This is a genomic window from Pseudomonas sp. BE134 (genome assembly GCF_031456105.1).
In the GTDB taxonomy this organism is placed as follows: Bacteria; Pseudomonadota; Gammaproteobacteria; order Pseudomonadales; family Pseudomonadaceae; genus Aquipseudomonas.
On record NZ_JAVDUA010000041.1, the window covers coordinates 1 to 43,957 of the forward strand.

38 protein-coding genes and 1 pseudogene are annotated in these 43,957 nt (G+C 61.0%); 32 read left to right on the plus strand and 7 right to left on the minus strand.

Annotated features, from left to right (window positions below):
- Positions 1-170: 170 nt before the first annotated feature.
- Positions 171-1,382 carry a YbfB/YjiJ family MFS transporter gene (locus J2Y56_RS26155; RefSeq protein WP_310353584.1) on the minus strand — a complete coding sequence of 404 codons (1,212 nt, stop codon included), beginning with the start codon at positions 1,380-1,382 and terminating at the stop codon, positions 171-173.
- Positions 1,383-1,495: 113 nt separating this feature from the next.
- Between J2Y56_RS26155 and J2Y56_RS26160 the strand changes: the two genes are divergently transcribed.
- On the plus strand, positions 1,496-2,371 hold the full coding sequence (locus tag J2Y56_RS26160; RefSeq protein WP_310353588.1) for a LysR family transcriptional regulator: 876 nt from the start codon (positions 1,496-1,498) through the stop codon (positions 2,369-2,371).
- A 98-nt stretch (positions 2,372-2,469) separates the two neighbouring features.
- Here J2Y56_RS26160 and J2Y56_RS26165 read toward each other — a convergent pair whose 3' ends face one another.
- Complete coding sequence (locus J2Y56_RS26165) at positions 2,470-3,192, minus strand: pirin family protein (RefSeq protein WP_007947050.1); 723 nt, start codon at positions 3,190-3,192, stop codon at positions 2,470-2,472.
- Between the two features lie 343 nt (positions 3,193-3,535).
- Between J2Y56_RS26165 and J2Y56_RS26170 the strand changes: the two genes are divergently transcribed.
- Both J2Y56_RS26170 and J2Y56_RS26175 read left to right on the plus strand, forming a co-directional pair.
- Complete coding sequence (locus J2Y56_RS26170; protein ID WP_007947049.1) at positions 3,536-4,486, plus strand: GlxA family transcriptional regulator; 951 nt, start codon at positions 3,536-3,538, stop codon at positions 4,484-4,486.
- 185 nt (positions 4,487-4,671) lie between these two features.
- The gene (locus J2Y56_RS26175) at positions 4,672-6,156 is read left to right on the plus strand and encodes a winged helix-turn-helix domain-containing protein (RefSeq protein ID WP_310353594.1); all 1,485 of its coding nucleotides are present in this window, start codon (positions 4,672-4,674) and stop codon (positions 6,154-6,156) included.
- On the opposite strand, the gene J2Y56_RS26180 is transcribed toward J2Y56_RS26175, so the two are convergent.
- Entirely contained in the window at positions 6,121-8,925 is a 2,805-nt protein-coding gene (locus J2Y56_RS26180; protein WP_310353596.1) for a winged helix-turn-helix domain-containing protein, read from the minus strand. The two genes, J2Y56_RS26175 and J2Y56_RS26180, sit on opposite strands and share 36 nt — an antisense overlap.
- Before the next feature lie 354 nt (positions 8,926-9,279).
- Between J2Y56_RS26180 and J2Y56_RS26185 the strand changes: the two genes are divergently transcribed.
- Entirely contained in the window at positions 9,280-9,855 is a 576-nt protein-coding gene (locus tag J2Y56_RS26185) for a flavodoxin family protein (protein ID WP_310353598.1), read from the plus strand.
- A gap of 32 nt (positions 9,856-9,887) precedes the next feature.
- The gene (locus tag J2Y56_RS26190) at positions 9,888-10,712 is read left to right on the plus strand and encodes an alpha/beta fold hydrolase (RefSeq protein WP_007947045.1); all 825 of its coding nucleotides are present in this window, start codon (positions 9,888-9,890) and stop codon (positions 10,710-10,712) included.
- 317 nt (positions 10,713-11,029) lie between these two features.
- On the opposite strand, the gene J2Y56_RS26195 is transcribed toward J2Y56_RS26190, so the two are convergent.
- On the minus strand, positions 11,030-11,470 hold the full coding sequence (locus tag J2Y56_RS26195) for a helix-turn-helix domain-containing protein (protein WP_007947044.1): 441 nt from the start codon (positions 11,468-11,470) through the stop codon (positions 11,030-11,032).
- A 237-nt stretch (positions 11,471-11,707) separates the two neighbouring features.
- Here J2Y56_RS26195 and J2Y56_RS26200 point away from each other — a divergent pair, with 237 nt between their 5' ends.
- The 7 genes and pseudogenes from J2Y56_RS26200 (at position 11,708) to J2Y56_RS26235 (ending at position 18,260) form a co-directional block, all read left to right on the plus strand.
- Positions 11,708-12,628, plus strand: coding sequence for a LysR family transcriptional regulator (locus tag J2Y56_RS26200; RefSeq protein WP_007947039.1), 921 nt, complete (start codon positions 11,708-11,710; stop codon positions 12,626-12,628).
- Positions 12,629-13,222: 594 nt separating this feature from the next.
- The gene (locus J2Y56_RS26210; protein ID WP_007947038.1) at positions 13,223-13,522 is read left to right on the plus strand and encodes a DUF6124 family protein; all 300 of its coding nucleotides are present in this window, start codon (positions 13,223-13,225) and stop codon (positions 13,520-13,522) included.
- 197 nt (positions 13,523-13,719) lie between these two features.
- Positions 13,720-13,899, plus strand: a pseudogene (locus J2Y56_RS26215) (LysR family transcriptional regulator); the annotation flags it as partial.
- Positions 13,900-13,930: 31 nt separating this feature from the next.
- Positions 13,931-14,524 carry an antibiotic biosynthesis monooxygenase gene (locus J2Y56_RS26220; protein WP_007947036.1) on the plus strand — a complete coding sequence of 198 codons (594 nt, stop codon included), beginning with the start codon at positions 13,931-13,933 and terminating at the stop codon, positions 14,522-14,524.
- Entirely contained in the window at positions 14,521-16,359 is a 1,839-nt protein-coding gene (locus tag J2Y56_RS26225; RefSeq protein ID WP_310353602.1) for an amidohydrolase, read from the plus strand. Before J2Y56_RS26220 ends, J2Y56_RS26225 begins: the two co-directional genes overlap by 4 nt.
- Before the next feature lie 70 nt (positions 16,360-16,429).
- Positions 16,430-17,056, plus strand: a complete 627-nt coding sequence (gene ycaC / locus J2Y56_RS26230) for an isochorismate family cysteine hydrolase YcaC (RefSeq protein ID WP_007947033.1) — start codon at positions 16,430-16,432, stop codon at positions 17,054-17,056.
- A 307-nt stretch (positions 17,057-17,363) separates the two neighbouring features.
- Positions 17,364-18,260, plus strand: a complete 897-nt coding sequence (locus J2Y56_RS26235) for a LysR family transcriptional regulator (protein ID WP_310353606.1) — start codon at positions 17,364-17,366, stop codon at positions 18,258-18,260.
- A 140-nt stretch (positions 18,261-18,400) separates the two neighbouring features.
- On the opposite strand, the gene J2Y56_RS26240 is transcribed toward J2Y56_RS26235, so the two are convergent.
- From J2Y56_RS26240 to gspG, 3 genes are all read right to left on the minus strand, one after another.
- Positions 18,401-19,207, minus strand: coding sequence for a hypothetical protein (locus J2Y56_RS26240; protein WP_310353608.1), 807 nt, complete (start codon positions 19,205-19,207; stop codon positions 18,401-18,403).
- Positions 19,208-19,358: 151 nt separating this feature from the next.
- The gene (locus J2Y56_RS26245) at positions 19,359-20,546 is read right to left on the minus strand and encodes a type II secretion system F family protein (RefSeq protein WP_310353610.1); all 1,188 of its coding nucleotides are present in this window, start codon (positions 20,544-20,546) and stop codon (positions 19,359-19,361) included.
- 12 nt (positions 20,547-20,558) lie between these two features.
- Complete coding sequence (gene gspG / locus J2Y56_RS26250) at positions 20,559-20,993, minus strand: type II secretion system major pseudopilin GspG (RefSeq protein ID WP_007949549.1); 435 nt, start codon at positions 20,991-20,993, stop codon at positions 20,559-20,561.
- A gap of 205 nt (positions 20,994-21,198) precedes the next feature.
- Between gspG and J2Y56_RS26255 the strand changes: the two genes are divergently transcribed.
- From J2Y56_RS26255 to J2Y56_RS26350, 20 genes are all read left to right on the plus strand, one after another.
- A complete protein-coding gene (locus tag J2Y56_RS26255; protein WP_310353615.1) occupies positions 21,199-21,807 on the plus strand; it encodes a transglycosylase SLT domain-containing protein in 609 nt (202 codons plus the stop codon).
- A 206-nt stretch (positions 21,808-22,013) separates the two neighbouring features.
- Positions 22,014-27,839: a manganese-oxidizing multicopper oxidase MnxG gene (gene mnxG / locus J2Y56_RS26260; RefSeq protein ID WP_310353618.1), complete on the plus strand. Its 5,826-nt coding sequence runs from the start codon at positions 22,014-22,016 to the stop codon at positions 27,837-27,839.
- A gap of 142 nt (positions 27,840-27,981) precedes the next feature.
- Entirely contained in the window at positions 27,982-29,934 is a 1,953-nt protein-coding gene (locus tag J2Y56_RS26265) for a cytochrome D1 domain-containing protein (RefSeq protein ID WP_310353620.1), read from the plus strand.
- 13 nt (positions 29,935-29,947) lie between these two features.
- Complete coding sequence (locus J2Y56_RS26270; protein ID WP_310353622.1) at positions 29,948-30,604, plus strand: SCO family protein; 657 nt, start codon at positions 29,948-29,950, stop codon at positions 30,602-30,604.
- Positions 30,601-31,209 carry an SCO family protein gene (locus J2Y56_RS26275; RefSeq protein ID WP_310353625.1) on the plus strand — a complete coding sequence of 203 codons (609 nt, stop codon included), beginning with the start codon at positions 30,601-30,603 and terminating at the stop codon, positions 31,207-31,209. The genes J2Y56_RS26270 and J2Y56_RS26275 overlap by 4 nt, the downstream gene beginning before the upstream one ends.
- 9 nt (positions 31,210-31,218) lie before the next feature.
- Complete coding sequence (locus J2Y56_RS26280; protein ID WP_310353627.1) at positions 31,219-32,769, plus strand: ABC transporter substrate-binding protein; 1,551 nt, start codon at positions 31,219-31,221, stop codon at positions 32,767-32,769.
- Positions 32,770-32,782: 13 nt separating this feature from the next.
- Positions 32,783-33,736 (plus strand): peptidylprolyl isomerase, encoded by a 954-nt coding sequence (locus J2Y56_RS26285; protein WP_310353632.1) that lies wholly within the window; start codon positions 32,783-32,785, stop codon positions 33,734-33,736.
- 219 nt (positions 33,737-33,955) lie between these two features.
- Positions 33,956-34,489, plus strand: coding sequence for a response regulator (locus tag J2Y56_RS26290; RefSeq protein WP_007943941.1), 534 nt, complete (start codon positions 33,956-33,958; stop codon positions 34,487-34,489).
- Positions 34,490-34,574: 85 nt separating this feature from the next.
- Entirely contained in the window at positions 34,575-36,281 is a 1,707-nt protein-coding gene (locus tag J2Y56_RS26295; protein ID WP_310353635.1) for a GspE/PulE family protein, read from the plus strand.
- On the plus strand, positions 36,262-37,065 hold the full coding sequence (locus J2Y56_RS26300) for a hypothetical protein (RefSeq protein ID WP_310353637.1): 804 nt from the start codon (positions 36,262-36,264) through the stop codon (positions 37,063-37,065). Before J2Y56_RS26295 ends, J2Y56_RS26300 begins: the two co-directional genes overlap by 20 nt.
- A gap of 1 nt (position 37,066) precedes the next feature.
- Positions 37,067-37,612 (plus strand): PilN domain-containing protein, encoded by a 546-nt coding sequence (locus J2Y56_RS26305; protein ID WP_007943944.1) that lies wholly within the window; start codon positions 37,067-37,069, stop codon positions 37,610-37,612.
- On the plus strand, positions 37,599-38,147 hold the full coding sequence (locus J2Y56_RS26310; protein ID WP_150780036.1) for a GspMb/PilO family protein: 549 nt from the start codon (positions 37,599-37,601) through the stop codon (positions 38,145-38,147). The genes J2Y56_RS26305 and J2Y56_RS26310 overlap by 14 nt, the downstream gene beginning before the upstream one ends.
- On the plus strand, positions 38,147-38,662 hold the full coding sequence (locus J2Y56_RS26315; RefSeq protein WP_007943946.1) for a hypothetical protein: 516 nt from the start codon (positions 38,147-38,149) through the stop codon (positions 38,660-38,662). Before J2Y56_RS26310 ends, J2Y56_RS26315 begins: the two co-directional genes overlap by 1 nt.
- Entirely contained in the window at positions 38,659-40,650 is a 1,992-nt protein-coding gene (locus tag J2Y56_RS26320; protein WP_310353643.1) for a secretin N-terminal domain-containing protein, read from the plus strand. Before J2Y56_RS26315 ends, J2Y56_RS26320 begins: the two co-directional genes overlap by 4 nt.
- Positions 40,651-40,652: 2 nt before the next feature.
- A complete protein-coding gene (locus J2Y56_RS26325) occupies positions 40,653-41,126 on the plus strand; it encodes a type II secretion system protein (RefSeq protein WP_310353646.1) in 474 nt (157 codons plus the stop codon).
- A 4-nt stretch (positions 41,127-41,130) separates the two neighbouring features.
- The gene (locus tag J2Y56_RS26330) at positions 41,131-41,505 is read left to right on the plus strand and encodes a type II secretion system protein (RefSeq protein ID WP_007943950.1); all 375 of its coding nucleotides are present in this window, start codon (positions 41,131-41,133) and stop codon (positions 41,503-41,505) included.
- Entirely contained in the window at positions 41,480-42,019 is a 540-nt protein-coding gene (locus tag J2Y56_RS26335; protein WP_310338712.1) for a type II secretion system protein, read from the plus strand. The genes J2Y56_RS26330 and J2Y56_RS26335 overlap by 26 nt, the downstream gene beginning before the upstream one ends.
- Positions 42,016-42,408 carry a curli production assembly/transport protein CsgE gene (csgE, locus tag J2Y56_RS26340; protein WP_310353649.1) on the plus strand — a complete coding sequence of 131 codons (393 nt, stop codon included), beginning with the start codon at positions 42,016-42,018 and terminating at the stop codon, positions 42,406-42,408. The genes J2Y56_RS26335 and csgE overlap by 4 nt, the downstream gene beginning before the upstream one ends.
- A complete protein-coding gene (locus tag J2Y56_RS26345; RefSeq protein ID WP_150780033.1) occupies positions 42,405-42,824 on the plus strand; it encodes a curli assembly protein CsgF in 420 nt (139 codons plus the stop codon). The genes csgE and J2Y56_RS26345 overlap by 4 nt, the downstream gene beginning before the upstream one ends.
- A gap of 30 nt (positions 42,825-42,854) precedes the next feature.
- Entirely contained in the window at positions 42,855-43,724 is an 870-nt protein-coding gene (locus tag J2Y56_RS26350) for a CsgG/HfaB family protein (RefSeq protein ID WP_310338716.1), read from the plus strand.
- Positions 43,725-43,957: the final 233 nt, after the last annotated feature.

Sequence of the window (43,957 nt, forward strand, 5' to 3'; positions counted from 1 at the left end):
TAGATGAAAGCAAGCCAAACACGGCATCAAAAACAGTATTGCAGAAAAGGGGGTAACCATAGATGTGGGAGCCAGCCTGCTGGCGATGGGGCCATAGCTGCCAAAGCTGATCTTACTGGAGCCCGATCAATCCACCTTCAACACAATCTTCCCAATAAGGTGGCGCTGATTCAGTTCAATGCGGGCATCAAACCATCACGACGGCTCAGCAAACGCATGCCCTGTTCCAGCAGCAGCGCAACCACAATTGCACCGGCCGCGATGACAAACAACAAAGCGTGATGACCGCCGCTAGCATTGAACAGCGCCGAATAGGCAAACCCGGCGAGGGCCTGAAACGTTGCAAACGAAACCGTCGCGCGACTCCAGGCCACTTGCTGCTGGTGATGTTGCGGGATCAGTTCGTGAACCCGTGCCAGCGCCAAGGGGACGATGCCCGGCGGGAACGAGCCGAGCAGCACCGCCAGCAAGGCCAGCGCCGTAAAAGAACTTGAGATCGCCAACAGGCCAACGGCAATTGCCTGTATCACCAGCACCACGCGAATACTGACCTTCGCGCCGAGTTGGTCCGCCAGAAACCCATAACTGACCGGCCCGATAATCGCGCCAAGGCCGTACATCACCCAAATCAGCGCGCCGACGTGCTGCCCGGCACCGAGCCCGCGGGCCACGTAATCCACCAGGAACACCATCGCAGGCACCAGCCCTGCGGCCATGAATGCGTATTGAGCGAACAGCAGGTAAACCCGTGGATCAGTGGCCGTCTTCGGCTCTGCGACTGCTGGCGTAGCGGCAGCGTGGTGCGTCTCTGACGGCCAGCCAAACCAACTGGCGGCGGTGAGAACCAAAGATAGAAGACCAAGGCCGAACCAGGTTTGTTGCAAGCCAAGGCTCAGCAACGGCGGAACAATCGTCCCCGAACCGGCAATGCCCAAGCCAATACCGAGGAAAATCGCGCCACTGGCCAATCCTCTGCGCGCCGCCGGTACATGTGGCAGTACCGTCGCGGCCACCAGCACCATGATCGCGCCACCGGCAATGCCCGACAGCAGGCGCCAGCCGAAGAACCAGCTCACTGAAAAGGGAAAGCCACAGGCGAAGAACGACAAGGTCACGGCAAACATCATCAGTCGCAGCGCGGCTTTGTTGGAGGTGCGCTGCGCGACGGGGCGGCCGATCAGGGCGCCAATCAGATAGCCGACCAGGTTGGCGGCACCGAGGTACACCACGTCGCTGGCGGAAAACCAGTGCGCCTGAATCAACGATGGAATCAATGGCGTGTACGCAAACCGCGCCAGGCCAATGCTGACGAGGCTGGCGCTGAGGCCGGCAAAGATTGGCAGCCAGATCGCGCTGCGCGAGGTAGTCGATGAGCTGTGCATGAGAAGGCTCCTGTGAGGTTGACACTGGCCTTCAGCCTATCGTGAGTGTCCAATGCATTAACGCAGCGATTTTGCGCTATGGTGATGCGTATATGCATCACTGAGGGAGCCGCATGAATTGGGATGACGCACGGGTATTCCTGGCGGTTTGCCGAGAGTCGACACTGCGCGGCGCAGCGCGGGTGCTGGGGGTTGATCAAGCGACTGTGGGCCGGCGCATCACGGCGCTGGAAAAGTCGTTGAGTGCGACGTTGTTTCTGCGCACCTCCGAAGGCTACGCACTCACCGCCGTCGGCGAAGCGGCGCTGGCGGCGGTGGAAAAAATGGAGCGCTCGGCACTGGAACTGCAGCGGCAGATCCAAGGGCTGGACGACCGGTTGACCGGGCTCGTTCGGGTCAGCACCACTGACTCCATGGCCATCGATTTCCTGATCCCGGCCATTGCGCGCCTGCATCAGCAGCACCCCGACGTGCGCGTGCAACTGGACGCCTCGACGCAGATTCTCAGCCTGGCCAAACGCGAAGCCGACATCGCCGTGCGCAATACCCGGCCGGATAACCCGGACCTGATCGCGCGCCGAATCGCCCGCTGGCCGGTGGGTCTTTTTGCGTCTCAGGCGTATGTCGACGCACACGGTGTACCGGCGCCGGGTTCGGCGTTTGAGGGGCATGATCTGGTGATGTATCAGCCGTACCTGCAAAGCCACAAGGACATGACACTGGTGTCGGAACCGTTGACGCGCGGGCGGATTGTGTCGAGCCTGAGCTCCGGCCTGCTGGTGCGTCGATCCATTGCCGCGGGCATCGGGCTTGGGGAAATTCCGGTATACATGGGGGAGAGGGACGGACTGGTCAGGCTCTGGCCGGAACGCACGCGACCGTTGCCCTATGACGTCTGGCTGGTGACCCACGCCGACTTGCGGCACACCGCGCGGGTGCGGGCGGTGATTGATGAAATTGTCGCGGTGTTTTCCGGGACGGGTGAGTGACGGCGAAAAGCTCGCAGCCTCGTTTCACTCGACAGCTGCAGGTGTACGCAAAACCCTGTAGCAGCTGCCGAGTGAAACGAGGCTGCGAGCTCTTGATCTTATGGCATCTCAGGCAGTTCTTGCGGGCGCAAATCGAACACAAGTACTTCAGCATCCACACCGTTGCTCAACGTCAGCACTTGCTCATCACGAACCCGCACGCCGTCACCTTCCTGCAACTGCACACCATTGAGTTCGACGCTGCCTCGGGCCACGTGCACATAGGCATAACGATTGGCGGCCAGTTCCAGCGCGGCGCTTTCCTTGCCGTCGATCAGCGCGGCGTACACCCGTGCATCCTGGCGCACCTTCAGCGAACCCTTGTCGCCGTCGGGGGAGATGATCAGTTGCAGACGCCCGCGTTTCTTTTGCGTGCTGAAGTGCTCCTGCTGATAGCGCGGTTTGGCGCCGCTCACCTCTGGCACGATCCAGATTTGCAGAAAGTGCACGGGCCGTGTCGCCGAGTGGTTGTACTCGCTGTGGGCCACGCCACTGCCGGCGCTCATCAACTGCACGTCACCGGGGCGGATCACCGAACCGGTGCCCAGCGTGTCCTTGTGTTCCAGCGCACCGTCGAGCACGTAGGAGAAAATCTCCATGTCGCGGTGCGGGTGCTGGCCGAAACCTTTACCGGCGGCCACGCGGTCATCGTTGATCACCAACAGGTCGGAAAAACCCTGCTCTTTCGGGTTGCGGTAGTTGGCGAAGGAAAAGGTATGGAACGACTTCAACCAACCGTGATTGGCCGCGCCGCGATCAGAGGCTTTGCGAAGGGTCAGCATGATGAAATCTCCTGTGGGGACGTTGATTCGTCCGAGTGAGGAGAAGGTTAATGATTACTCGTGGATGCAATAAGTAGGTGAAAATTGAAACACTGTCTGTTTAGGGTTGACGATTGTGTGCGGGTGATCACGTATTCTTATCCGACGCTGATGCCATGATTGCCCATAATGCACAGCACCCTTTTAATGCCGGGTACATTCCCCCCTGTGGGAGCGAGCCTGCTCGCGAAGGCGGTGTCACATTCAGCACTGCTGGTGACTGACAGACCGCTTTCGCGAGCAGGCTCGCTTGGATTGGTTTTCAGCCGATGGAACTTCCTTTGACTTCAGTGATTATTAATCCATGAAAACCATCGCTATGGTGCTGTTTCCGGACTTTCTCCTGCTCGACATGGCCGGTCCCATGGAAGTGTTTTCCATCGCCAACCGATACCTGTCCCCGGCTGATCACTACGTACTCACGACCATCGGCACCGAGCTTGACGCGTTGCGTGCGTCCAACGGCGTCAGGGTTCAGGCCGATCTGCACATTGATCAGGCGATTGAAGCTTACGACCTGCTGCTGGTGCCGGGCGGTCCCGGTGCCTATAACGAAAAACACCCGCCGTTGCTCGACTGGCTCAAGGGCGCTGTGGATCGCACCAGGCATTATGGTTCGATCTGCACCGGCGCCTTTTTGTTGGGGCACGCCGGTTTGCTCGACGGTTATCGCGTGACCACTCACTGGCATTACACCGAACGGTTGATCAAAGCCTTTCCCAAGGCCACGGTGCAGACCGATCAGATTTATGTGCAGGACCGCAATCTCATCACCTCCGGCGGCGTAACCGCCGGCATCGACTTGGCGCTGGCGGTGGTCGCCGAAGACCATGGCAAAAAAGTCGCGCAGGATGTAGCCAAAGTGCTGCTGGTGGTGATGAAACGCCAGGGCGGCCAGGCGCAATTCAGCCCGTTGATGGCCGCGGTCGCTCCCCATGAAACCCCGATCACCCGGCTGCAAAACTATGTGCTCGAACATCTGGACGAAGCGTTCAGCATTGAACGCATGGCCGGTCTGGCAACCATGAGTGCACGGCACTTCACCCGGGTCTTTGCCCGGGAAGTGAACATGACGCCCATGGAGTTTTTGCAAAACGCACGCATCGACCGCGCCAGGAGCCTGCTGGAAACCAGTGATGTGCCGCTCAAGACCGTGGCCTTCAAAAGTGGCTTCGGCAGTGTGCGGCACATGCGTTTTCTATTCAGTGAAAAGCTCGGCCTGACCCCCAGCCAATACCGTGAACAGTTCAGCTAGCCCGTTGTGTCCGTTGCACGCACCGTGATGGCCGGCACGCTCCCTTCGTGGCCGTTGAACCGTCACTGAGGTCTGCCAAGATACCCGTGAACTCTTTGCAATGGAGGTGCGGGAGCCTGGAGGGCGAGTGCGAAGGATGTTTGCGACACTTTGCGCCGGACCAGGTTTTCAGCACGCGAACGTGCATGAACAGTCTCACACGTATACACAGCGAAGCGGTGCTGCGTTTTGGCCCCTACGCGTTTCACCAGCGGCAACGTCTGATCCTGGAAGGTGATCGGCCGCTGCGCATGGGCGGGCGGGCACTGGACATTTTGCAGGTGCTGGTCGAGCGTGCCGGGACGGTGGTCAGCAAGGACGAATTGATAGCCCTGGTCTGGCCGACGTCGGTGGTCGAAGAAATCAACCTGCGCGTACACATCGCTGCGCTACGCCGCGCCTTGGGCGATGGGCACAACGGTCAGCGCTACATCGTCAACATTCCTCAATGCGGGTACAGCTTTGTTGCCCCGGTACAGCACCTGCCGGCGGGCGGGCCTGTGTCGATCCAGATGCTTCCAAAAACTCCACACAACCTGCCTGCCCGACTCACGCCGGTGATCGGCCGTGACGCGATTGTCGGCAGTCTGGTCCGGCAATTGCCGGTGCGACGTCTGATGACGCTGGTCGGGCCCGGCGGGATCGGCAAGACTACGGTGGCGTTGCGCGTGGCCGAACTGTTGTTGCAGCACTATCACGACGGTGTCTGGCGGGTTGATCTGGGGGCGATTGATGATCCCGCGCTAGTGCTTGACCACCTGAGGCGCACCCTCGAACTGGACCTCGGGATGCCCCTCGATGGATGGGCACAACGCCATGCGTTACTGGTACTCGACAACTGCGAGCACCTGCTTGAGCGTTGCCGGGCATTAGTCGAAAGCCTGTTGATCGCGGCGCCCCGGTTGTCGATTCTGGTCTCCAGTCGCGAGCCTCTGCTGGCCGCGGGGGAAACTGTCGTGCGTTTACCGCCACTGGTGGTCCCGCCCGCTTGCGAACTGCAAAGTGTTGCGCAAGTCATGGGGTATTCGGCGGTGCAACTGTTCGTCAGTCGCGCCCGTGCCCGTCAACAAGGCTTTGCTCTGCGTGAACAGGACCTCATGGCCGTGGGTGAAGTCTGCCGCAGGCTCGATGGTTTGCCGTTGGCCATTGAATTGGCCGCCGCGCAAATCGACGCGTTGGCGCTGGTGGGGTTGCAAGCCCAACTCGATAACTGTTTTCAACTGCTGACCCTGGGGCGGCGCACCGCCGTCCCTCGGCATCAAACCTTGAAAGCCGCGCTGGACTGGAGCTATGAACGGCTGAGCCCGATAGAGCAGACGGTATTGCAGCACCTGGCGGTGTTCCAAAAGGCCTTCACCCTGGACACCGCCATCGACGTGATGAGCAGCGCGGTGCTGCTGCCTGATCGCGTGAGGAACGCGGTGGAACGCCTGGCGCTCAAATCACTGTTATCGCTGGAGCAGGGTAGCGGTGTGAGCCGGTATCGTTTCCTCAACACCACCCGCACCTATGCCCTGGAAAAACTCGAACACAATGGGGCGTTGCGCGATGTTGAAAGGCGTTATGCCCGCTATATCAGCCGCGCGAGCTCCACGTCAGGCGGGCAGGTGGCATTGCAACTCGTCGAGTGACCGGCGGACTTTCATCAAGTCCGGTGTGGTAAAGCCTTCGGTGAACCGCTGGTAGAGCGGCGCCAGCAACTCATGGGCTTGCTGATAGAGGCCCTGACGTTTCCAAAGCTGTGCAAGTGTCGTGGCGCTGCGCAATTCCCAGGCGAGGGCGCCTTGGCTTCTTGCCACGTTCAGCGCCCTGATCAGCACGGCCTCGGCCGCCTGGTTTTGCAGCGGGCAATCCTTTGCCAGCAGCGTGTTCGCCCTGGCCCGCAGGATTTCCGCCGTGCTCCAGCCTGCGGTGCCTGTATCCGCTCGATGCAGCAAGGCCTCATCGACGAAATCGTTGTCCAGCGTGACCATGATGTCCTTGATCAACCCGGACCCAGATGAAGCTGGCAATCGCGCTTGCGCCGGCTCGATCACCTGCGCGTAGTGGCGCGCCCAGGTGTAGAACAGCAGCACAGAATGCTTTTGCGCTTGCTCCAGCAGCAGGCGCAGCAGCTCGCGCGCGCTGCGGGTGTCGCCGTTGTAATGGGCGATCAGGCAGCCGGCCAGGGCCAGGGTGTAGCAGATCGAGGTGCCATGGTTGATCTGGATCGCGATGTCCAGCGCTTGCCGTGCCGTGCGCCAGGCTTGCTCCGGTTGGCCCTGCAACCACAAGATGCGCGCCAGAATCGTAAGAGCGGCCACGCTCTGATCGTATTGCACGCCAAAACCGTGGGTGAAGCGGTTGAGGTGGCCGCTCTGGGCCATGCGCCGAATCACTTGTCGGGCATCCGCCCCTGCTTGTTCCTGATTCCCGGCAAAGTGCAGGGCCAGCACCCGTAAGCGGTGAGTGCTCAGCGACAGCACGGCATCGTCTTGTGCACCCAACCGGTCGAATTGCTGGCTCTGCTCCAGCGCCATTTGATAGTTGCCGCAACTGAGGTTGACCGCCATGTGCCCGGACACCGCCCGCAGTTGACCGACCACGTCTCTGCACTGTCTGGCCAGGTTTCTGGCGCTGACAAAGGCTTCGATGGTTTCCTGCGTGCCACCCTGGGCGTGGTAACAGGAGCTGCCGAGGGCGAGCTTCAGGGCCATTTTCAGCTGAAGGCAGGGGGCGGACGTCTCATCGAGCAACGTCAGGGCCTTGCGCACATACACGCCGTGTTCCTTGAGCAGCGACAGCTCCTGCCACAGCGGCGCCGACGTTGCGGTCAGGCGTATAGCCAGTGCTTGCTGCCCGTGTCCGTTCAAGCCCCAATCGAGCGCCGCGCGAATGTCTTCCAGGCCACGGGCATAACGCTCGATCCACGCACTGGTGGGTATGTGCTCCCAGTCATTGCGGGCCTGATTCATCAAGGCCAGGCAGCGTTCAGCATGGCGGGTTTGCGTGTCCGCCAAGTCGGTGGACTGGCCGAGTTTATCAAGGGCATAGCTGCGTGTGGTGTCGAGCAGGCGATAGAACACCTCTTCATCGCCCACTTCCACGTTGAGCAGCGACTTGGCCACCAATTGGGTGACCGCACCAAACACCTTGTCGGGGTCGATGTGTTCACCGACGATCACGGCGGCGGCCGACTCCAGGGTGAATCCGCCCCTGAACACGCCCAAGCGGCGCAGGCAGTTTTGCTCGCAGTCCGTCAGCAGTTCAAAGCTCCAGTCGAGCGTGGCGCGAAGAGTCTGGTGTCGGCCCAACGCCGGCTGACGCCCTTGAGTAAGCAGGCGAAAACTGCCTTGCAACTGTTCCAGCAGTCCACTCAAACCAAAGTTGCGGACTTGCGCGGCGGCGAGCTCGATGGCCAGCGGAATCCCGTCCAGTCGATGGCAAATGTCGATCAACAGTGGTAGTTCTTCATCGCTCAATTCAAAGCTGTCGTGACTGGCCATCGCCCGCTCGACAAACAATTGCAGCGCCGAAAACGTCATGGCCTGAGCGCGGTCCAGCACAGCGATGGGCGGGGGGCAATCCAGCGCTTCAAGGCGCTGGACGAATTCGCCTTCGGCCCGCAGGCTCTCGCGGCTGGTGGTCAGAATGTGCACGTGCGGCGCGCCCCGCAGGATGCCTTCGCAGAGCAGGGCAATGGCGTCGAGCAGGTGCTCGCAATTGTCGATCACCAGCAGCATCTGCCGGTCGCGCAGGTAGGCAGCGAGTTCGCTCATGGGTTCGCCGTCGTGCAGGGACAAATCCAGCAGCGTTGCCAAATGCGTGGTGACCATCAACGGATCATTGATCGGTGCCAGGTCCAGCAGGCGAATGCCGTCCCGGTAGCGCCCGATCAGTTGCTCGGCCACGCGCAGGGCCACGGTGGTCTTGCCGATGCCACCGGGGCCGACGAGGGTGATGAAACGCTGGCGTGCCAGTTGCGTCACCAGCGTGTCGACCAGGGACTGGCGACCGATCAGGCGAGTACCGCGCACGGGCAGGTTATGACCGTCGGGCACTGGCGCTTCGGTGTCGGGGTGTTGCTCGATCCGTTCCAGCGAGTAGGGCGCGACAAAGCTATAGCCGCGCTGCGCGACGGTGACGATGTAGCGCTGGCCGGCCTGACCATCGCCGAGGGCTTTGCGCAACGCCGCCATGTGCACCCGCAGGTTGATGTCTTCCACCACGCTTTTGGGCCAGACCTGTGCGATCAGTTGCTGTTTGCTGACCACCTGCCCAGCGTGCTCCAGCAGAATCAACAGGATGTCCATGGCCCGTCGGCCCAGGCGCAGGGGCTGGTCAGCCTCCATCACCAGACGTTGTCCGGGGTAGACCCGGTAGGGGCCGAAATGCACAGCCTGCTCGGGAGAAAGGGTCAACGGGGCACTCCAGCTTGCATCCATCCGGGACGGGTTTTTCGAACATATTCCGCAGGTTTTTTGATCAGCGCAATCCGGGTGACCGGCAATTGGGGGTGGTTGCTGCGACTGCCTGTACCGGGTAAACGCAGCCTGTGCCGTGTTTACGGTAGCAAAGACAGCGTTATGGTTTTTGGCGCGCCATGGAAAATTAACAACGTTTAACTCGTCTTGCGTCTGGTCTGCGCCCAAAACTCTGTTCTTCAACGTCCACCGGTAATCGTAATGCGATTCCTGTGGGAGCGTGCCGGCTCCGGGCGGCGTTCCCACATAGATTGCAGTAAAGCAGGGATTCATGGTCATGAGGACGCCGGAATGAGCAACGTGGTGGTGGTCTATCACAGCGGCTACGGGCACACCCGGGTCATGGCGCAGGCCGTCGCCCAAGGGGTGGAACGGCACTTGGGCAGCACCTGCCAATTGATTCCGGTTGAAGAAGTGGAAGACCACTGGGACCGATTGCACCGCGCCGACGCGATCATCTTTGGTGCGCCGACCTACATGGGCAGCGCCTCGGCACCCTTCAAAGCATTCATGGAAGCCACTGCGGCGTTTTACCTGGCCCAACCCTGGCGCGACAAGTTGGCAGCCGGGTTCACCAACTCCGGCAGCCTGTGCGGCGACAAACTCAACACCTTGCTGCAGCTGGCGGTGTTCGCCGCCCAACACTCAATGATCTGGGTCGGCCTCGACGTGCTGCCGGCTCGCTCCGGTAACGGCGTGTTCGATGGGCAGATGAATCGCCTGGGCAGCTCGCTGGGTGCCATGTCCCAGTCAAATGTCGAACAACCTCCCGAATTGGCACCGCCGCCGGAAGACCGCTGCACCGCCGCGCATCTGGGCGAGCGGGTGGCCCGGCTGGCCGAACGCATGAGCCACTCACCGCTTTGATTCACCCCCAACCTTCGCTAAGGAGATATCGCATGAGTACGTTCACCACCCGAGACGGCACCGAGATTTACTACAAGGACTGGGGCACCGGTCAGCCCATCGTCTTCAGCCATGGCTGGCCGTTGAATGCCGACAGCTGGGAAGCGCAGATGATCTTCCTGGCCTCCAAAGGCTACCGCGTCATCGCCCATGACCGTCGTGGGCACGGGCGCTCCAGCCAGCCGTGGGCCGGCAATGACATGGACACCTACGCCGACGATCTGGCGCAGTTGATCGAGTTGCTGGACCTGCAAAACGCCGTGCTGTTCGGCTTCTCCACCGGTGGTGGCGAAGTGGCGCGCTACATCGGTCGCCATGGCACTGGCCGCGTGGCCAAGGCCGGGCTGATCTCGGCGGTGCCGCCGCTGATGCTCAGGACCGAAGCCAACCCCGGCGGTCTGCCCATCGAAGTGTTCGATGGCATCCGCCAGGCGTCACTGGTCGACCGCTCGCAGCTGTACATCGACCTCGCCAGCGGGCCGTTCTTCGGCTTCAACAAACCGGACGCCAAACCCTCTCAAGGCATGATCGACTGGTTCTGGGTGCAAGGCATGGCCGCCGGCCACAAAAACGCCTACGACTGCATCAAGGCGTTCTCCGAAACCGACTTCACCGAAGACCTGAAGAAGTTCGACATCCCCACCCTGGTGGTGCATGGCGACGCCGATCAGGTGGTGCCGATTGAAGCGGCAGGCATTGCCTCGGCAGCATTGGTCAAAGGTTCGACGCTCAAGATCTACCCGGGCGCCCCCCATGGCCTGACCGATACCCACAAGGATCAGCTCAACGCTGATTTGCTGGCATTCCTCAAGGGTTAACCCACGCTGCTACAGGCGCCCCGGCCCCTGTAGCAGCTGTCGAGCCCCGGCGAGGCTGCGTTCGGCGGCGAAGCAGCCGTAAACCCTGCACACGCGGCCTTTCTGAAACACCGCGTCGCCTGATTTCACGACTGCTTCGCAGCCGGACGCAGCCTCGCGGTGCTCGACAGCTGCAAGTCCCCTCAACTATCTCTGACTCACCACCCTCCCTGTAGCAGCTGACGAGCAACGCGAGGCTGCGACTGGGATTTGCCTGACAAAACGCGATTGCCCGGTGAGGTTCAAGACGGTATTTACCCGGCGTGCAGCGTGGGGCGTTATTGCGCGTGAAGTTGAGCGGAGCAGGCAGCGTGGTGGGGGTGTGACCGCACCGTACGGCAGCGCCAGGCAAACGGATTGATGCCTTCGCTACGGGTGAAGATGTGACAGAAGTGCGCTTGATCGCAGAAGCCGCATTCGAGGCTGATTTGCGTCAGTGTCAGGTCGGTGTTCTGGATCAGCTGCTTGGCTCGGGCAATCCGCTGGTGACGAATCCAGTCCTGGGGCGAGTAACCGGTGCTGCACTTGAACGCACGGGAAAAATGACTGCGCGAGAGGGCGCAAGCCCGTGCCAGTTCAGTCACCTCAACGGTTTCATCGAGACCGTCGAGGATCAGTTGTTTCGCCAGTCTTTCGCGCCACGGGGTCAAGCCGCCAGTGGCCTTCTTTGGCGATTCAGTGACTGCCGCGATGGCAGCGTTTTGCTGAGAATGGGCCATGGCAAATATCCGTGTCGGTGAGCTTCATTCTTCGTCGCGGGGCGTTGGCGGGCGAGTTAAACGTTGTTAATTCCGTCCGTGCGCAACACCGCAAAAGGCGCAAACTCAGCACATTTCTGCTATTTTTCGGGCGCGGTACTTGCACGATCGACGTCATCCGGTGGCGTTGCGCGTGATCGCTGATCGAGTAAAGTCCACCGCTTCATGCCTGGCTCAACACACAAGGGAACCGTGCCTATGAACCGTAACGATCTGCGCCGCGTCGACATGAACCTGCTGGTGATTTTCGAGGCCCTGATGTTCGAAAAGAACCTGACCCGCGTCGCGGAAAAACTGTTCATGGGCCAGCCGGCGGTGAGTGCGGCGTTGGGGCGGTTGCGCGATTTGTTCGATGATCCGCTGTTGCTGCGCAACGGGCGCGGCATGGAGCCGACCGGGCGGGCGCTGGCGATTCTCAAGGAATTGCAGCCGGCGATGGACGTGATCTCCGGCGCGGTCAGTCGCGCCAAGGAATTCGAGCCGGCCACCAGTTGCGATGTGTTTCGAATCGGGCTGTCGGACGATGCCGAGTTCGGTTTGTTTCCGCCGTTATTGCGCCAACTGCAAGAAGAGGCACCGGGGATTGTGGTCGTTGTGCGCCGCGCCAACTACCTGCTGATGCCGGCGTTGCTGGCCTCCGGGGAAATCTCCGTGGGCGTCAGCTACACCACCGACCTGCCGGCCAACGCCAAGCGCAAAAAACTGCGGGACATTCCCTGCAAAGTGCTTCGCGGGGACAAGCGACCGGGCACGCTCACCCTGGATGAATATTGCGAACGGCCTCACGCCATGGTGTCGTTCTCTGGCGACTTGAGCGGCAACATCGATCACGACCTGGCCAAGCTCGGTCGCTGCCGCCGCGTGGTGCTGGGCGTGCCGCAGTTCAGCGGCTTGCGCGCGTTGCTCGCCGGCACCGAAATGATCGCCACCGTGCCGGACTACGCCGCGTGCGCGTTGGTGGAAGGCTGTGGGTTGCGGGCTGAAGATCCGCCGTTCCCCATTGATGCGGCGCAGCTTTCGATGGCGTGGAGCGGGGTGCACGACAACGACCCGGCAGAGCGCTGGTTGCGCTCGCGCATCAGCGAGTTCATGTCCGCGCCTTTGCCGATTCCGGCCTGAACGCGGCGGCCTCCCGGACTGACAAAATTCCACCTGGCATACACCGGCCCCTGTGGGAGCGGGCTTGCTCGCGAATGCGGTACGTCATTCAGCATTGATGTTGGCTGACACACCGCATTCGCGAGCAAGCCCGCTCCCACAGGGGATCTTCGCAGGTCTTTGGCTGCGTGCTCATCCAAAAAAACTGCACATCCATCCAATTTCCCCAGACATTCACCGAACCATTGTGTGCGGATCCGAAGGCTGTGTTTAATCGTGTTTAGCGTTACTTCCTGAAAGCTACAACGCCTTGCGCCGTTGCCTACGACTACGCCAGAATCCGCCGGCTTGTGTGCTTTGAAGCTGATCTTTATCGTTTCCCTATCGCTGCCAATCAGCGATCGGGTATAGCGACCCGGACTATTCAAAGTGCATCAGTGCTCCTGACTTCGTTGCAGACTTTTGTCGTCTGCAATTACGTTATGGCGGCTGTATGCGGGAGGCCCCAGGGTCTGCCGGGTTGCCTTTGACCGGTTCGCTAACCTGCATACAGTTGCCACCCTTACTTGTTTAGCGACAAGTTCTGGTGGCCCGATTTTCCAAAGGAGATTCACCATGTTCAAAGCCACACCCAATCCCCCGGAATCCGACAACGTTTCCCCCTGCGATCGCCTCAATCCCAAGCTTCTCCCACCGCACAAGCCCAGCACCATTTACCTCATCGCCCCCGGTGTCGACACCGAAACCCTATTGGTCAATGCCTGCGAATCCCTGGCCTCGGCCAGCGTCATGGCCAGCGATTTCGCCGGGCTGATGGAAGGGCCGCATCGCAACACGATGCTCGGTATTCAACAGAACATCATGTTGGCTGAGCTGGCAGTGAATCGGGCACTGGATATTGTTGATCCGCAGTAACGTTGTCCGTTGAAAAAAAACGGCCTCAGCGAGGCCGTTTTTTTGTGCCTGGCAAAAACCTTCCAGCAACGAAGATGAATCCCGGAGCATCCACAAAAAGAGCACACCCATCCAATTTTCCCCGTCCCCACCCCGGCACTATCGAATGATGTCCCGGCACCTCGCTGCCGGTGGTTTTTCATTTGTGCAGGTTGCCCATGAACGCTTCGCGACGGGATGAGCGGGTCCAGGATTTTGCGCTCTTGTTTTTGCGGGTCAGCAGCAGTTTGTTCCCGCTGTGGATGCGCGGTTTGCCGAAGCTGCTTAACTACAGCGCTCAACTGCCAGTCATCAAAGACCCTTTCCACCTGGGCGCGAACGTCACGCTGACGCAGGCGTTCACTGTCCGATTCGCCGGAGCGCTACGGTATGCCTGAGTCCAATCGTTTTGAGGAAGTCGTGACCCTGGTCATCAAGCACCGGGTGAAGGCGGGCTTTGAAGTGCCTTACGAAGCCTGGCTGCGCAACATTGTCAGCATCGCCGGGCAGCAGGAGGGGCACTTGGGTGTCGACGTGATGCGCGGTAAAAACGCCGGCCTCGACCTGTACACCTGTGTATTGCGCTTTTGCACCACGGATGCGATGCAGCGCTGGCTTGATTCGCCACAGCGACAGGAATTGGTCCGCGAAGCCACGCCGATGCTTGCTGACGGCGACCAGACCGAGGTTAACCCGGTCAAGGAATTCTGGTTCGCGCCGCAAACCGACACCGAGTCGCCACCGCCTCCGCGTTGGAAACAGGCCGTGGTGACGCTGTTGGTGATTCTGCCGCACACCTTGCTGGTGCCACTGATCTGGGGGCCGCTGCTGCAGCTCAATGCCTTCCTCTCCAATTACGTAGTGGCGACATTCCTGATCACGCTAACCATTGTGGTGTCGGTGGTGTACCTGTTCATGCCGATGGCGACGCGCCTGTTCGCGCCCTGGTTATCTCCGTCCATTCAGCCCAAGGAAACGCGATGAACGCCGACCTGATTCTATTCAATGGCCAATTTCATACCGTTGACCGTGAAAATCCGCTCGCCAGTGCCGTTGCCATCCGCGACGGTCGTTTTGTTGCGGTCGGTACCGATGCCGAGGCCATGGCCCTGCGCGGGCCGGGTACGCAGGTCATCGACCTCAAGGGCCGCTGCGTCATCCCTGGTCTCAACGACTCGCACTTGCACCTGATCCGTGGCGGTTTGAATTACAACCTCGAACTGCGTTGGGAAGGCGTACCGTCGCTGGCCGACGCCTTGCGCATGCTCAAGGAGCAGGCCGACCGCACGCCGACGCCACAATGGGTGCGGGTGGTCGGTGGCTGGAACGAATTCCAGTTCGCCGAAAAGCGCATGCCGACCCTCGAAGAACTGAACCAGGCCGCGCCGGACACGCCGGTGTTTGTCCTGCATTTGTACGACCGCGCCTTGCTCAACCGTGCCGCGTTGCGCGTGGCGGGGTACACCCGCACAACGCCGAACCCGCCGGGTGGCGAGATTGTGCGCGATGCCAACGGTGAGCCGACCGGCATGCTGGTCGCGCGGCCCAACGCGATGATTTTGTACTCGACGCTGGCCAAGGGGCCGAAGTTGCCGCTGGAGTATCAGGTCAACTCGACCCGCCAATTCATGCGCGAACTCAACCGTCTGGGCCTGACCAGCGCCATCGATGCCGGCGGTGGTTTCCAGAATTACCCGGACGATTATCAGGTGATCGAGCAACTGGCCAAGGACCAGCAACTGACCATTCGCATCGCCTACAACCTGTTCACCCAGAAGCCGAAAGAAGAACTCGCCGACTTCAAGAACTGGACCAGCAGCGTGACCCTGCATCAGGGCGACGATTTCCTGCGGCACAACGGTGCCGGGGAAATGCTGGTGTTCTCGGCGGCGGATTTCGAGGACTTCCTTGAACCGCGCCCGGACCTGCCACATAGCATGGAAGACGAGCTGGAACCGGTGGTGCGCCACTTGGTGGAACAGCGCTGGCCGTTCCGTTTGCACGCCACCTATAACGAATCGATCAGTCGCATGCTCGACGTGTTCGAGAAGGTCAATCGCGACATCCCGTTCAACGGCCTGCCGTGGTTTTTCGACCACGCCGAAACCATCACCCCGCAGAACATCGAGCGGGTGAGGGCGTTGGGCGGCGGAATCGCGATTCAGGACCGGATGGCGTTTCAGGGTGAGTATTTTGTCGAGCGCTACGGCGCCAAAGCCGCTGAAGCGACACCGCCGATCAAGCGCATGTTGGCCGAAGGCGTACCAGTCGGCGCCGGCACCGACGCCACGCGAGTGTCCAGCTACAATCCATGGACTTCGCTGTACTGGATGGTCAGCGGCCGGACCGTGGGCGGGCTTGAGCTGCACGCCGAGGGCCTGTCCCGGCAGACCGCGCTGGAGCTGTTCACCCACGGCAGCGCCTGGTTTTCTTCCGAGCAAGGCAAGAAAGGCATGATCAAGGTCGGCCAATTGGCGGACGTTGCGGCGCTTAGCGCGGATTTTTTCAGCGTCGACGAAGAAGCGATCAAGTGGATCGAGTCGGTGTTGACGGTGGTTGGCGGCAAGGTGGTGTATGCCGCCGGCGACTTCGAAAAACTTGGGCCGGCGAGTGTGCCGGTGTTGCCGGACTGGTCGCCGGTGGTGAAAGTGCCCGGCCACTGGCGTCCGGATTCGCCGATGCAGGCGCAGGTTCACCATTGCAGCGGACCCTGTGGCGTTCATTCACATAGCCATGAAAAGGCCCGTTTGTCGAACGCCCCGGTCAGCGATTTTGCCGGTTTCTGGGGCGCCTTTGGCTGCTCGTGCTTCGCGTTCTGACGATCAAATAAAAAGCGCCGGCCGTGTTGGCCGACGCCCTGAGCGATAAACATCCACCGAGGAGTTTCACATGAGCAACGTTCCGTACAAACGCCTGAACAAAGACGATGCCGTTGTCCTGTTGGTTGACCACCAGACCGGCCTGATCTCACTGGTACAGGATTTCTCACCCAACGAATTCAAGAACAACGTGCTGGCCCTCGCGGACCTGGCAAAATTCTTCAAACTGCCGACCATCCTCACCACCAGCTTCGAAAACGGCCCGAACGGCCCGATGGTGCCGGAGCTCAAAGAACTGTTCCCGGACGCGCCCTACATCCCGCGTCCAGGCCAGATAAACGCTTGGGACAACGAGGACTTCGTCAACGCCGTTAAAGCCACGGGCCGCAAGCAGTTGATCATCGCCGGCGTGGTGACTGATGTTTGCGTGACTTTCCCGACACTGTCGGCGCTGGCGGAAGGGTTTGAAGTGTTCGTCGTCACCGACGCCTCGGGCACCTTCAACGAAACCGTGCAGCAAGCCGCCTGGGCGCGTATGTCGGCGGCCGGTGCACAACTGGTGAACTGGTTCTCAGTGGCCTGCGAACTGCAAGGTGACTGGCGTAACGACATGGAAGGCCTGGCGAACCTGTTGTCGCCGCGCATTCCGAACTACCGCAATTTGATGAACAGCTATTCGGCGCTGACGTCGAAGTAAGCCCTGTTGCAATGAAAGATGCCCGCCCATGTGCGGGCATTTTTTGTCTGTAGCAACTGCCGAGCCCACGTCCAGCTCCTGTAGCAGCAGTCGAGCAGCGCGAGGCTGCGTTCGGCTGCGTAGCAGTCGTGAGTTCAAACATTGCGGTGTGTCAGACAAAACTCGCACTCAGGTTTTACGACTGCTCCGCAGCCGAACGCAGCCTCGCGCTGCTCGACAGCTGCTACAGGAGCCGGGCGTAGGATCAATAGGGTGCCGATAAGCGAAAGCGGCTATAAAGTGTTTGTCTGTCAACCAGAGTGTGACAATGAACCCGTTCGAAGACATGCGTATTTTTTGCCAGGTCATGGACTCCGGCAGCTTCACCGCTGCGGCTGATCATTTGGGGTTGTCCAAGCAGTTCGTCAGCCGGCGTTTGATGCAGCTCGAAGAGCGCCTGGGTGTGCGCTTGCTCAATCGCTCGACGCGGCGGCTGGACGCCACGCCGCTGGGGCACAGTTATTACGAGTCAGCCTTGCGCCTGCTGGGTGAAGTCGAGCAAGTGGAGCAGGGCATTGCCGGGCAGACCACCGAGCCAAGGGGCACTATTCGCATCAGCGCACCGTTGTCCTTTGCGGTGGCGCACTTGGGTTGCCTCCTGCCGGTGTTCTTGCAGCGTTATCGCGATGTCACCGTGGAAGTGGACCTCAGCGATCGGCCGGTGGACTTGCTGGGTGAGGGCTACGACCTGGCGTTGCGCATCGGCATTCTGGAGGACTCGACGCTGATCGCCCGGCGCATCGCGTCGATCCAGCGTGTGTACTGCGCCAGCCCGACTTACCTGGCCGAGCGCGGTACGCCGCTCAAACCCGAAGACCTGCACAGCCATGACTGTCTGCCTTATGGCCACAGTCGTCAGGTGCAATGGCGGTTCGACGGGCAGGGCAAACCGCTGACCGTCAATGTCACGGGCAGGATGCGGGTCAACAACGGTGAGTTGCTCAAGGACGCGGCGATTGCCGGGATGGGGATTACGTACTTGCCAACGTTTATCGTCGGTGCCGCCTTGAAGGATGGCAGGCTGGTGCCGGTGCTGGATGCGTTTCGGCCTGAGCCATTGACGTTGTCGGCGGTGTATCCGCAGCACCGTCAGAGTTCGCGCCCGGTGCAGGCGTTGATCGAGTTTTTGCGCGAGCGCCTGGATCAGGCTGAGGATGTGCTCTAAGCCTCACACACAACCCCTGTGGAAGCGAGCCTGCTCGCGATGGCTCAGTGTCAGACAACATCGATGTTGAATGACCCATGGCTATCGCGAGCAGGCTCACTCCCACAGGGGATTTGCGGGGTTGCTGTGTTTAGCGGTTATCAGCTCCTCTTGTCATCGCCAACTTCGCCATTGGCATGTACACCACGGTCGTCGCCGACTTCGCCGTTGGCATGTACGCCACGGTCGTCACCGACTTCGCCATTGGCGTGTACACCACGGTCATCGCCCAATTCACCGGAGCGATGAACACCATTGTCGTGGGCCGCTTCACTGGAGCGATGAACGCCATTTTGGTTGTGGGACACTTCACTGGAGCGAAGAGCGCCATTTCTGTTGTGGGAAACTTCACCGGAGCGATGGACGCCATTGTCGTGGGCCACTTCACCGGAACGATGAACGCCATGATCGTCGCCCGGTTCGGCGTGCGTGCCACTGCGCCCGGAGTTGGAGGAGGCTGTGTTGCCGGAATGGCTCGAACCATGGTCGCTACTACTATGGCCGCTGCCGCTATTACCGCCGCTGCCACTGTTGCCGCCACTGCCGCTTCCACCGTGACTGCCGCCGCCACCGCTTCCACCACTGCCGCCGCTGTTGCCGCCACCACCGTGACTGCCACCGCCGCCGCCACCACCACCGCTGCCGCCGCCGCCACCACCGCTGCCGCCATTGCCGCCGCCGCCACCGCTGCCGCCACCGCCATTGCCGCCGCCGCCACCGCTGCCGCCACCGCCATTGCCGCCACCGCCACTACCGCCACCGCCACTACCGCCACCCCCTCCGCCGCCACTGCCACCATCCTTGGCCTGAGCGGTCGACATACTGGACAGACTGTCCGGTATCAATACGGTGGACGCCGACAAGACCGCGCCAATAGCTACTGCTAGTAAAAGCTTGTTGATGTGCATGTCGTTCTCCGTCTTCTTGTTCAGGGTTGGAACGTAGATGAACACTGCAACGTGCTACCCGATTCAGTAGAAGAACACCTCAGCGTTCTGATTTATTCAGTTTTATCGTGGATAAAAAGTGCAACGCACCGCTAAACCCCGTTCCAGAGCCTTAGTGAATGCTTGAGGCGAGCTCGAAAATCGGCATGTACATCAGGATCACGATGACCCCGATCAACAGGCCGATGAAGGTCATGAGCAGCGGTTCGAACAGCCGTACAAACCATTCGAGCCAGCGACTGATTTCTTCGTCGTAGAAGTCGGCGCTGCGCTCCATCATTTGCCCGAGGTTGCCGGACTGCTCGCCAGCGCGCAGTAAGCGCAGCGAAACCGGGGTCACCAGGTGATTGAGTTCAAGCGCGGCCGATAGTGATTGACCCTCGCGCACCCGTTCGCAGGCTTCGTCCAGTCGTGTGCGGGACGCCACGGTGAGCAGGCCACGCACCATGCCCATGGCCGTGACAAGGGGGATGCCGCCTTGCAGCAAAATTCCCAGCGAGCGATAGAAGCGCGCCAGTTCATACATGAAGATGCGTTGATGGATCGCCGGGACTTTTTCAATCAGGCGATCCAGACCCCGGCGGAAGGCCGGTTGGCGTTGAAGGAAGGTGAGGGCGACGATGATCGCCAGCAACCCGCCGAAGAATTCGCCCTGATGCGCATGGAGGAACATCCCGCTGGTCATCAGGACTTGCGATAGCCACGGCAGGTTCGAGCCCAGACCTTCGAACACCAGGCTGAAACGCGGCACCACGTAACCCATCAAAAACAACACCACGCCACCGCCCACCACCAGCAACAGCAGGGGGTAGATCGACGCGCTGACGATTTTTTGCCGGACCTCGTCCATGCGCTGGCGATAGCTGACATAGCGACCGAGGGCTTCGCCCACCGCACCCGTTTTTTCACTGGACTGCACCAACGCAACGTACAACGGCGGGAAAACCGCCGACAGCTGGCCCAAGGCCTGGGAAAACGATTTGCCCTCGTAAAGCAAGCGCACCAGCTCACTCAAGGTTTTGCGGGCCTGGGGCGCGGATTCTTTTTCGGCCAGGCTTTCCAGCGCATCGATCAACGGCAGGCCCGCATTGAGCAATGTGGTCAGTTCCTGGCTGAACAACACCAGGTTGAAGGTCTCACGCTTTTGCAGACGCAAGGCACGCCAATGGCGATCGGCATGCAGGCTGACCACCCGCATACCCTGGTCTTCGATGATGCGCCGGGCTTCGCTGTGGCCGGGGGCCTCGACAGTCATCGAGACCACACCGGCCTTGCCCACGGCTTTGAGATGAAAGCGCATGGTTTTCCCCCGTCATTGCCAACTGGTGACTTCGGCGTTTTCGCCTTCGCCGCCGGGCTGACCGTCCTTGCCCATGGACAGTAAGTCGTACTCACCGTTTTCGCCGGGATAGCGGTAGTTGTAGTTACGGCCCCATGGGTCCTGGGGCAATTTTTTCTGCAAGTAAGGGCCAGTCCAGCGGGTTTCGTCGCTCGGCGCGGTGACCAGCGCCTGCAAGCCCTGTTCGGTCGACGGGTAGTGGCCGACCTCCAGGCGATACAGATCCAGTGCCTTGGCCAGGCCTTCGATTTGCGCCTTGGCGACTTTGACTTCGGAACGGCCCAGTTGGGCGAAATACTTCGGCGCGACGATACCGGCCAACAGCCCCAGCACCACCAGCACCACCAACAGTTCGAGCAGGGTGAACCCGCGTTGAGTACGCCGGGCACAACACAGACGTTGATTCATGATGACCTCACACAATCGGCAGAAGGGTCGCAGTAAAGGCTTATGCAATTGCCATGCTCAGCGATGCTTAGTCATGTGCAACCTTGCGGACCTCCCGTGCCATGGGCCTTAAGGCTTACGGCACAGTGCTTGCGTATGGCTGTTTCACGATCGGCCATTGGGGCAATACCCCCATTTTTTGGGGCCGGCCAGGGGAGGAAGAACAATGAAAATACTCACCACTGGATTACTCGCATGTTTGCTGCTGACCAACGTTGCACAGGCCGATGTATTCGTTTCCGTGGACGCCAAGGGCAGCTATGTACTGTCCAATGTCCACCGTCCCGGCCGCACCTATGAACGGGTCATTCGCGAACCCGCCGCAGCGGTCGTCAGCCTCGATCAGCAGCCCCAGATGATCGCCGCGCAGCCCTATGCCGAACTGGTCTCGGCGGCCGCCACCGCCAATGAAGTGCCGGCGGCGCTGTTGCATGCGGTCATTCGCGCCGAGTCCCGTTACAACGCCGACGCGACGTCCCCCAAGGGCGCTGGCGGGCTGATGCAATTGATGCCCGACACCGCGCGGGAGATGGGCGTCAAGGATGTCTACGATCCCAAGTCCAACATCCAGGGCGGCGCCAAATACCTCAAGCGCCTGCTGACCCTGTTCGACAACGACATTGCCCTCGCGGTGGCGGCCTACAACGCCGGGCCGCAAGCCGTACTCAGCCGCGGCGGGGTAATCCCGCCATTCGCCGAAACACAGCGCTACGTGCCGGATGTTCTACGCCAATACCGCCGCTTGCAGGGCCTGGCCGTGGATGCGCCGTTGTAATCGAAAACCGCGTTCCCGCATCCCCCAATAGTGGGGAAAGATTGCCCCGGCAGAAAAGTGGGGAATAAACGGGGAATATCCCCCGACTTATCAAGTCGCAAACCTAACTATATGAAAAACAAGAAAACTATTTATGGCATGGGGATTGCTGTGCCGGTATCAGTCGAGAATTATTCCTGTGAACACCCACCGCGAGGCCCGTGGTCATGACCGGCAAACCTTACGCTCCGTCTGTGTTTAATCTGCTGCTGTTGGTGGCGTCGATGTTCGGCATCGAGCTGGCAGAAGCAGCCGTCCGTTGTGAACGAAACCTGGTGGCCAACGTCGTGGCGCTGGATCAGCCGCTGATGTTCAATCGCCTGGGTGCACAGAACGCTAACGGGATGATGTTTGCCCTTCGCCGGGACGTGGTCGATGACAACAATATGTCTCTGGCCCAGGGCGGGTCGGCGGTGCCGGGCAAAGTCTCGCTACGACCCGACAAGCGGCCGCGCCCACTGGTGCTGCGGGTGGCCGCCGGTGATTGCCTGACGATCAACCTGCAGAACCTGCTGGCGTATCAAGCCAACCCCGGCAAACACGAAGGCGTCGAGGAGGTAGGTGAAGAAGAAGTGGAAGTCGGCAATGCCGACGATTTCAAGGTCGATGAGCAAGTCACCGACCGTCACGTCGGGTTCCAGGTCAATGGCCTGCAAGCAGTCAACAGCATTGACGACATCGCCTCCTTTACCGGGCGCAATGCCAACACATTGATTCCACCTGGCGCCACCCGTTCCTACACCTTGTACGCCGAGCGCGAAGGCGCGTTTGCGGCCAGCAGCCGTGGCGCCACCTTCGGCGGTGAAGGCGATGCGGGCAACGTGGCCAACGGCCTGTTCGGCGAAGTGGTGGTGGTGCCCAAGGGCGGGCGCACCTATCGCAACACCGTGACCGAAGAAGAGATGCGCCTGGCCAGCTCGGGCCGTACCCCGGCCGGGCAGCCGATTGTCGACTACCAGGCGCGCTACCCGCAGCGCGAGCCGTGGATTCGTGAAGGCAAGGCCGGCACGCCGATCATCAACATGGTCGATGGCAATGAAATCATCTCCAGCGAGAGCGACGCGATCGTGATGGGCAGCAATGCCGACGGCAGCTTCCCGCCGTCGACCTATCCACTGGAATCCATGGGAAAACGCAACCCGGCGCTGCCAAACCGGCTGGAACCGTTCCGCGATTTCGCCTCGCAGTTCCAGGATGAAGTTGCCGCGACCCAGGCATTCCCAGCGTATTGGGCAGACCCGGTGATGGCCCACGTGCTGGAACCGACCCGCGATTCGTTCATGATCAACTACGGCTCCGGCGGCATGGGCGCCGAAGTGGTGGCCAACCGTCTGGGCGTCGGGCCGATGCACGATTGCCTGTCCTGCGCCTATGAAGAGTTCTTCCTCAGTTCCCACACCGTGGGGGACGTAGCGATGCTGGTGGACGTACCGGCCAACGTCGGCCTGGAAAACATTCTGCCGGGTCAAACACCACGCGCCGACCAGATCGGCGTCAAGGCGACCATGGCGCTGTACCCCTCCGAGCCGTCGAACGTCAACCACAGCTACATCGGTGACTTCGTCAAATTCCGCAACACCCACAACGGTCACGAGCAGCACATCTTCCACCTGCACGGCCATCAGTGGCTGTTCAACCCTAACGACGATAACTCCGACTATGTCGACGCCCAGGGCATTGGCCCGGGCGCCGGTTACACCTATGAAATCGCCAACGGCGGTTCGGGCAACCGCAACCGCGTAGCGGGCGATGCCATCTATCACTGCCACTTCTACCCGCACTTTGCCCAAGGCATGTGGGCCATGTGGCGAGTGCATGACGTGTTTGAAGAAGGCACCAGACTCGAAGTCTCCCAACAGGGTAACGACGGCTATCACAGTGAACCTTACGCCCTGCGCAGCGGTAAGCCGGCGGCGGGCGCACGGGCCTTGCCTGACGGCGAGATCATTGCCGGCACGCCCATTCCAGCGGTTGTGCCGCTGCCGGGCAAAGCCATGGCGCCGATGCCGGGCAAAGTGGCGGTTGTGCCGAAGATCAGCGAAACCCTGGTGGCCAGTCATGACGATGACGATGAAGAGGGCGATGACGACGGCGAGCATCATGGCGGTAGCAGTGGTGGTCAAGCCATCGGTTCCCTGGCCCTGGTGGACCGCAGCGAAGCCAACCGCAACGCCGACGGCAGCCTGAAAAACCCTGGTTATCCGTTCTGGATCGGCGGCATGGAAACCTCGGTGGGCCAACGTCCGCCAACCCCGCCGCTGGACATGCTCGACGCCGCCAAGGCGCAATCCCTGAAAACCAGCGGCAATGCCTTGTGGGCCAACCTTGACCCGGCGCAGTCCGGTGGCTGGGACGGCGGTTTGGGCCGTCACTCCCTGGATGGATTCTCCTCCGGTGGTGAGGCGCACACCGTGACCACTTCGCTGGACTTCTCCAAGGAAGTGACTCGAGCCAAACCGATTTACATGCCTGAAGAAGGCACCGAAGTCGAACAGGCGGCCATGGCGTTCCACGCCAAAAAAGAACACGCGAGCTACGCCGTACTGCCAGGCAATCAAGTGGTGGCGCGCAACTTCCGCACCAACGGTGCCTTGCCGACGGCGGGTGCGCCGTACTACGAACCGTGCATGGACGATCGGCAAAAACGCCTGACCGCCAGCGCCGGCACGGGCGAGTTCAACAGCGGCGAACGGATCGACGGCCTGTCATTCACCGGGTCGTCGACCTTCACCGCCGACCGTCCACGCATCTACAAAGCGGCAAACATCCAGTTTGATGCGGTGTACAACAAGGTCGGCTACCACTTCCCGCAAGCGCGCATTCTGGCGTTGTGGGAAGACGCCTGGCCGGTGATCACCAAACAGCGTCCGCCAGAGCCGCTGGTGATGCGCATGAACACCTTCGACTGCGTGCAGTACCAGCAAACCAACCTGGTACCGGCCATCTACGAGATGGACGATTATCAAGTGCGCACACCGACCGACGTGATCGGCCAGCACATTCACCTGCCCAAATGGGACCTGACTGCCGCTGACGGCTCGGCCAACGGCTGGAACTATGAAGACGGCGTGCTTTCCCCCGGTGCCGTGCAAGAGCGCATCCACGCGATTCGTCTGTTCAACCAGTGTGCAGGCACCGACCCGCGTGACGGCACGCCGGTCTGCCCGGTGGCCAAGGCGCATCCGTTCTTTGGTCAATACGGTCGGGCTGACTGGGTGGGCGCGCGCACGGCGATGCAGCGCTGGTTTGTCGATCCGGTGGTGAACGCCAAAGGCGTCGACCGTGGCCTGGGGACCATTTTCACCCACGACCACTTAGGCCCGTCGACGCACCAACAGATCGGTCTGTACGCCACCGTGCTGGCAGAACCGGCCGGTTCCACCTGGTTCCACGGCGAAACCGGCGAGCCGTTGTACAGCGGCGCGCGGCAAGACGGCGGGCCTACTTCGTGGCAAGCGGTGGTGTCGACCGGTGACCTGGACGGCGACGGCAAGAACGACAGCTTCCGTGAGTTCTTCCTCGAATACAGCGACTTCCAGCACGCGTATGAAGCCGGTGTGTACGTCGGCGCCGGCCCCAATGGCGTGCCGGATGCCCAAGCCTTCCCGGCCACTGCTGACAGCTTCCGCTACGCGATCAACCCGCCGGTGCGCAACAACGCCAGCAACCTGTTGGAAGGTGTGGTCGAAGTTCAGGGCGGGATGGTTCCGGGCTGCCCAAGCCGGCCTTGCCCGCAGGCGATCTCTGTGGATGACCCGGGCATGTTCGTGGTCAATTACCGCAACGAACCGCTGGCCCTGCGGGTGTACGACCCGAACAAGGTCGGCCCGGATGGCAAACGCGGGATGCAGGCCGATGGCCTCGGCGGCGACCTTTCGTACGCCATGCAAAGCCGTACCGATCGGGCGATCCCGGCGATGAACCTGGCGCCCAACCAGATCACCGCCGCCACCGGCCCCACCGGCGGCACCACGCTGTTCCCGCCACACATCAACCGTGGCGGTGCGGAGCCGGGTGACCCGTTCACCCCGATGCTGCGTACCTACACCGGTGACAATGTGCGGCTGCGGGTACATGCCGGCGGTCACGAAGAAGAGCACAACGTGACCCTGCACGGGGTGAAATGGCTGCAAAGCGGTTCCGGTTTCGGCAACAGCTCGAACTCCGGCTGGCGCGCGTCGCAAATGATCGGGATCTCCGAGCAGATGGGCTTCATTGCGCCGGTCTCGATGCTGTCCAGTTCGGCGGCAACCACCGGGGATTATCTGTACTCGATGGATGCGTCCCTGGAAGGTTACTGGAGCGGGATCTGGGGCGTGATGCGCAACTACACTGCGCAACGCAACGATCTGTTCGCACTGCCGAACAACCCGAAACCGGCCGGCATGCGCAACACCGTGGCTTTCGATGGCTCCTGCCCACGGATCAGCGCGAACCCGAACGGCATCGGCACCCGGCCTACCGTGCAACGCAACTATGAAGTGGTCGCGGCACTGGCCAACGACATCCTCGGCAATCCGTTGAACCTGTCCATAGCGGATCCGGCGGGGCTCGGCCAGCATGTCGGCGGGCCCTTGAACCCGGCGGGCGGCACCCTGGTTTACAACTCCAGAACGGTGAACATTCCTCAGGTCACCGTGACCGATCCTGAAGATGGCGAGACCTTCACCATCGGCGGGCAGAGTGGGCCGCTGCATGATCCGACCGCAATTCTGTATGTGCGCAAAAGCGATCTCGACCCGAACACCGGCAAGCTCAAACCCGGTGTACCTGTCGAACCGCTGGTGCTGCGTGCAGCGGCAGGTGACTGCATCAACATCACCCTGGAAAACCGCTTGCCAGTGGTCATGCCGGACTTGACCCAGACGGCGGTGATGCAAGGCATGGTCAAACGTGATCGCAACAGCGGCCAGGGCGCGACCACCTTCAGCAACAACCTGATGCGGCCGTCCAGCCACGTCGGCCTGCACGCGCAACTGCTGGCGTACGACATCACCAAATCCGACGGCACCAACGTCGGCGCCAACCCGATCCAGACCGTACCGCCACGCATTGGCAACAGCGGTGCGTACCCGACGCGTATTTATCAGTACTACGCCGGGCACCTGGAGCGTGAAGGCAAACCGATCACCCAACTGGGCCGTAATGTCGACAACATCATTTCCACGGCGGTGGAGTTCGGCGGGTTGAATTTCACCCCGGCGGATGTGATCAAGCAGCCACAAAAAGGCCTGGGCGGTGCGATGAGCATCCTGCCGGTTGGCGCCACCTGGGTTGAGGACGCGCGCAAAGTCAACGCCACGGTCACCGCGCCAGGGCAGACCCTCTACCGCGACTTCGCGATGGTCTGGCAGAAAGCCTTGAACATTCGCTGGGCCAATGGTCGGCCGGTGGAAGGTATTGCCGCTGAAGGTCAGGGGGTGCCGACCGATCCACAGGACAACTCCAGCATGGCCATCAACTACAAGACCGAGCCGATGTGGTTCCGTTTCGGCCTGCCGCCGGACGCGCCGTTCGGTCACGCCGGTGGCTTCGGTTACGGCGACGTGCCCAACGCACACATGGCCTACAGCAACGCGCTGGTGGGGGGCGATCCGCAGACACCAGTGCTGTATGTCAAACCGGGGCAACCTTTCCGCACCCACATCATGATGCCGACCGGTGGCAGCCGTGGTTCGACCTTCCAGCTTGACGGTCACGTCTGGTCGGTCAACCCGTTCCTGTCGGAGAAGAGCGACACCGGCGGTTATCCGATGATGACGCCTGGCGTGGGTTCGGTGCGGTTCGGCTATAACCCGATGTCGATGTACATCGGCGCCCACGAAAGCATCCTGCCGGCGGCGCACTTCAGTTTCATGCACCCGAGCGCCGGGGGCAGTAATGCGATACCGGGCGATTACCTGTTCCGTGATTACGCGGCGTATGGCAACACCGCAGGGCTTTGGGGCTTGCTGCGGGTGACCAACGAACCAGAACCGGCGCCGGCGCCGTAAGCCGGGAGATGGGCTGTGGGAGCGAGCCTGCTCGCGATGAAGTCACCTCGGTGTTATGGGGTGAGGCAAATGACGCTATCGCGAGCAGGCTCGCTCCCACAAGGGTTGCGCGGCAGATACAGAATCAAGAGGGGAGAGAGCGATGAACAGGACCATCAAAATCGCCGGTTGTGCGCTGATTGCAGGGGGCGCGCTGATCAGTTTCGGCGTCTGGCGCACCGCGCCGACCACAAATCCGGGCAAGGTCGCTCAGCCCGACACCTGGAGCAGCCAGAACCTCTCCCGTGACGGTATTTCGGTGGCGCTTGAGGTCAAGCCGTTGGCCAAGGACGGTGTGCTGCGCGAAGGCGAATTTGCCGACGTACAGTTCCGGGTCAACGACAGTGCCTCGGGCCAGCCGTTGTCGGGCGTCAATCCCGGCGCCTGGCTCGACCCCGAAACCGTCGCCGCCGACCAGGCCCAGGGTCGCGAGCAAAGCTGCAAGTCGCGGGTCGGGGTGTTCCTCAAATCCAGCATTGGTGCGCGGCCGTTGCTGGACCTCAACAGCTATTTCCTGCTGGTGATGAATCGCGATGCCAGCGTTTCGGTAGTCGACCCGTCGGTGTCGGTGGGGGGCATCACCAGCACCATGGCCCGGATCAACCTCAAGCAACCGCCGATGGATTGGGTGACCCCGAAGGACAACAAACGGGTATTTGTGTCGATGCCGACGGCGGGGGAAGTGGCGGTGATCGACAGCGAGCAATTCAAGTTGCTGGAGTCGGTGGCTGCCGGCAGCAACCCGGTGCGTGTGGCCCTGCAGCCGGATGAGCGTCTGCTGTGGGTTGGCAACAACGCGTCAAAATCCGACGAGTCCGGCGTCACGGTGATCGACACCCACAGCCTCAAGACTCTCAAACACCTGGCCACCGGGGCCGGGCATCACGAAATTGCTTTCAGCAAGGACAGCCGGTTTGCCTTCGTCACCAACCGCGACGACGGCACTTTGAGCATCATCGACGTCGCCAGCCTGACCGTGAGCAAACAACTCAAGACCGGCTCGCACCCGCTGTCAGTGGCCTACTCGCCGCTGTCCCAGGCGGTGTATGTCGCCGATGGCCAGGACGGCACCGTGACCGTGGTCGACAGCGCCAGCCTGGCGGTGCGCCGGGTGATCAAGGTGAAGCAGGGCCTGGGACCGATGGGGTTCAGCGCTGACGGTCGATTCGGCATTGTGCTGAATACCCTGGAGAACCAGGCCTCGGTGATCGACGCCGCCACCGACTCGTTGATCCATGAACTGGACGTGTCGGCCGAGCCTTACCAAGTGGTGTTCACCAAAGCGTATGCCTATGTACGCGGACTGGCGTCGGCCAAAGTCACGATGATCAACTTGTCGTCGCTGGGCCAGGGGCGTACGCGGATCAGTCAGGGTTTCGAAGCCGGACCGCAGCCGCCACGGCTGGCCGGTGACCTGCCGCTGGCGTCGAGCCTGGCGGTGTCGCGGGATGACAACGCGGTGTTCGTGGTCAACCCGGTGGACAACACCACCTATTTCTATGCCGAAGGCATGAACGCGCCGATGTCCGGTTACCCCAATCGCGGGCAAGTGGCACGGGCGGCGATGGTCATCGACCGCAGCCTGCGCGAGGTCGAGCCGGGGCTGTACAGCTCACGGATCAAATTGCCGTCGGCCGGGCGTTTCGATGTGGCATTCCTGCTCAATCAACCGAACATCATTCATTGCTTCACGGCCTTGGTTGAGCCCGACAAACAACTCGCCCAACACGCTGGTGTGCCTAAAGTGGAGTTCATGCTCGACAAGGCAACGACCGCCATCGGCAGCCCTTACGTGGTGCGCTTTCGCATCGTCGAGGGCCAGCAGAAGATCCAGCGCAGCGGGGTCAAGGATGTTCACGTGCGCTACTTCCTCGCCCCGACTTCCCGGGTTCAGGAAGTCGCTGCTCTCGACGTGGGCAACGGCATCTATGAAGCCCCGGTAACCCTGGACCAGAACGGCGCGTGGTACTTGCACGTGCGTGCGGCGTCGCTGGGTGCGAATTTTGACGACAAGACTTTTGCCAGCGTGCGGGTTCTGCCCGGCATTACGAACTGAAGAGGACACCGACATGAACCGTTTCGCACATCATGGATTGCTGACGTTCTGCCTGTTGACTGCCGGTATCGGTCAAGCCCTGGCGCACTCGGCGGATGAGCACGCCGGGCACGACATGCCGGCCCAAAGCGCCAGTTCCGAGCATGCACAGGTGAAGTTCGCCGACGTGGCACTGGTGGACCAGGACGGTCAACCGGTGCGCCTGGAGAAGGACCTGGTCAGCAACAAAATCGTGGTCATGAGCTTCATCTACACCAGTTGCACCACGGTGTGCCCGGTGGTGTCCTCGATCATGGGCAAGGTGCAAACGCAACTTGGTGCACGGGTCGGCGGCGAAGTGCAACTGGTGTCGATCAGCGTCGACCCGCAGCGCGACGACGCCAAACGCCTGAACGACTACGCCCGCAACTTCCAGAAAGGCCCCGGCTGGAGCTGGCTGACCGGCAGTTCGCAGTCGATCAATGAAACCCTCAAAGGCCTGGGCTCGTTCAGTGGTGACATCAAAAACCACCAGCCATTGATCCTCGTCGGCGACGGCAACAACCGTCACTGGACCCGCTACTACGGGTTCACCGACCCGGCGGTGCTGACCCGTGAAGTCGAGAAACTCAGCGGCCTGCGCAATACCCACGCCAAACACACCGCCATCGCCATGGAGCAACAGCCATGAGAACGCTCGCCTTGACCCTCATGTGCCTGTTCTGCTTGACGGCGTTGGCCCACGAAGGGCACGAAGAAGCTGCACCGGCTGTGCCAGCCGCGCAACCGGCGACCGGCACACACGACGCACAAACCTGGTTCACCGATACGCCGTTGCAGGATCAGAACGGCGAGACCTTGCGCTTCTACAGCGACGCATTGCAAAACCGCGTGGTGCTGCTGAACGTGATTTTCACCAGTTGCAACGATGCCTGCCCGCTGATTACCCGCAAGCTCAAGGAGGTGCGTGAGTTGCTGGGCGACAAGGCGGATGGCATTACCTTTATCTCCCTTACCAGTGATCCGCTGCGTGATACACCGGCGGTACTCAAGGCCTATACCTTGAAACAGGGCGTCGATGGGCCCCACTGGCTTTTTCTTACCGGCGACAAGGCGCAAATGGACCTTGTCCTGGGGCGTATCGGCCAGATCGTGCCGACCCCCGAACAGCACTCGACGCAGTTGATCGTCGGTGATGTGGCGAACAAGCGCTGGAGCAAAATTCGCCCCGATGCCCCGGCTGCCGCCATTGCTCAGCGCTTGCAGTTGCTGACCATGCCCGTGGCCGGTCGCTGAGTCCGCGCCATGAAAACGTCCCTCGTCCTCGGCCTGCTACTCCTTGGCGGCATTCCTTTCGCCGCCCAGGCGTCAGCGTTGAGCCCCAGCGAAAGTGCGGGCAAGCGCCTGTACCGCGAGGGTGTGGCCGAGAGCGGTGAACCGGTCATGGCCCGGGTCGGCGCCGCCGATATGCTGCTGCCGGCCACCAGCTTGCCGTGCGCCAACTGCCACGGCGCTGACGGGCAGGGGCGGCCGGAAGGCGGGGTGCGCCCACCGGACATCAGTTGGTCGCGCCTTTCCAGCCGCTATGGCCAGGCACAAATCAACGGCCGCGACTACCCGGCTTACACCGAGGGCACGCTGGCCCGTGCCATTGCGCAAGGTCGCGACTCCGCCAACAACCGGCTCGACCCGGCGATGCCACGGTTCGTGCTGTCGATGAAAGATCAACGCAACCTCACGGCCTACCTCAAGCGGGTGGCCGATGACCGCGACCCCGGTTTGACCGACGACAGCTTGCACTTGGGCACGTTGTTGCCCAGTCAGGGCCCCTTGGCCGACGAGGGCGCCACAGTCGCGGCAATCCTCAAGGGCAGTGTGGCGCGGATCAATGCGGCGGGCGGCATACATGGCCGGAAATTGCGCCTGACCATTCTCGACCCCGGCCTGGATCGTGCCAGTGCCGAGTGGGCGTTGGACCAATTGATCGATCAGGAACAGGTGTTCGCCCTGATCGCACCACTGGCACCGGCGCTGGACGCGGACCTGGCGGCGCGTCTGGAGCGGGCGGGAATTCCGCTGATCGGGCCGCTGTCGTTACAGGGCTCGGCGCAGTCCAGTCGACAAATCTTCGAACTATTACCGGGGCTGCGCGAACAGCTGATCGCCCTGGCCAACTACGCCGCCGCCAGTTTGCGCGTGCTCCAGGGGCCGACGCTGATTACCTACCCGGACGAACCGGGCCAACGGCTGGCGGCGCAAAACCTCGGGCAGTACCTGCAAGATAACGCCTGGCAACAGGTACGCCTGCAAGCCTACGACTCGATGCAGGACGAACTGCCGCTGGGCTCGCGGTCGGTGTTTTACCTGGGCAGTGGCAGCGGCTTCAGTCGTCTGGCCGAACGTTTGCAAACGGCGGGGCAGGTGCCTTACCTGTTCGCAGCGTCGAATCAGGTGGCCGGTGACGTGTTGCAATTGCCCAGTGGATTTTCCCGTCGGTTGTTTTTGGCCTACCCGTTCGTGCCCAGTGACTGGACGCTGGCCGGACGCCTGGCGCTGACGCAATTGCGCGAAATACAGGGGCTTGGCGCTCAACACGCGGTGCTGCAGGTCGGCGCCTACAGCTCGATGCAACTATTGAGCGAAGGCATGAAGCAGGCCGGGCGCGACGCCAGCCGCGAGAAGCTCGTCAGTGCCCTGGAAGCCCTGCACGATTTCGATACCGGGCTGACCCCGCTGATCAGCTTTGGCCCGGGGCGTCGCCTGGGCTTGAGCGGTGCACATGTCGTCACCGTGGACCTGCCCGACCAGCGCTTCTTCCTGGTTGCCCCCTACAAACCCATTGCTGTCATGCCTTGACCGGAGGCCCATCATGAAACTCAACATTGCGCTGATGCTGCTGACACTGTGGGTCCCGGTGGCGTTCTGCAACAACGGGCCGGCCGCCGCGCGGGTCAATGGCGAGGAAATTTCCGAGTTTCGTCTGGAGCGCTATTTCGCCGAATTTCTCGAAGATCAGGGCAGGGCCGTGGGCAACATACGTAACCCCAAGGCCTACAAGCAACTGCGTCAGAAGGCGCTGGATGCGTTGATCGACAAGGAGTTGTTGTGGCAGGAAGCAGTCAAGCGCGGCGTGGTCATCAGCGATGCCGACGTGCAAAACCAGGTCGCTCAGACCCGGCAGGCGATCGGTGGCCCTGAGGTGTTTGCCCGCCGGCTTAACGACGCCGGTTTCGATGAAGCCAGTTTTACCGAGTACACCCGTCGTGAGTTGGCGGCCCAGAAAGTCTTTGCCGACCTGATTCAGGTGGACAAGCCGGATGAAAAAGAGGTCAGGGCATTTTACGAGGAGCACCGCGCCGACATGAGCCGGCCGGAAGAAATCCAGGCCCGGCATATCCTGATCAAAGTGTCGCAAGGTGCCGATGCCGCCACAGTTGAAGCAGCACGTCTACGCTTAACAGAAATGCGCATTAAAATCAGCCAGGGCGAAGACTTTGCCAGCATTGCCCGGGCCGGCTCCGAAGACGCGACTGCCAGTGAAGGCGGGGACCTGGGCACCTTCCCTCGTGGCCGCATGATGCCGGAGTTCGAAGCGGCGGCTTTTGCTCTGGCGCCGGGTGACGTCAGTGAGCCGGTGCGCACGCCACTGGGTTGGCATCTGATTTATTTAAAGAACCACTGGGATGCGGCCGATGTCACAGAAACTCAGGGGCTTGAAATGGTCCGGGCGTACCTTGCCCGACAGGAACAGGCCCAGGCTCGTCTGCAAGTCTTGGCGCAGCTTCGATCAACCAATCGAATCGAACGCATTGATGATGATTGATGCTTGTTCCCCAATTGTGGGGAAAGCATCATTGCAAAATCCTGGCGCTTCCCCGTCTTTGGGGGACGGGTTTCGCGAGCGAAAAAGTTTTATGATGAAAATCAAAGAGATGTTCCGGTCAAAAACCGGCTCTCAGTCTGGCATGAAGTGTGCGTTAGCCTCATTAAGGCGCGTACTCCCAGGAACGGAATTCGGACCTGCGGTTACAAGGAGTCGACCTTGTTGAACAGAATACTGGTTGTTGAAGACGAACAGCTTCTTGCACAAAACCTTCAGGATTATCTGGGGGCGCAAGGGCTGGAAGTCCTGGTAGCGAACGACGGTGCGAAGGCCATCGGCGAAGCCGAAAAATTTGCACCCGATGTGATGGTGTTCGATTACCGCTTGCCCGATATGGAAGGTTTTGAGGTGCTCGATGCCATCCGCCAAAACAGGAAGTGCCACTTTGTGCTGATTACCGGGCACCCAACCGCTGAAGTCTGTGAGCGGGCCCGGCAACTGGGAGTCAGCCATATCCTGTTCAAACCGTTTCCGTTGGCGGAATTGGCCCGTGCAGTCTGTGACCTTTTAGGGATGAAGCGCGAACCCAGAACGGGCGTGAGCACTGCCGAAGGATTCGTCGAACGACGCCAGAGCAGGACCGAGAGTTTCCCGCTGCAGTTGTACGACGGTAGTTGGGTGCTTGCGGATCGCCGACGGAAGACATCGGCCTCCATGGCGCCAGACGACGAACAACTGCTCACCGGGGAGTAATTGGCGCGACAAGACGTTCCGGCACCCGCCGCAATGACTCGCCGCGCCGACAGGGCTCAAAGCCCCGGGTGTTGGAGAGCATTTCATGGATCGTCTATCCCTTGCCGTCGAACCGGCGTTGTTGGACTGCGTACCGTCTCGTTTTTCCAGTGAGCAACTAGCCCAGGCCCGGGCCCGCGCCACCAGTTCCGGCGAACGGGTACTCGAAGCCCTCGGGGTGTTGTGCGAACTGGACCCGATGCCCTTCATCCAGTGCCTCGGCACCACCCTGCATTATCCGGTGCTCGACACCGACAGCCTGTTCAAGGCCATCCCGGTATTCGACCGGGTCACCCTGGCCCAATGCCTCAAGCGTGAATTCATCCTGCTGCGTCACGACGATGCGGTCATTGGTGTGTTTGCCGACCCCTTCGATACGGCGCGCCTGGCCTGGATCGACGACTGCCTGCACGGTGCGCCGCTGTACCTGGTGCATGCCGACGACCTGAAAGCCTACCTGGCGCGTCACGAAGAGAGCTTCCACGCGGTGGAGTCGCTCAACGCCCAGGCCGACGGCAACACCGAGATCGACACCCTGCAAAGCCTGTCCCTGACGAGCATCAGCGAAGACTCCAGTGTGGTGGTCAAGCTGGTGAACTCGACCCTCTACGACGCCTTGAAAATGCACGCCAGTGATATCCACTTGGGTACCACCGGCAGCGGCCTGGTGATCAAGTACCGGATCGATGGCGTACTGAACAACATCAGTAAAATCCAGGGCAACGAATTCGCCGAGCAGGTCATTTCCCGGGTCAAGGTCATGGCCGAACTGGACATCGGCGAAAAACGCGTGCCTCAGGATGGCCGCTTCAAGATCGGCATCAGCGGCCGGCAGATCGACTTTCGGGTATCGATCATGCCGAGCATTTTCGGTGAAGACGCGGTGCTGCGGGTTCTCGACAAACAAGACCTGGCCGACAAGGTCAGTGGCGTGCAGTTGCAGGCGCTGGGCTTCGAAGAGGAAACCCTGCGCCAGCTGCGGCGCCTGGCGGCTGAACCTTACGGCATGGTGCTGGTGACCGGGCCGACCGGTAGCGGCAAAACCACCACGCTGTACGCGATGATCACTGAGATCAACCACGGCGTGGACAAGATCATCACGATTGAAGATCCGGTGGAGTATCAACTGCCGGGCGTGCTGCAAATTCCGGTCAATGAAAAGAAAGGCCTGACCTTCGCCCGTGGTTTGCGCTCGATCCTGCGCCATGACCCGGACAAGATCATGGTCGGTGAAATCCGCGATCCGGACACCGCGCAAATCGCCGTGCAATCGGCACTCACCGGTCACCTGGTGTTCACCACCATCCACGCTAACAACGTGTTCGACGTGATCGGTCGTTTCACCCAAATGGAAATCGACCCGTACAGCCTCGTGTCGGCCCTCAACGCGGTGCTGGCGCAGCGCTTGATCCGCCTGGTCTGCGCCAGTTGCAGTGCGCCGGTCACACCCACCGACGACGAGTTGCAGGCGTCGGGTCTCGATCCAAAAGAAGTCGGGCATTACCACTTTGTGCATGGCAAGGGCTGCGGTCACTGCCGTGGGACCGGCTATCGCGGACGCAGTGCGATCGCCGAGCTGCTGCACCTGGACGATGAACTGCGGCAAATGATTGTTGAGCGCCAACCCATTTCGAAAATCAAGGCCCACGCGTGCAAACGCGGCCTGCGCCTGCTGCGCGAGTCGGCACTGGAACTGGTGCAACAGGGGCGGACCACGCTTGAGGAGATCAATCGTGTCACTTTTGTCTCGTGATCGTTATGTCGCCGTGCTCGGCGCCAGTGGTGTCGGCCTGGGCCAGCGCAAAGGCAGCGAAACCCTGTGGTTGGGCAGCGTCGGCTTTATCGACGAAGGCTTCCATGCCTGGGCCGTCGCCCTCGAAACCCTCGACCGTTTGCTGGGTGAACATGCGCCTGCGGGTGCGGAGTTGAGTGTGGTGATTTCCGGGCACTTCAGCCGTTTCTGCCTGGTGCCCTGGAGCGATGCGATCAGCACCCCCGACGAATTGCTCGGGTTCGCCCAGCTGTGCTTTGAAGACCTTTACGGTGTACCGGCTCAACCCTGGAGCATCGTGCTGTCGGCCGAACCGGCGGGGTATGACCGGATCGCCACGGCGCTGCCGCAAGACTTGCTGACGCTCCTGCGCAGCCTGGTCAGCGGTCGCGGCCTGCGCTTGCGTTCGGTGCAGCCGTACCTGATGGCCGCGTTTAACCACTTCGACAAGAGCTTTGACGGTGACGACTTTCTGTTTGTGGTGGCCGAGCCCGTGCGCAGTGTGCTGCTGCTGGCGCGGGAAGGGCGCTGGGTGGCGGTGCGTTCGGTAGGCACCAGTGACAGCGACGCCTCACTGACCGCACTGATCGGCCGTGAAAGCCAGCTGCAAGCCTCCACCAGCGAACGGCCGTTCAATCTCTACCTGCATGCCCCGGCGCGCATCGACTCACACCCCGACGTGCCCGGTGTGCAGTTGCGCACCCTTGAAGAAGACCAGACATCCGTACGCGACAGTTTGTACGTCATGTCTCGGGCGGTGGCCTGACATGCGCCCGCTGATGCTCGACTTCCAGCCGCGTCGTCGTGCCGGCCCATTGGGCTGGAGCTTGCTGGGCGGTGGCGTGGTACTGGCGCTGGTGTGTCTGGTCGCCCAGCACCACCTCGACGAACAGGCCTCGCAACAGCAAGGCCATTTGCAACACGCCCAGCGTGCGCTCACCGGCGACACCGGCAGCAAAGTCACCTTGACCCCCGCCGAAACCCGCGAGCAGGCACAGAACCTGGCCGAAATGCGCAAAGTTTCCCAGCAATTGCGCCGGCCTTGGGAGCGCTTGTTCTCCATGCTCGAAGCCATGCCGCGGGAAAACGTCGCCTTGCTGACCCTGACCCCGGATGCTCGCAAAGGTCAGGTGCGCATCAGTGCCGAGGCGCGGGATCTGGAGGCCATGCTCGAATTCCACCAACGCCTGGAAGCCAGCGACGAGCTGTCCGACGTGTCGTTGCTTAGCCACGAAATCGTCGCCAACGTGCCGGAACACCCGGTGCAATTCAACCTGTCGGCCAGTTGGGAGATCGGCGATGCGAATCCCTAAATTGATCGTCCACGAATACCTGCAAGGTTTGGGTGTTCCTGGCCTGGCGGGCCTGGCGCTGCTGCTGGTTGCCCTGGTTTATGGTCTGGGCGGCCTGGTGCCGGACTGGCAAGCGCTGCAACAGCTCAGCCAGCAGACCCGTGAAGCCGGCGAGTACCTGGCCAAGGTTGAAGACGGCAGCGTTGCTGCCCCGGTCGTACCGCAACGTCAGCTCGATGACTTCCGCAGCAAATTGCCGTCGCAGCCTCAGGCCACCGTGGCCATCGACAAGATCTACGCATTGGCCAGCCAGGAACACATCACCCTGGCCCGTGGTGAATATTCATTGGGCATCGACCCCAAGACGCACCTGGCCCGCTACCAGATTCTGCTGCCGGTGCGCGGCAGCTATCCGCAACTGCGGCGCTTCCTGCACGCCTTGCTCGGCCAGTTGCCAGCGGTGGTGGTGGAGGATGTGGAGTTCCAGCGTAAAAAGATCGTCGACACCGACCTGACCGGGCGGATCCGCATGACCCTCTACCTGTCGAGGTCATGATGAATACCAAACGCGTAATGGGTTGGGTGGCGTTCTTCGGCGTGGCCGCAGGGCTGGCCTGGGGACCTCAATACTTCCAGCAAGCGGAGGAAGGTGAGGATTCAGCCGCCGTGACCACCCCGGTCAAAGGCAAAACCGGCGGAGCACTGCCGGCGGTATCTGCCGATGGCAAACCAGCGGTGATCAAGGACCTCAGCCCGTCCGGCGACCTCTTTGGCTCGCGCAGCTGGAAGCCGGCACAGACCCTGGCCCGCGTCATCGAACAACCCGTCAACCCAACTCCGGTGGTCCAAGCCCCCAGCGTACCGCCGATGCCTTTCCAGTTCATTGGCAAGCTTCATGACCGCTCCGACCTGCAAGTGTTTTTGCAGAGCGGCGAAAAAATATACGTCGTACGCAAAGGGGATGTGATCGACGACAACTGGCGGATCGAGCGGATTTCCGATGTGGAACTGAGCTTTGTCTACTTGCCTCTGCATGTGTCCCAGACTTTGTCTGTGGGGAGCGAGCAATGAACAAATCCCGTTTGCTGTTGAGCGTCTGCATCGTTGCAGCGCTGGCCGCGTGCAGTTCGGCGCAGATCGCGAACAAGGAAGGGACCGAGCTGATCGAGTCGGGGCAGTACGAAGCCGGCCTGGCGCGTATCGAAGAAGGGTTGCGCGAAGACCCTCGCGATACCGCTCTGCACATAGCGCTCACCAGCGGTCGGGCGCTGGCAGTGACATCGTTGCTGACCCAAGGCGACATGGACCGCGCACAACGGGATTTCGCCTCTGCACGCATGGCCTATGGCCGGGTACTGAACATCGAACCGAACAACCGTCGCGCCCAGGACGCGCTGCGTCAACTCGAGTACCTGCGCAGCATGGATGAAAAACTCGAACTGGCCCGTGGGGATTTGCGTCGTGGTGACATTTACGGGGCCGACCGTCAGGTCAGACAGATCCTCGAACTCGACCCCCAAAATCAAGGCGCCCTGGAGCTGCAAGCCAACATTCGCCTGGTGCAGAGCCGCAACGTGATTCCGTATCCACAACTGCGCACCCGCCTGGACCGTCCGGTAACCCTGGAATTTCGCGACGCCAACCTGAAAACCATTTTCGAAGTGCTGTCCCAGGTGGCCGGGTTGAATTTCATCTTTGACAAGGACCTGCGCCCGGACATGAAAGCCACGATCTTCGTGCGCGACGTGCGCATCGAAGACGCTGTGCAACTGCTGCTGCAACAGAACCAGTTGCACCAGAAAGTGGTGAACGAAAATACCTTGCTGATCTACCCGGACTCGCCGCAAAAGCTCAAGGATTACCAGGAGCTGGTGATGCGCACCTTCTACCTGACCAGCATCGATGCGAACACCGCGTTGAACATGATCAAAACCATGCTCAAGACCCGCGACGTGTTTGTCGATGAACGCCTCAACACCTTGACCATGCGCGACTCCGAAGACGCCATCCGCATGGCGGAAAAGCTCCTGCAATCACAGGATCAGTCCAACCCGGAAGTGGTGCTTGAAGTCGAAGTGATGGAAGTGGCCCGTCAACGGATTCTTGACCTCGGCCTGCAATGGCCGAACACCTTCGGCGTGATCAACACCGACGGTTCGCCCGTGACCATCCTCGATCAACTCAAAGGCATCACCTCCGACCGGATCACCATTTCACCGTCGCCACAAGCCAAGATCAACGCACAAGACAACGACATCAACACCCTGGCCAGCCCGGTGATTCGCGTCACCAACCGTGAACAGGCGCGCATCCACATTGGTCAGCGCGTGCCGATCATCAGTGCAACCTCGGTGCCGTCGACTCAAGGGCCGGTGATCACCGAAAGCGTCACCTACCTCGATGTCGGTCTCAAGCTCGAAGTGCAACCGATCGTGCACTTGAATAATGAAGTGGCAATCAAGATCGCCCTGGAAGTCAGTAACGCCACGCCGCTGGAACCGACCCGCCAGGGCACCATTCCGGTTCAGGTCGATACCCGCAACGCCCAGACCACACTGCGCCTGCATGACGGCGAAACCCAAATCCTCGCAGGCCTGGTGCGTAACGACCATGGCAGCACGGGTAACAAGATCCCGGGCCTGGGTGACATTCCAGGACTTGGCCGCTTGTTCGGCAGCAACAAGGACACCGTTGGCAAATCGGAACTGGTGCTGTCGATCACGCCACGGATCGTGCGCAACCTGCCTTACCAGAGCCCTTCAGACATGGAATTCCAGACCGGCACCGAAACCAGCATGCACGTCCAGGCACCGGATCGCGGGATGCAAACGTCGATTGAGGCTGAACACAACGCACGGCAGGTGGCGGGTGTTACCAGCCAGGTGACTGGCGGCCGGGCAGTTTCTGGCGTGACCACCCAAGTGACTGGCGGCCGGCCAGTGGCTGGCGTAACCACCCAGGTGACTGGTGGCCGGGCAGTGTCTGGCGTAACCACTCAGGTGACTGGCGGTCGGCCGTTGGCTGCAACCGCCACTCAAGTGACCATCGAGAATCCTTGATCATGAGCGCCTCGCAACGCGGTTTTACCTTGATCGAAGTCGTCGTGACGCTGGCCCTGATCGGCCTGTTGGCCGGTATGGCCGCGCCGCTGACCGAGACCATCGTGCGCCGGGGCAAAGAGCAGGAATTGCGTACTGCGCTGTACCAGATTCGCGACGGCATCGACGCCTACAAACGCGCCTTTGACGCCGGTTATATCGAGAAGTCGCTGAACAGCAACGGTTATCCACCCAATCTTCAAGTGCTGGTGGAGGGCGTGCGCGATGTGCGTAGCGCCAAGGGCGCCAAGTTCTACTTTTTGCGCCGCGTACCCCATGACCCACTGACGGCGGTCAAGCGTGACGACGAAGGTGGCTGGGGCTTGCGCTCATATGACAGCACGGCTCAAAACCCGCGCGACGGTGAAGACGTCTTTGACGTCTACTCCAAGGCCCGGGGAAAAGGGCTCAACGGCATCGCGTACCGGGAGTGGTGAGCATATGCGTCGGGAAAAGGGGTTTACCCTGTTGGAGCTGATGGTAGTCATGGCAATCATCGCGACGCTGATGACCATTGCCTTGCCACGCTATTTCAACAGCCTCGAAACGTCGAAAGAAACCACGCTGCGCCAGAGCCTGTCGGCGATGCGCGAAGCACTGGATCACTACTATGGCGACACCGGACGTTACCCCGATTCGCTCGATCAACTGATCGAGCAGCGTTACCTGCGCAACGCACCGATGGACCCGATTGCCGAGCGTAAAGACACCTGGGTTCTGGTCGCACCACCGGATGGCGTGGCGGGTGGGGTGGCCGATATCAAAAGTGGAGCCACAGGGAGGGCGCGTGATGGCAGCCTTTATTCCGAGTGGTAAGCCCACCGATGAGGCGGGGTTCACTTACCTGGGCGTGCTGTTCCTGATCGTGGTGATGGGCATGGGCCTGGCCAGTGCCGGTGAGTTGTGGTCCACCGCCTCGCGCCGCGATCGGGAACGTCAGTTGCTGTGGGTCGGCACCCAATACGCCCAGGCACTGCGCAGCTATTACCGCAGTTCGCCAGGCCTGGCCCAGTATCCGAAAGAGCTGGCAGACCTGCTTTCGGACGAGCGTTTTCCATCGCCAAAACATCATCTGCGCCAGTTGTATCCGGACCCGATTGGCGGTGGGGAATGGGAGTTGATGCTCGGTTTCGACGGGCGCATCACCGGCATCAGCAGCCCTTCGACGGACACGCCGCTCAAGCAGACTGACTTTCCCAGCCAGTGGTCGGACTTCAACGGCATGGCGAGTTACAAAGACTGGCAGTTCGTGGCCGAGAAGGCCTTCCTTGACGGCACGTCGGGCCCGCCGAAAAGCCAGTCCGCACTGCCTCAGGCGCTATCGCCATGAACAGGCACTGGTTCGCGGCCCTGATCCTCACGTGCGTGGCGTCCTTCGCCATCGCCGCCGAAGAGGAGGAAATGCTCGGGTTCATCGTCGATGACACGATCTCGCACATTGGCCACGACTTTTACTACTCGTTCAGTGAACGACTGCGCGCCACCAGTCCGATGGATTTCAACCTGGTGGTACGCGAACGACCTTCGGCACGCTGGGGCAGCCTGGTGACCGTGGAATATCAGCAGCGACTGGTTTATCGACGCTTCCTGCCACCGAACACCGTGGAACTCAAAGACGACGCCTATCAGGCCGCCGATTGGGTTCGCGGGCAAATTGTCCAGCGCAAGCTGGAGGCCTTATTGCAGGACACAACGGACCTGGAGAGGGACGAATTATGAAAGCAAAAACGTTCTGGCGGCGCACCGGCATTTTACTGCTCGGGCTGGGAAGCGGTGGTTTGGTCCAGGCCACGGAGCTGGTCTATACGCCCGTCAACCCCTCGTTCGGTGGCAACCCGTTGAATGGCACCTGGCTGCTCAACAACGCTCAGGCGCAGAACGACTATGACGACCCGGACCTGAACAACCGCACCCCCGTGGCCGGCACTTCCGCGCTGGAACGGTTCACCAGTCAGCTTCAATCGCGCTTGCTGGGGCAAGTGTTGGACAACATTTCCTCGGGTAACTCGGGGAGCCTTTCTACCGACGCTTTTGTTGTCAACGTTGTCGACGATTCGGGTTCACTGACCATTGAAGTGACCGACCGCGCGACCGGTGAGATTTCGGAAATCCAGGTTAACGGCCTAAACCCTTGATGGGGCTTTTGGTCTTTGGGGAGTAGGGATATGAAAAAAATAATAGCGCTGGGGCTGTTGTTGGCGACATTGCAAGGTTGTGGTCTGCGCGAGCCGGTGTCGGCCGAGCAGGACACCGAAACCCCGACCCTGACACCACGGGCGTCGACCTATTACGACTTGCTGAAAATGCCACGACCCAAGGGCCGGTTGATGGCGGTGGTGTACGGATTTCGGGACCAGACCGGGCAATACAAACCGACCCCGGCCAGTTCGTTTTCTACCAGCGTGACCCAGGGCGCGGCGAGCATGTTGATGGATGCGATGCAGGCCAGCGGCTGGTTTGTGGTGCTGGAACGGGAAGGGCTGCAGAACCTGCTGACCGAGCGCAAGATCATTCGCGCCTCGCAGAAAAAAGCCAATACACCGGTGAACATCCAGGGTGAACTGCCGCCGCTGCAAGCGGCGAACATGATGCTCGAAGGCGGGATCATTGCCTATGACACCAACGTGCGCAGCGGCGGGGAAGGGGCGCGCTATCTGGGGATCGACATTACCCGGGAGTACCGGGTGGATCAGGTGACGGTCAACCTGCGGGCAGTGGATGTGCGCAGTGGTCAGGTGTTGGCCAACGTCATGACCAGCAAGACGATCTATTCGGTTAGCCGCAGTGCCGGGGTGTTCAAGTTTATCGAGTTCAAGAAGTTGCTGGAGGCGGAAGTCGGCTATACCACGAATGAACCGGCGCAATTGTGTGTGTTGTCGGCCATTGAGGCTGCGGTCGGGCATTTGCTGGCGCAGGGGATTGAGCGGAATATGTGGCAGGTGGCGGGGGATAATTCGCCTGCTAACAATGAGACGCTTGATCGCTACCTGACTCAGAACAAAGTGGTTCCCGAGGGGGAGGGTGGGGCGGAGTGAGCCGAGGCGGCCTTCGGGCCGACCTGGCTCCCCCGGATGCACACCATTCAAATTGTGGGAGCTGGCCTGCCAGCGATAACGGCCTGACAGCCGACTAGTTTCTTGCAGATGTACATATCCATTTCTGCGGTAACGGCTGCTGGCGGTTTCGCCCTTACGGCGAGGCACTTGTGCGCCCAGCATGGGCGCCATCCTAGAGGTGAAAGTCCTCTCTTGAGCTGGCCACAGCGAAT

Bases quoted from the DNA above. Each gene is read 5' to 3' on its own strand.
- J2Y56_RS26155 (WP_310353584.1), bottom strand. From the start codon at position 1,382: ATGCACAGCTCATCGACTACCTCGCGCAGCGCGATCTGGCTGCCAATC.
- J2Y56_RS26160 (WP_310353588.1), top strand. From the start codon at position 1,496: ATGAATTGGGATGACGCACGGGTATTCCTGGCGGTTTGCCGAGAGTCG.
- J2Y56_RS26165 (WP_007947050.1), bottom strand. From the start codon at position 3,192: ATGCTGACCCTTCGCAAAGCCTCTGATCGCGGCGCGGCCAATCACGGT.
- J2Y56_RS26170 (WP_007947049.1), top strand. From the start codon at position 3,536: ATGAAAACCATCGCTATGGTGCTGTTTCCGGACTTTCTCCTGCTCGAC.
- J2Y56_RS26175 (WP_310353594.1), top strand. From the start codon at position 4,672: ATGAACAGTCTCACACGTATACACAGCGAAGCGGTGCTGCGTTTTGGC.
- J2Y56_RS26185 (WP_310353598.1), top strand. From the start codon at position 9,280: ATGAGCAACGTGGTGGTGGTCTATCACAGCGGCTACGGGCACACCCGG.
- J2Y56_RS26190 (WP_007947045.1), top strand. From the start codon at position 9,888: ATGAGTACGTTCACCACCCGAGACGGCACCGAGATTTACTACAAGGAC.
- J2Y56_RS26195 (WP_007947044.1), bottom strand. From the start codon at position 11,470: ATGGCCCATTCTCAGCAAAACGCTGCCATCGCGGCAGTCACTGAATCG.
- J2Y56_RS26200 (WP_007947039.1), top strand. From the start codon at position 11,708: ATGAACCGTAACGATCTGCGCCGCGTCGACATGAACCTGCTGGTGATT.
- J2Y56_RS26210 (WP_007947038.1), top strand. From the start codon at position 13,223: ATGTTCAAAGCCACACCCAATCCCCCGGAATCCGACAACGTTTCCCCC.
- J2Y56_RS26220 (WP_007947036.1), top strand. From the start codon at position 13,931: ATGCCTGAGTCCAATCGTTTTGAGGAAGTCGTGACCCTGGTCATCAAG.
- J2Y56_RS26225 (WP_310353602.1), top strand. From the start codon at position 14,521: ATGAACGCCGACCTGATTCTATTCAATGGCCAATTTCATACCGTTGAC.
- ycaC (WP_007947033.1), top strand. From the start codon at position 16,430: ATGAGCAACGTTCCGTACAAACGCCTGAACAAAGACGATGCCGTTGTC.
- J2Y56_RS26235 (WP_310353606.1), top strand. From the start codon at position 17,364: ATGAACCCGTTCGAAGACATGCGTATTTTTTGCCAGGTCATGGACTCC.
- J2Y56_RS26240 (WP_310353608.1), bottom strand. From the start codon at position 19,207: ATGCACATCAACAAGCTTTTACTAGCAGTAGCTATTGGCGCGGTCTTG.
- J2Y56_RS26245 (WP_310353610.1), bottom strand. From the start codon at position 20,546: ATGCGCTTTCATCTCAAAGCCGTGGGCAAGGCCGGTGTGGTCTCGATG.
- gspG (WP_007949549.1), bottom strand. From the start codon at position 20,993: ATGAATCAACGTCTGTGTTGTGCCCGGCGTACTCAACGCGGGTTCACC.
- J2Y56_RS26255 (WP_310353615.1), top strand. From the start codon at position 21,199: ATGAAAATACTCACCACTGGATTACTCGCATGTTTGCTGCTGACCAAC.
- mnxG (WP_310353618.1), top strand. From the start codon at position 22,014: ATGACCGGCAAACCTTACGCTCCGTCTGTGTTTAATCTGCTGCTGTTG.
- J2Y56_RS26265 (WP_310353620.1), top strand. From the start codon at position 27,982: ATGAACAGGACCATCAAAATCGCCGGTTGTGCGCTGATTGCAGGGGGC.
- J2Y56_RS26270 (WP_310353622.1), top strand. From the start codon at position 29,948: ATGAACCGTTTCGCACATCATGGATTGCTGACGTTCTGCCTGTTGACT.
- J2Y56_RS26275 (WP_310353625.1), top strand. From the start codon at position 30,601: ATGAGAACGCTCGCCTTGACCCTCATGTGCCTGTTCTGCTTGACGGCG.
- J2Y56_RS26280 (WP_310353627.1), top strand. From the start codon at position 31,219: ATGAAAACGTCCCTCGTCCTCGGCCTGCTACTCCTTGGCGGCATTCCT.
- J2Y56_RS26285 (WP_310353632.1), top strand. From the start codon at position 32,783: ATGAAACTCAACATTGCGCTGATGCTGCTGACACTGTGGGTCCCGGTG.
- J2Y56_RS26295 (WP_310353635.1), top strand. From the start codon at position 34,575: ATGGATCGTCTATCCCTTGCCGTCGAACCGGCGTTGTTGGACTGCGTA.
- J2Y56_RS26305 (WP_007943944.1), top strand. From the start codon at position 37,067: ATGCGCCCGCTGATGCTCGACTTCCAGCCGCGTCGTCGTGCCGGCCCA.
- J2Y56_RS26310 (WP_150780036.1), top strand. From the start codon at position 37,599: ATGCGAATCCCTAAATTGATCGTCCACGAATACCTGCAAGGTTTGGGT.
- J2Y56_RS26315 (WP_007943946.1), top strand. From the start codon at position 38,147: ATGAATACCAAACGCGTAATGGGTTGGGTGGCGTTCTTCGGCGTGGCC.
- J2Y56_RS26320 (WP_310353643.1), top strand. From the start codon at position 38,659: ATGAACAAATCCCGTTTGCTGTTGAGCGTCTGCATCGTTGCAGCGCTG.
- J2Y56_RS26325 (WP_310353646.1), top strand. From the start codon at position 40,653: ATGAGCGCCTCGCAACGCGGTTTTACCTTGATCGAAGTCGTCGTGACG.
- J2Y56_RS26330 (WP_007943950.1), top strand. From the start codon at position 41,131: ATGCGTCGGGAAAAGGGGTTTACCCTGTTGGAGCTGATGGTAGTCATG.
- J2Y56_RS26335 (WP_310338712.1), top strand. From the start codon at position 41,480: ATGGCAGCCTTTATTCCGAGTGGTAAGCCCACCGATGAGGCGGGGTTC.
- csgE (WP_310353649.1), top strand. From the start codon at position 42,016: ATGAACAGGCACTGGTTCGCGGCCCTGATCCTCACGTGCGTGGCGTCC.
- J2Y56_RS26345 (WP_150780033.1), top strand. From the start codon at position 42,405: ATGAAAGCAAAAACGTTCTGGCGGCGCACCGGCATTTTACTGCTCGGG.
- J2Y56_RS26350 (WP_310338716.1), top strand. From the start codon at position 42,855: ATGAAAAAAATAATAGCGCTGGGGCTGTTGTTGGCGACATTGCAAGGT.